The following is a 56,798-nucleotide window of genomic DNA, read 5'->3' as shown; positions in this document are numbered from 1 at the left end:
CCAGCAACGGACGCAGCAGGTCGATCACCTTGCGCGCGCCTTCTAGGTTGGCCGCGAAGCCGGGCAGATCGAGGTGGCTGTAGCGTTCTTCTTCACCGCTGCTGCGGCTCTGCGCCAGGCTCTGCAGGTTGCGCACCACCGCGCCGGTGAATTGCGCTGGCGCGATGGACTGGGCCAGCAGTTGCGTCTTGAGTTCGCTCAGGTCGAGGGTCAGGGCTTGTGCGACCGGCTCCAGGCCAGCGCTGCTGCGCTGCTGGAACAGGCCGTATTCGAGGCGGTGAAAGCCGCCGAACGCCGGGTCCTGCTCGCGCTGCTCGAAGTAGTCGGCGCGCGCGTTGATACGGTTGTCCAGCTCGCCCAGGCGCTGGCTGGCCCCTGCGATGCGCTGATAGATCAGTCGCGCCTGCGCATAGGCGGTCTGCGCCTGTTGCAGGTCGCCCGCTTGGATCGCCTGCTGCAGCGCCGCCCCCGCGCGTACTAGCGCCGAGCCCTGGCTGCTCAGGTAGACGCGGTATTCCGACAGCGGCCCGATGAAGGCGGTCAGGGTCGGGCGCGCCTGGGCAGCGGCCTCGGACGCGGCGGTCGGGGTGACGGTCAAGCTGCCGCGCGGGTTGCTCAGCAGGCCGCAGGTGATCGCGTAGCGGCCCGGCTGCAGGTTGGCGGTGATCACTTGCGACAAGCCCGGCGCGATGTTCTCGCGCTCCTCGATCACCAGCACGCCGTCGAGGATCTCCCATTCCACGGCACGCTGGGACTGGTTGACGATGCGAAAACGGTTGACTCCGGCTGCAACGCTCAGGTCGTTCGGCTCGCAGGCGTGGTCACGCAGCGTGACCAGAGTTTCCTGCCCGGCGCCAGTCGAACGCTTGGCTTGGGCTTGCTGGGCGGCGTAGTAGAACACCACGCCAGCGCCGGCCATCAGCAGCACGCTGCCGACCAGGGCCAGGCGCAGCAGGCGCGGGGAGGGGGGCGTGGCGGGCGGGCCGCCTTGATCACGGCTCATGCGGGGCCTTGTGCGTTCGAGGAGGACGGTGTGGCCTTGACCGGCCAGAAGAACAGCAGCAGCGCACCGATCAGGTAGAGCAGATAGGCGCCCAGCGTGCTGATGGTCGGGGTGGCCTGGTAGCCAAACATGCCGGCCAGTACCGAGCCGGTCGGCCCGTCCTGCGGCAGCACAGCGCTGCTGTCGAAGACCACCGCTTGCAGCCCGTTCCACACACCGGCCTCGTGCAGCGCTTGCACGGCATTGGCCAGGATGCCGGCGGCGACCACCAGGATGAACAGGCCGGTCCAGCGGAAGAACTGCGACAGGTTCAGGCGCAGGCTGCCCGAATACAGCGCCACGCCTATCAGAACCGCAACCAACAGACCCAGCAAGGCGCCCAGGGGCGCCGCGGGGCCGCTGCTCTGCTGGAACACGGCCAGCAGGAAGAACACCGTTTCCAGGCCTTCGCGGGCCACGGCGAAGAACACCATGCCGATCAGCGCCCAGGCCTGGTGCCGGGAGCCGGCCAGCGCGGCGTCGAGCGAGACGTGCAGGGCCTGCTTGATCGACCGCGCCACTTTGCGCATCCACAGCACCATGGCACTGAGCATCATCACCGCCGCCAGACCGACCACGGCCTCGAACAGCTCCTGCTGCTTCTGCGGAAATTCGCTGCTCATCAGCTCCAGGCCGGCACCGACCAGCAGCGAAAGCGCGATGGCCAGGAATACGCCGATCCACACAGCCGGCATCCACTGGCCGCGACCTGTCTGGCGCAAGTAGCTGGCGATGATGCCGACGATCAGCGCCGCTTCGATGCCCTCGCGGAGCATGATGAGGAAAGGAACGAGCATGATTCTCCCGGGATGACCGCTGGCGCGAATGAATAGGTCGCCGGCGAATCTACCTCAATGAGAATCATTAGCGCATGTGAAGAATATTTAACTTAGCAGGCGAAGCGAGTGGAGTACGGATGTACTCCTCGCCGGTCGATCTTACTGCAGCCATTGCCACAACAGCAGCGTGCCGACCAGCCCCACCACCGAAACGATGGTCTGCAACACCGACCACACCCACAGCGTCTGCTTGAGCTGCAAGCCGAAGTACTCGCGCACCATCCAGAACCCGGCGTCATTGACGTGGCAGAAGAACACCGAGCCTGCGCCGATGGCCAACGCCACCAGCGAACTCTGGGTGCTCGCCAGCCCCGTCATCAGCGGCGCCAGAATACCCGCCGTGGTGGTCGTGGCGACGGTGGCCGAGCCCGTGGCCTGACGCAGGGCCACAGCGATCAGCCACGCCAACAGCACGTACGACAGGTGGGCGCCACTGGCGACCTTGCTGATGGTGTCGCTCACGCCCGCTTCGAGCAGCGTCTGTTTGAGTCCCCCACCGGCCCCGATGGTCAGCAGCAACACGGCGATCGGTGCCAGGCTCTTGCGCAGCACGCCGCCGACCTGATCGCGCGCCATGCCGATCGACCAGCCCAGGCAGATCACCGCCGCGATCACCGCCAACCCCAGTGCGATCAGCGGCTCGCCGAGGAACTTCAAGGTCAGTGCCAGGCTGCTCTCGGGCGCCATGGCGACTTTGGCCAAGGTGCTGCCCAGCATCAGCAGCACCGGCAGCAGGATGATCAGCAGCGACATGGCAAAGCTTGGCTTGCGCCGAGTCTGCACCTTGGCGGTGAACAACTCGCCCAGTTCCGCAGGCTCCTCGACCTGCATACGCCGTGACAGCCAGATGCCGTACAGGGGACCGGCGAGGATCACCGCCGGTACCGCGATGCACAGGCCCAGCAGCATGGTCGTGCCCAGGTCGGCGTGCAGCGCGCTGACCGCGATCAGCGGGCCGGGGTGAGGCGGCATGAGGGCGTGCAGCGTGGTCATGCCGGCCAATGCCGGGATCGCCACCTTCAGCAGCGGTTGCCCGGACTGCCGGGCGATGACGAAGATCACGGGCACCATTAGCACCAGGCCCACTTCGAAGAACAGCGGCAGGCCGATCACCATGGCCACCACGGCCATGACCCAGGGCAGCGCTTTACCACGGGCATGGCGCAACAGCGTCGAGGCGATGCGGTCGGCGGCACCGGACTCGGCCATCAGCGCGCCGAGCATGGCGCCCAGGGCGATGATCATGCCGGCCTCGCCCAGCAGGCTGCCTGCACCCTTGGCGAACGCCTTGGCCACGGCTTCCGGCGGCAGGGCAGCGCCCAGGCCGGCGACGAAGGTGCCGATGAGGATGGAGAGAAACGGCGGCAGCTTGGTGAGACTGATCAGCACCACGATGCAGGCGATGGCAGCCCCGCAGCAGATCAGCAGGCGGGTGTCGTGGGCGAGCCACGCGGCGTGTGAAAGATCCAAGGCAAACCTCTTCTTGTAATGTCTTGTTACGAGCTCCGAAAACTATAACGCAGCCATTCATATAGATGACTAGCGCGGTGGGCTATTTGCGGGTCCGGTGCATGAAAGATTTTTTACAAAGCCCAGGTGCGTCAAACCTGATACAAACGCACCTGCCTCACTTCTCTTCCCAGGAATCTCAGCGATGATCGAACATGGCGCCATGCTCCCTGATGTCACCCTTTATCAATACAGCGAAGGCGAGGGCGGCTGTGCCATCGGCCCGAATGCCTTTTCGCTGCGCGAGCGCTGCGACCAGCGCAAGCTGCTGATCTTCGCGCTGCCGGGCGCGTTCACCCCGACCTGTTCGGAGCGTCATGTGCCGGGGTATGTCGCGGCCGCGCCGGAACTGTTCGCCGCCGGTATCGACGAGATCCTTTGCGTCTCGGTCAACGATGCCTTCGTCATGCAGGCCTGGGGTAAGAGCCTGCAGGTGGGCACTGCCGTGCACATGATCGCCGACGGCAATGGTCAATTCACCGAGGCCCTGGGCCTCGGCCAGGACCTGTCCGCACGGGGCATGGGCTATCGCTCGCAACGCTACGCGCTGCTGGTGGACAACGGTGTGGTCCGGCACTTGGCGGTCGAGGCGCCGGGCAAGTTCGAGGTCAGCGACGCGCAGACGCTGCTCGCCGTGGTGCGCGCCCGCGACTGAACGACGGGCCCGGCCGCGACTCCAAGCTCGCAGCAACGGAGGAATCACCATGCAGCCAGAAACCGAAGGTCTCGAAGAACAAGGCCCGAGCCGTGTGCCTTTCATCAACGACCCACGCAAGCCAGCCTCGCCGGCATTGAATGACGCTGACGAGGCCGACGACGCGGACCTTGTCGAAGACGACAGCGAAGACGATCAGTATCGGTGAAGTATCCCACCACGCCGGATGGCCGCTATTTCGTGGTCAAGGGGCGTCTATGGCGCTGCAGCGACCCGGCGTTGCCCGAATCACGCCGTGCGGCTTTGGTCAGCCAGTTGATGGCGGCGCGGCGTGCGGTCAGGCAAGCCCGCCTGGCCGATGACCCTGCTGCGCTGCGCAGCGCCCGCGCCGAGGTCGACGCCGCCAAGGTGGCGCTGGGCGAGCGAGGGCCGGTGTGGTGGGCCGATGGCAGTCCGGACTACAACCGCCGCAAGGTCGGCAACACCCCGTATGCCGCCTGGTACGACGAGCAATCACCGGAATGAAGTGCTCCATGCTTAAGCGGCTACTTGAGCTGAGCCAGATTGAATAGCAGCGCCGCCAATAACCAATAAGCCAGCAACCCATAGTCTCGCCTCTGAATGACGGCTTCGATCAACTGATTCACAGGTGACAGGAACGCGGTCAGCACGGCGCGCGGGTCATGCCACAACGCGTGCAGCCCGATCCATGCGTGCTTGACCCACTGCCGGGCGGCTGGAAGACGTCATCAGGCCGTAGAAGGCTGTCAGCAGCGCCGTGAGGGCGACGGCGAAGCGCAGCACCGCACTCCAGCGAAATCATCGGCAGTCAATGCGGGGTTTCCTGACATTTCCAATCCTTGGCGGGTACCCATGTAAGACAGCACGAGCGGGCGCCAAGATGCCACTTGCCCATGGCTTGTAAAGTCAGCCGGCACTTCAGACTCCTTTCAGATTCGCTGCCGATACTTCCCCCACACGCCGATCCCAGGGGGAGTCGCATGTCACATCTGCCATGGAGCACCTTGCTCCCGTTGTCTGTAGGCGGCCCCGCCGCCGCCTCTGCTCAGCTGACCCTGCACCTGGCCGCCGACGCCGGGCGCAGTGAGCTGGAGCAGTTCATCCATCAGTGCTTCGCCGACCGTCATCAGGCCGATGTGCAGCACTACCTGCCCGAGTTACTGGCCCTGCGCGACGCGTCCGGGCGCCTGATCGCCGCTGCCGGGGTGCGTCCAGCCAGCAGCGGTGCACTGTTTGTCGAGCGCTACCTGGACCTGCCTGTCCACCTGGCACTGGCGGATGTGCAGGGCGCTGTGGTGGAGCGCGGGCAATGGGTCGAGGTGGGCAACCTGGCCTCGGTCGACGCCGGCAGCGCCCGGCTGATGATCATCCTCATCACCTGGCTGCTGGCCGTGCGCGGGCTGCAGTGGGTGACGTTCACCGGGGCGGCGTCACTGGTCAACAGCTTCCGCCGCCTGGGGCTGCAACCCAGCGTGCTCGGCGTGGCCGATCCGCGACGCCTGGGTGACGAACACGTCCAGTGGGGCCGCTACTACAACCAGCGGCCCCAGGTGATGGTGGGCAACATTGGCCAAGGTTTCGCCGCGCTGGCGCGCATCGGGCTATTCCAACGCCTGGGACTGCCGCAGGTGGTCGAGGAATCCGGACATGCCGCATGAACTCGAGCGTTTCTGGCACAGGTTGAGCGTGCAAGCCCGTGACTGCCCGCACGAGGTGGCTGTGCAGGGGGCCGACGAGCGGGTCACCTGGGCGCAGTTGCGCGATGAAGTGGAGCGCCGTGCAGGCGAGCTGGAGCGTCAGGCGCCAGCCGCACTTATCCTGGCCTTGGACAACGGCCCGCAGGCGTTGCTCTGGGACTTGGCAGCGCTGTTTGCCGGCTGCCCGTGCGTTGTCATTCCAACGTTCTTCAGCCCCCAGCAGTTCGCGCATTGCGTGCAGCAGAGCGGCGCCACATTGGCGTTGGTCGATGAGGTGTGGACCGCTCAGCTACACAGCGCCGGTTTCAGCCGTACCGCTGCGTTCTGGCATCGCTCAGCACCCAGGCCGGTGACCTTGCCCGAAGGCACCGCGAAGATTACCTACACCTCCGGCAGCACCGGCCAACCCAAGGGCGTGTGCTTGAGTGCCGAGGCGATGCTGTGCGTCGCCCGGACCCTGGAAGAGGCCAGCCGCAACGCCTCGGCCCAGCGTTACCTGGCGGTGCTGCCGCTGGGGGTGTTGCTGGAGAATTTGGGCGTGTATGCCGCGCTCATGGCCAGTGCGTGCGTGCAGTTGTACCCGCAGGCGCAATTGGGCATCAGCGGCGCCACCCAGGTCGACTTCAAGCGACTGCTCAGCGCGATAGCCCTGAGCGGTGCACACAGCCTGATCCTGGTGCCGCAGTTGTTGTTGGGCCTGGTCACCGCCATCGAGCGCGGGTTGATGCCAGTGGGCGCGCTGCGGTTCGTGGCGGTGGGCGGCGCGCGGGTGTCCCAGGCGTTACTGGAGCGCGCCGAGGCGATTGGCCTGCCGGTGTATGAAGGCTATGGCCTTTCTGAGTGCGCGTCGGTGGTGGCCCTGAACAGACCCGGCGCGTACCGCATGGGCAGCGTCGGCAAGCCCTTGCCGCACGTGCAGGTGCGCATCGCCGAGGACGGTGAAGTGCTGGTCGCAGGTTCGACGCTGCTGGGTTATCTGGGCGAGCCACCGCTGCACGCGTCATGGTGGGCCACCGGCGACCTTGGTTACCTGGACGCGCAGGGCTACCTGTACTTGAACGGGCGCAAGAAGCACCAGTTCATCACCAGCTTCGGACGCAACGTCAGCCCCGAGTGGGTCGAGGCCGAACTGACCCAATGCGGCGCCCTTGCCCAAGTGTTCGTGCACGGCGAGGGTTTGCCGCACAACGTCGCCTTGCTCTGGCCGCGGGACCCTGCCAGCAGCGATGCCGATATCGAGCAGGCCGTGCGGCAGGGCAATGCGCGCCTGCCGGACTATGCCCGTGTTCATCACTGGCGCCGCCTGCCCGAGCCGCTCGACAGCCACCTGCACACCCTGACCGCCAACGGTCGCCCGCGTCGCGAGGCGATTCTGGCGCGCTACCACCGCTTGCTATCCGACATTGCGTTGTGAGGTTCGCCATGGCTTTTTTCGACACCCTGCAGTTACAGACCGCCACGCAATGCGAGGCGCTGTTCGCCGTCCCGGTCATCCGCCAGGCACTGGCTGGGCAGGCCAGCCGCCACAGCTACATCGCCTTCCTGACCCAGGCGTACTATCACGTGCGCCATACCGTACCGCTGATGATGGCGTGCGGTGCCCGGCTGCCACGGCGCCTGGAATGGTTGCGCGGCGCGGTGTGCGAGTACATCGAGGAAGAATACGGCCACGAACAGTGGATTCTCGATGACATCAAAGCCTGTGGCGGCGACTGGGAGGCTGTGCGAGACGGCCGACCGGCGTTGCCCATCGAGCTGATGGTCGCCTATCTCTACGACCTCATCGCACGCGGCAATCCGGTGGGGTTGTTCGGCATGGTCAACGTGCTCGAGGGCACCAGCATCGCCTTGGCGACCCAGGCGGCCGGTACCTTGCAGCGCAGCCTGGAACTGCCCGACAGGGCATTCAGCTACCTGAGCTCGCACGGTGCCCTGGATCAGGAGCACATGGTCACCTACCGCACGCTGATGAACCGTCTGGAGCAGCCCGAGGACCAGCAGGCCGTGCTCGATGCGGCCAAGGTCGTGTACCACCTCTACACCGAAATGTTCCGCGGCCTGCCACTCAGCGAATCGCAGGGCGTACAGCATGCGCCTGCCTGACTGTGTGGTGATCCTGACCGGTGCCAGTGGCGGTATCGGCCTGGCCCTGGCCGAGCAGTTATGCGCGGCGGGGGCTCGGGTCCTGGCGGTCAGTCGACAGATGGGCGATTTGGCCGGGGTGCTCAAGCGCTACCCGCAGCACCTCACCTGGCACAGCGCCGACCTGCGCAACCCCAGCGGTCGCGACCAGGTGGTGCAACAGGCGCGAGCGCTGGGCGGTGTCAACGTGCTGATCAATGCCGCCGGGGTCAATCGCTTCGCCTTGCTCGACCAACTCGACGAACAAGCCCTGGACGAGTTGCTGGACATCAACCTCAAGGCGCCGCTGCACCTCACCCGTGCTTGCCTGCCGCTGTTGCGCGCCCAGCCCAGGGCGCTGGTGGTGAATGTCGGCTCGACCTACGGCTCGATCGGCTATCCGGGCTATGCCACCTACTGTGCCAGCAAGTTCGCCCTGCGCGGCTTCTCCGAGGCGCTGCGCCGGGAACTGGCCGACACCTCGGTGAACGTGCTGTACGCCGCGCCCAGGGCCACCCGTACACCGATGAACAGCAGCGCCGCCATGGCGCTCAATCATGCGCTCAAGGTCGGCATGGACGACCCCGTCGATGTCGCACGGGCCGTGCTCGACGCCGTGCAGAGCGAACGCAGCGAGCTGTACCTGGGCTGGCCGGAGAAGCTGTTCGTGCGCCTCAACAGCCTACTGCCAGGCGTCGTCGACCGTGCGCTGCGCAAGCAATTACCCATGATCCGTCGCCACGTCGACGGACACGCGAAGGAGTCGTTGAAATGAAGCGTCTGTTGCTCGCCACGCTGCTGGCGTTCTCATCCTCTACCTGGGCGCTGGACCCAGGCGGCGCGCAGCGGCTGGCCGACTTGCAGCAGCGCTGGGCGCAGATCCAGTACCAGACCCCCAAGGAGCAGCGCAGCGAGGCCTTCGAGAAGCTGGCCGGGGACGCCGCAACCTTCGTCCGGCAGTATCCGGGCGCGGCCGAACCGCTGATCTGGAACGGCATCGTCAACAGCAGTTGGGCCGGCGCGACCGGCGGGCTGGGCGCGCTGAGCAAAGTGAAGGCGGCGCGGGCCAGCCTGGAGCAGGCCATTGCCCTGGACGCCGGTGCTTTGCAGGGCTCGGCCTATACCAGCCTGGGCACGCTCTACGACCAGGTGCCGGGCTGGCCGATCGGCTTCGGCGACAGCGACAAGGCCGAAACCTTGTTGCGCCAGGCACTGCAAATCAACCCCAACGGTATCGACAGCAACTACTTCTGGGCCGATCATCTGGTTCGGCGCAAACGCTACGACGAGGCCCGCGTTGCGCTGAACAAGGCGCTGCAGGCACCGCCACGTCCGGGGCGCGAGCTGGCCGATCAGGGGCGGCGCAGCGATATCGCCGCGTTACTCAAGACCCTCGAGGACAAACAGGACTGATCTATGCGGCTGTTGCTGGTGGAGGACGATACGGCGCTGGGCGAAGGCATCTGCGATGGCTTGCGCCAGGAAGGTTATACCCTCGACTGGCTGCGCGATGGCGCCAGCGGCCTGCACGCCTTGCAGCACGAGACCTTCGACCTGGCTATTCTCGACCTGGGGCTGCCGCGCCTGGATGGCATCGAGGTGCTGCGGCGGGTGAGGGCGGGCGGTGACAACCTGCCAGTGCTGGTGCTCACCGCCCGTGACGCCACCGACGACCGTATCACTGGGCTGGATGCCGGTGCCGACGACTACCTGGTCAAACCCTTCGACCTCAACGAGCTCAAGGCCCGCCTGCGCGCACTGCTGCGCCGCAGTGCCGGGCGAGCACGGGTGCTGATCGAACACGCCGGGGTGAGCCTCGACCCGGCCACCCAGCAGGTGCACTACGAGGGCCGGCCGGTGGTGCTGACGCCCAAGGAGTACCGCCTGCTGCACGAGTTGCTGGCGCAGCCGGGCAAGGTCTTCACCCGCGAGCGGCTCACCCAGTTGCTCTACGGCTGGGACGAGGAACCGGAGAGCAACACCCTGGAAGTCAACGTCTACCAGCTACGCAAGAAGCTGTTCAACGGCTTGATCCGCACCGTGCGCGGCATCGGCTACCTGGTGGAGGGCAAGGCATGAGTTCGCTGCGCCAGCGCACGCTGTGGCGGGTGATGTTGCTGCTGGTGGTCGGTACCAGCCTGTTGGCGTTGTACAACTACCATGACAGCCGCCATGAGATCACCGAGATCTACGACGCCCACCTGGCGCAGAACGCGCGGCTTCTGCAGGGCGTGATGAGCCTGCCGGTGGAGGAGGGCAGCCGGACCTCGCTGTACCAGGCCTTCAACGACGCCCTGAGCCAGGCCGGCCGGCACCGGGTGGGCCATCCCTATGAAAGCAAGCTGGCGTTCCAAGTCTGGGATGACGCCGGCACGCGCCTGGTCAATACCCCGAGTGCACCGGTGCTGACACCGCTGCCGGTGACCCCAGGCTTCTCCGAGATCGTGGTCGATGGCCAGTGCTGGCGCGGCTTTGTGCTACCGGTGCCGGCGCGTCACTGGGTGATCTGGGTCGGCGAGCGCGAGGATGTGCGCTTCGACCTGATCGACCGCATCGTGCGCCATACCTTGTTTCCGTTCCTGATCGGCAGCCTGGCCCTGGCCCTGTTGGTCTGGGCCGCCATCGGCTGGGGTCTGCAACCGCTGCAGAACATGGCCAATGTGATTCGCGCACGGCATGCGCAATCGCTGGAGCCGCTGCAACTGGTGCCGCTGCCCTCGGAGCTGGAGCCGATGCAGGCGGCGATCAACCGCTTGCTGGCGCAGATCGACGATTTGCTGCGCCGCGAACACCGCTTCATCGCCGATGCGGCCCATGAAATGCGTACGCCGCTGGCCATTCTGCGTCTTCACGCGCAGAACGCCGAAGCCGCCACCAGCGAGGCCGAACGGCAAAAAGCCCTGGGCTTCCTGATCGGTGCCGTGGATCGCCTCACGCGGGTGGTCAACCAGCTGTTGACCCTGGCACGCCTGGAACCGCGCCTGGGCCAGCGCGTGGACACGCCGATCGACCTGGGCGAGGTGGTCACCGAGACCTTGGCCGAATTGACGCCCTGGATTCTGGAGCGTGGCCAGGAACCGTCGTTGCAACTCGATGAGGGCGATCACCTGGCCACGGTCGATGCCGGCGTGCTGGGCATCGCCTTGCAGAATCTGGTGGCCAATGCCGTGGAGCACTCGCCACCGGGCGGACGCATCTGCGTTTCGCTGCAGCAACGCGGTGGGCAGCTCGAACTCCGTGTGGAAGATGAAGGCCCCGGTATCGAAGAGGCCAGCCTGACGCGCGTGTTCGAACGTTTCTACAGCCGCAACAGCCCGAACGGGGCAGGGCTGGGACTGTCCATCGTCGCGGCCATCGTCGAGCGCCTGGGCGGTCAGGTACGCCTGGAAAACCGAGCCGAGGGCGGGCTGGCCGCCATCCTGTCGATTCCGCTGGCGAGCACAGGGGGAGCCTCATGAGCACCGTTGACGCGGATCGACTGCGGGTGTGGCAAGCCTTGTCGGAGTTCTTTCTGGACACCGATGTCGACCTCAGTTTCGACGGGGTCGTGCAGCGTCTGGCCCAGAGTGGCTACACGCCTGACCAGGTGCAGAGCATCTTGTGGAACGAGGTTTATCCGGTTCTGCACAGCAATCTGCAGTCCATGGCGGGCGAGTGGGCAGGATGGTCGGACGCGTTTCTCCAAGCCCACCTGGTGGTGCGCCCTTATTCGCCAGGTATGCCAGCCAGAGGACGGATCGGTGCCGAAATCTCGCGATGCTGGGACGAAGTGCTGACGCGATGGGCACGCCTGAAGACCTCTTGAAACATTTCGGAACAACTGTGTCAGATTGACGTCAATTTGATATCGCCTGGATCCGAGATGTCCATGAAACTACCGCGCCCCTCAGACCGTATCGACACCCTCACGCAATTGCGCAACCTCAAGATGGCCCGGTCGGCGCATGCCTATGTGCGTGGCAGCACCGTGCAGTTCTACGACTGGCTGCACAGTCAATCCGGGCGCCGCCTGCCCAGCGGGCCGGCGGTGTGGATCTGCGGTGACTGTCACGCCGGCAACCTGGGTCCGACCGGGGATCTGAAGGGCCGTATCGACATCCACATCCGCGATCTCGACCAGACCGTGATCGGCAATCCAGCCCATGACCTGGTGCGACTGGGCCTGTCGCTGGCCACCGCCGCACGCAGCTCGGACCTGCCGGGCGTGGTCACTGCGCGCATGCTCGAGGAGATGATGCAGGGCTACGCCCAGGCCTTCGAACAGAACGATGACGAAGAGCCCGAGCGGCCGGCGCAGGTCAAGGCTGGCATGCGCACCGCCGTGCGCCGCACCTGGAAACACCTGGCCCGCGAGCGCATCGAGCGGGTGCGTCCAAGCATTCCGCTGGGCAAGCATTTCTGGCCGCTGTCGCGCGAGGAAAAGACGGCGGTGCGCAAGCTCTGCGCCTCGGACGACATCCACACCCTGGTGACCTCGCTCAAGGGCCGTAGCCCGGAGGACCGCGTGGAACTGCTGGACTCGGCCTACTGGGTCAAGGGCTGCAGCTCACTGGGCCTGCTGCGCTACGCCGTGCTGATGGCGGTTGGGGAGGGCGACGACCAGGAGTTCTGCCTGTTGGACGTCAAGGAAGCCATCGCCGCCGCCGCCCCACGCACCGCCCGTGCCTCGATGCCACGCGACAATGCCCGGCGCGTGGTCGAAGGTGCTCGGCATCTTTCGCCGGGCCTGGGCAACCGCATGGTGGCGGTGCGCATGCTCGATCATGGCTTCTTCGTCCGTGAGTTGCTGCCCCAGGACATGAAACTGGAACTCGATGAGCTCAGCGAGCAGGAAGCACGCCGGGCCGCAGGGTATCTGGCCCGTGTGGTGGGCCATGCCCATGCCCGGCAAATGGACCTGAGCACGCGCGCGGCCTGGATCGAGGAGTTGCAACTGCACCGTTCCGAGACGCTGGATGCGCCGTCGTGGTTGTGGAGCAATGTGATTCAGTTGGTGGGCAGTCACGAGCAAGGGTATCTGGCGCATTGCAGGCGGTACGCGTTGGAGCATTGATGGGCAGGCGATCTCGTCTCTTGATTACCCATGGAGGGGGCTTGCTCAGAGCACCTTGAAATGATGGGTGGCGTCGCGTTCGAGTTGGGCGATCAAACCGAATTCCCAGTCCAGATAGCCCTGCATGGCTGCGCGTGGATTGTCCGTCCCTTCATAGGGCCGCTGGTAACGGTCGCTGCGCGCTACCGCCAAGTGCGTTTCGCCGCTCTGCAGCGGTTGTCCGGCTGCGATCCACTGTGCGGTGCCGCCTTCGAGCACATGCACCGGGATGCGGGTCAGGGCTTGCAGGTCGGCTGCGGCAAAACGGGCCAGCAGGCTGCTGCCGCACGTCAGTACATAGCGGCGCGCCTGTGGCAGCCTTTCCAGGGCTTCGGCCAATTGAGCGCGGATCACCCAGTGTGCGCCGGGTATGTGGCGGTTGACGTAGTTGGCGCTGGTGGTGAAGTCCAGGACGACGGTGCCATCCTCCTGCAGCCAGTCGGCCAGTTGCTCGACGTCGATCGAATGGACGGCAGGCCGCTCGGGCAGCGGTGGCTGCCAGGGACCGGTGGCGCTGAAGTCTGCGCGGGTCAAGCCGTCGAGCACTGCGACCTGCCAGCCCATCTGTGCTAGCCATGAAGCGCTCATGTTCGCGCGCACACCGTCGTCATCCACCAGTACGACCCTCGCGCCACGGACACTGGCGACATGGTCGGTTTCCTGCACCAGTTGCCCGCCGGGCACCGAGCGGCTGCCGGGGAAGTGACCGGACTCGTACTCTTCGGGCGTGCGCACATCGAACAGGTAGGTAGTGCGCGTTTCGTCGCTCTGCCATTGCGCCAGCAGGCTGCGATCGAGTCGTTGCACGCCTGCACGCTCGGCCAGGGCACGTGCCCGTCGGGCGGCGTCGAGGCGCGTATCGTCACCGACTTCGGCGAAGCGACGTGCCTGACCATGGGCCAGTGCTTGTCCCGCCAACGTCCAGCCGATGGTGCCGTTGCGCAGGGCTGCGACCGGATTGGCAATGCCTGCGTTGATCAGTGACTGGGTACCAATGATGCTGCGCGTGCGTCCGGCGCAGTTGACGATCACCTGGGTGGACGGATCGGGTGCCAGTTCCGCCACGCGCAATACCAGTTCGGCGCCGGGTACGCTGATGCCGCCGGGGATGCTCATGGTCTGGTACTCGTCGAACCGCCGCGCATCGAGCACCACCACATCGGCTCGTGCCTCAAGCAACGCCTGGACGTGCTCGGCCGCCAGCGATGGGGTATGGCGCACCTGCTCGACCAGTTCGCCGAAAGCCTTGCTCGGCACGTTGACGTCACGGAACAGCTCGCCTGCGGCGGCGCGCCAGCCCTCAAGGCCACCGTCGAGCAGCGCGACATCGCGGTAGCCAAGGGCCAACAGCCGCTGCGCAGCGACGCCAGCCAGTCCTTCACCGTTGTCGTAGACCGTGATGGGTGTGTCCAGACGCGGCACGCGAGCGAACACCTCAATCTCCAGTTTCGACAGGGGGATGTTGGCGGCGAACAGCGGGTGGCTCTGCGCGAACGGGTCTTCTTCGCGGACGTCGAGCAGCGCCAGTTCTTCGCGAGCCAGCAGCGCGCGGCGAATGTCATGGGGGTGGCGGGTGGCGAGGGTGCTCATGGGGCAGGGTTCTCTTTGGACAGGTCCCAGAGGTTGGGAAGGTGAGTGTTGGAGTAGCCGGAAATGAAGGTTTTTTCGCTGCCATCGTCGCTGTATACCGCGCGCTTGACGGCGCCAATGTTGCCGCCATAGACATGGATGCTGATCGAGACCCGGTCGTCGTAAGCGTTGCTGACCCGATGGATGTCACCAATTCGCGGCGAGACGGCTTCCACCTGGCCCGGCAGCAGACGCACTGCGGCGCCATGGGGCTGTAGCGCGCCCTGGGCATCTCGCACGAAGCCCTGCGCCCATTCCGCGCCGCGCAACATGCCGATCAGCCCCCACACGCGGTGGTCGTGGATCGGTGTGCGCTGCCCAGGCCCCCAGACGAAGCTCACCACGCAGAAGCGCTGGCGCGAATCGCAGTGCAACAGGTACTGCCGATAGCGCTCGGGATCGGGCTGGGCGAGTTCGTCAGGCAGCCAGTCGTCATGGGCGACCAAGTCGGCCAGCAGGCGTTGGCCTCGGTCGAGCAAATCCGCCTCATCAGGGCGTCGATCGATCAACTCGGCCAGGTTCTCGATGAAGTGGCGCAAGCGCTCCGTACGCACAGGCTGGGTCATGGTTGAGATTCGACTTCAAATGAGGGATGAGCACGACCCTAGCAAAATGCCCCGCTATTCTCAAAATGCAGAATAATCATAAGCTAATATGAAAATAGTGCATTTACAGATACCTCTGTACTGTTTTGAAATGGCTTAAACACAAGGGTATGAGCTTATGCCAAGCGTGCATTTCACAGCCCGCAGATGCTGGTTTAGCTTATAAGAAGCACCAAGCCTATACCCTAACGCTATAAAACCTGGCGTAGACCGCACGCGCGGATCGCCTCACTGCCTTCACTGGTATTCGGAGACGACCGTGCGCTATATCAAACACTTGGCTGCAACGCTGCTGGCCACCACCTTCAGTCTGGCCGCCAGCGCCCAAACGCTGGTGGTCGGCGATCAGAGCTATAACGCCCGCGCGGTAATGGAAGCGGCTGGCGTTCTGGAAAACCTCCCTTATAGCCTGGAATGGAAGCAGTTCACCGCAGGTTCGCCAGTGGCTGAGGCGCTCAATGTCGGCAGCCTCGACATCGGCCTGCTGGGTGACGCCCCGCCGTTGTTCCTTGGCGCACTGGGCGCGCCGATCAAGATCATTGCGGTCAGTCGGCAGAACCTCGAAGGCGTGGCCATCCTGGCGCGCAAGGATTCGCCGATTCACAGCCTGCAAGACCTGCGCGGCAAGCGTGCAGCGATCTGGAAGGGCTCGTGGAGCCAGCAACTGCTGTTCAGTGCCCTGGACAAGGCGGGCGTCCCGCGCGATGCCGTGGAATTGCGCTACCTCAGCGCCCTGGACGCCTCCCATGCCTTGGACGGCGGCTCGGTGGACGTGATTGCCACCTGGGAGCCCTATGTCACCCAGCAGGAGCGCCAAGGTGCTCGCGTGTTGGCCACGGCCGAAGGCGTGATCCCTGCGCAGAGCTTCGTCGTGGCCAACAGCAAGGCCGTGGACCACAAGCGCGCACAGATTGCCGACTTCCTGCAGCGCCTGAGGAAGGCCCGTGACTGGGCCCTGAGCGAGCCGGCCCACACCGAGGCCTATGCCGATGCCTGGGCCCAGCGCACTCGCGCCGATCGCGATATCGCCCGGACCTGGTTTGCCCGCGCACGCACCGACCTGGCACCGCTGAACCCTCAGGTCATTGCCGATGCGCAGAAGACCGTGGATTTCTTCGCCGGCCTCGGCCTGATCAAGGCCTACCCAGCGGCGAGCCTGTTCGATACCTCCTTCGCAGCCGCCTTGCAGGCGTCCGCTGCGAAGGGCCAGTGAAAGGACGTCCCATGAGCACACGACAGATCAAACTCGGAGCCCTGACCATGGGCTGCGGCGGCCCAGGTCGACACAACCTGTGGCTCGACCCGGAGCTGCCCGCCGACGCCAGCGTCAACATCGACTGGTACATCGACATCGCCCGGCAGGCAGAAGCTGCGCTGTTCGACCTGATCTTCATCGTCGACAGCCAGTTCATCACCCCCGGCTCACCCTCGCATTACCTCAATCGCCTGGAGCCGTTGACCTTGCTCTCAGCCCTGGCGGTCAGTACCCGCCGCCTGGGGTTGGTCGGCACGCTCACCACCTCCTACAACGCACCGTTCAACGTTGCTCGCCGGCTCGCCTCACTGGACCTGATCAGCAAAGGCCGTGCCGGCTGGAACGTCGTCACCAGCGGCGACGCCGGCACGGCCGGCAATTATGGGTTGGACGAGCACTACGACTATGACACTCGGTATGCGCGTGCCCAGGAGCATGTGCAGGTGGTCCAGGGGCTGTGGCATTCGTACGAGGAGGATGCGTTTCCTCGGGACCGCAGCCAGGGTCGGTTCCTCGACCCGGCGAAGCTGCATGCCTTGAATCACCAGGGTGCGCACTTCTCGGTGGTCGGTCCGCTGAACATCCAGCGCTCGCCCCAGGGGCAGCCGGTGATCTTCCAGGCGGGCGACTCCGAGCAGGGGCGCGAACTGGGTGCCGCCACGGCCGATGTGGTGTTCACCCACGCCGCCACTCTCGAGCAGGGTCAGGCGTTCTATCGCGATATCAAGGCGCGCGCGGCACGCCTGGGACGCGACCCAGAGCACCTGTTGGTGCTGCCCGGCGCAGAGATCTACGTGGGCGATACGGACGAGCAGGCGCGTGAGATCGAGCGCCACTATCACCAGGCCGACCACAGCTTCGAACTGGCGCTCAAAGAGTTCGGGCGTAACTTCGGCTGGCATGACTTCAGTCAGTACGACCTGGACGCCCCGTTTCCCCAGCAGAGCCTGGAGGCTGCGCGCAGCAGTTTCTTCACCAATGCCAAGCGCATTGCCGACCAGGCCCGTGAGCGGGGGTTCAGCCTGCGCCAGGCGGTGGAGTTCGGCCGCCAGTTGCGCCCGGGTGCCTTCGTCGGCTCGGCCCAGACCGTGGCGGCGAAGATGGCCGACTGGTTCGAAGCGCGTGCAGTGGACGGATTCAATATCTACATCGGTCATCCCGGGCAGTTCCGCCGATTCACCGAGCAGGTAGTGCCCTTGCTGCAGGAGCGAGGTGTCTATCGCACGGCCTATGAAGGGACGACCTTGCGCGAAAGCCTGGGCCTGCCGATACCGCGCTTCAGCCGATAGAAGCCGGGCCGCCAGGCGACCTTGTGCCCATGAGCCCGCTGGGAAGTCCCGGCGGGCTCATGGGCACATCCTTCAGGCGCGGCGAGCGCTGCGGCTCTTCTCGTACTGCGCAACCTTGTCACGGATCCGTGGGATCAAGTCCTGGCCGTATTCCACGGCATCGCGCAGTTGCTCGAAACCCCGGAACAGGAACGTGCTCACACCCAGTTCGTAGTACGCCAGCGCCGCCTCGGCGACCTGCTCAGGCGTACCCACCAGCGAGGTGGAATTACCGGCGCCACCGCCCAGGGCGGCGATCTCGGTCCACAACCGGGTGTCGTGCACTGTGCGCTGGCTGGCAAGTTGCACCAGGCGCTCGGAGCCCACGTTGCTCTTGCCGAAGTTCTTTTCGCGGCGGTTGCCCTGGCGGATGCCGATGCGCTGCCTGGCGTCGGCCAGAATGCGCTCGGCGCGGGCCCAGGCTTCGTCTTCGGTGGCGCCGAGGATCGGTCGCAAAGAAAGGCTGAAGCGGATGTGCTGCTCGCGGCCATAGCGGGCCGCGGCCTGGCGGACCTGGGCGATGCGTTCGCGGACCTGTGCCAGTGGCTCGCCCCACATCATGTACACGTCGGCGTGCTTGGCCGCGACGTCCACTGCAGCGTCCGAGGCGCCGGAGAAGTACACCGGCAGCCTGGCCACCGGCTTGACCAAGGTGAGGTTGTCCTGCACGCGGTAGTGCGGGCCGTGGTGATCGAACGGCGCGGTCTGGGTCCAGGTGTTGCGCAGAACCTCGAGATACTCGTCGGTACGGGCATAGCGAGCATCCTTGTCGAGGAAGTCGCCGTCGCGTTGCAGGTCGCCGCTGTCGCCCCCGGTGATCACGTTGATCGAAGCGCGGCCACGGCTGAGCTGGTCAAGGGTGGCGAACTGGCGCGCGGCGAAAGTCGGCGCCTGGAAGCCGGGGCGGTGCGCGACCAACAGGCCGATGCGTTCGGTCAATGCCGCCACGTAGGTGGCGAGGATCATCGAGTCTGGCGCGCTGGTGTTGACTGCCAGCAACGCCTTGTCGAAACCGGCGTATTCCTGGGCCTGGGCGAACGCCTTGATGAACTCGAGGTCGACTAGCGGGCCGCGTGGGGCCTGCGATTCGCTGCTTTCCTGGGGGCCGATGAGGCCGATGAATTCGAGGCTCATACCGTAGTGCTCCTGTTATCGAAAAGGGTCTTGGGTCAAGGGCGCGCGCTATCGCTTGCCCGCAGTACTCGGCGTAGCGGTCAGACCGCTACAGGCAACACGCTGCGCGAGTGTCCTGGTATCGCCTCGATCAATGCCCGTGTGTAGTCGCTGGAGGGGCGGCTGAACACCTGCGCCGCCGGCCCTTGCTCGACCACGTGCCCGCGCTGCAGCACCAGGACCTGGTCGGCCACGCTCGCCACAACCGCCAGATCGTGGGACACCAGCACATAGGCCATGCCCAGATCGCGCTGCAGCTCATCGAGCAGGGCGAGAATCTGCGCCTGTACCGAAACGTCCAGCGCGCTGACCGGCTCGTCGAGCAGCAGCACCTCAGGCTTCAGCGCCAAGGCGCGAGCGATGGCGACCCGTTGGCGTTGCCCGCCTGATAATTCCCGGGGCAGGCGATCGAGAAACGCCACGGGCAGGTGCACGCGCGCGATGAGTTCGCGGGCCTTGAGTTCCAGGGCCTGGCCCTTGAGCAGCCCGAACGACACCAGCGGCTCGACGAGGCTGTCGAACACGGTGAAGCGCGGATCGAGCGCGGCGAAGGGGTTCTGCTGCACCAGTTGAATGCGTCGACGCAGCGGGCGGAGCTGGCGCCAGCTGTAGTCGCTGACATCCTGGCCGAACCACTCGACGCGTCCCTGATCAGGCCTTTCCAGACCCAGCGCAATGCGCAGCGCAGTGCTCTTGCCCGAACCCGATTCGCCGACGATGGCCAGCGTCTGCCCGGCGTGGACCTCCAGGCTCAGCCCGTGCAAGGCGGTGAGGGGCGTATCCTGCCCTGGCAACGCGAAGCGTTTGCCCACCGCGTCCAGACGCAGCATTGGGCGCTGTAAGGTGATCTGTTGCGGCCTGTGGCGCGGCACGAAAGCAGGCGCTGCGTCGAGCAGACTGCGGGTGTAGGGCTGCTGTGCACCCCACAATATCTGTCGGGGCGTACCCTGCTCGACACAGTGGCCCTGGCGCATCACCAGCAGCCGGTCGGCGCGATCACAGGCCATCCCCAGGTCATGGGTGATGATCAGCAGCGAGATGCCGCGCTCGGCGACCAGTTGTTGCAGGTGGTCGAGGATGCGGCGCTGCACCGTCACGTCCAGTGCGCTGGTGGGCTCGTCGGCGATGATCAGCCGAGGCTCGCCGGCCAGGGCGATGGCGATCAACACCCGTTGACGCATCCCGCCAGACAGTTCGTGGGGGTACTGGCGAGCGCGTACTGAGGGCTCGTCGAGGCCGACCTGGTTCAGCAGCGCGAGCACGTCGGCCTCCAGACCCGGGTAGCGCCGGCCACGGGCCAGGAGCAGGGCTTCGGCGATCTGCCAACCAATGCGCAGCGTGGGATTGAGGCTCACCATCGGGTCCTGCGGCACCAGGCCGATGGCGCGTCCGCGCAACTGCTGCCAGGTACGCTCGCGGGCCTGGGCCCTGTCGATGCCGTCGATCCGCAGTTGTCCGTGGTCGATGCTGGCAGTGCCCGGCAGCAGTCCAAGCAAGGCGTTGGCCAGGGTCGACTTGCCGCAGCCGGACTCCCCGACGATGGCCAGCGTTTCGCCCTGGTCAAGGCTGAACGACAGCCGGCGTACGGCGTGCGTGCGCTGCCCGGCGACGGTGTAGCTGATATCCAGTTCGTGTACGTCGATCAAGGCTTGCGTACTCATCGGGCATGCTCCTCGGCGCTACGCGCCAAGTGATTGAGGCTGAACACCACGACCACGACGAACAGGCCCGGCAACAGCGACACCCAGGGCGCGGTGATCAGGAAATGACGGCCATTGGCAATGAGCGTGCCCCATTCCGCTGCAGGCGGTGCGGCGCCAAAGCCAAGGAAACTCAGTCCTGCGGTGGCCAGGATCGCGGCACCGAAATCCAGCGTCGCAAGCACTGCCACCGGGCCCCAGGCATTGGGTAGCACATGGCGCAGCAACGTGCGCAGCCAACTGGCGCCACCCAGCCGGGCGGCCTCCACATAGGGCAGGGTTTTGATGCGCAGTACTTCGGCCCGTGTGGTACGCGCAAAGCCTGGAACGATGCCGATGCCCACGGCGATGGCGACGGGCACCGTACCGAAACCGATGGCGGTGACGATCGCCAGCGCCAGCAGCAGGCCAGGCAACGCCAGCAACACATCGATCAGGCGCATCAGCGCGGCATCGAGGCGTGCGCCGGCAAAGCCTGCCAGCGCGCCCAGGCCCAAGCCGCCGACCAGCGCAATCGTCACCGCCAGCAGTGCCGCCAGCACCGACAGGCGCGCACCGTAGATCACTCGCGCATACAGGTCACGGCCCAACTCGTCGGTCCCGAACCAGTGGACCAGGCTGGGCGCGCTGAGCTTGTCGGCGGGCGACGTGGCGTAGGGGTCGAAGCTGCTCAGCCATTGCGGGACCAGTGCCGCGAGTAAGGCAAACAGCACGATCAGCAGCGCCAGGCTGACACTGGGCCTGCGCAGCAGCGCGATCATGGCCTGTCGGGTCCGCTGCAGGCGCGTGCGGCGCTTCCAGAGGTGGCAAGCGCGATCGGAATCAACGGCATGCCTGGCGTCGAGCCGAGGATGCGATAGGTCAATGGTCATTTCAGCTCACCTTGGCCGTAGGGCTGATGCGTGGGTCGAGCCAGGGGTAGAGCAGGTCGACGATCAGGTTCACCGCCACGAAGGCAGCGGCCGCTACCGCGACGATCGCCAGCACCACGGGAATGTCCTGGCGCAGCACCGCCTCCTGGGCCAGGCGCCCGACGCCGTTACGCGAATAGATGGTCTCCACCAGCACTGCACCGGACACCGTGTTACCGACCTGAAGGCCTACCAGCGTCAGCAGCGGCAAGGCTGCGTTGCGCAGGCCATGGCGAGCCTGCACCTGAGCCCGGCTCAGCCCTTTGGCGAACGCGGTGACGATGTAGGGTTGCTGCCATACACCTTGAAAACCTCGCTGCAGCACTTGGGCATACAGGGCCGCGCTGGGGATCGCCAAGGTGATAGCAGGCAGCACCAGGCTGGCAAACCCCTGGCTGCCGGTGGCCGGAAACCAGTCCAGGGCGAAGGCGAACACCTGGATCAGCAGCAACCCCATCCAGAACACCGGGATCGAGAAACCCAGCGACGGCAGGCGCGCCAGTGCGGTTTTCAGCGGCCGGTACTGCACGTAGGCGGTCAGATAGGCCAGCCCGATGCCGGCTACCAGCGACAGGACGATGGCGCTACCGGCCAGGGCCAGGGTCTGAGGCAGCCGCTCGGCCAGTAGCCCGCTGACAGGACGGCCCAGCGACAACGACTGCCCCAGGTCGCCGTGCACGGCGCGCCGGAGCAGATCGGCATATTGTGCGAACACCCCTTTATCCAGCCCGTAGTAAGCCCGAGCCTTGGCCAGGTCTTGCGGCGACAAACCATCGGCTTCCATGCCTGATGCGCTGAGCATGATCGCCAAGGTATCGCCCGGCAGCAGGTAGAGAATGAAGTAGGTGGCGGTGTAGGCGCCCCAGAGCACCAGCAGGGCCTGGCCGATACGGCCGATGAGGTAGCGTGTCATGGCTGCCCCACCTGGATGTCGCCCAACAGCGCGAAGCCTTCTGCCGTCCAGCGAAAATCCTTGATCCGGGGGGCGGTCGCAGCCTGCCACACGCGTTCGTACAGTGGAAACGCCGAGGCCTGGTCGATCAGCAGGTCCTGCAACTGGCCGTAGGCGTGGGCGCGTTGCGCGTCCTGGGTCGCGGTCATGCCGTTGTCGAACAGGGTCTGGGCCTGGGTCAAAACGGCGGGTTCGTAGAGGTTGGTGGCCAATGTGGCGCTGTTGGCTGCACGTGGATCGAGAATGGTCTGCAGGATGATCGGGTCGGCGCGGGTCATGTAGGTCGACGTCAGGTCGTAGTTGCCGGACGCGTTGCCCGCGACCCACTCGGCACGCGTGAGCACGTTGAGCTTGAGGTCGATGCCGACCTTGCGCAGTTGGTCCTGTACCAGCACGTCACCCGCGCTTTCGGCCGGCGTCAGGTTGTAGCGCAGGGTCAGGCGTTGGCCGTTCTTGTAACGGTAACCATCGGACCCTGTATGCCAGCCAGCAGACTCGAGCAGTTGCTCAGCGCCTCGGGGGTCATGGGCAAGCTTGTCGCTTTGCGGTTTGAAGTAGGGCGTGGTGACGTCGTACACCCCGCTCACCACCGGGAAGCGGGCATTGAACACGGTGTGGGCGTAGCCGGTGCGGTCGATGGCTTTCTGCACGGCCAGGCGTAATTGGCGGTCACCCAGCAGACGACCGTTGCGCGTATTGGGATAAAGATTCAGCGCAGGGCCCGGCAGTGATCGGCTTTGAATGGTGGCGCCCTTGGACTGAAGCAAGGTCAGGTCGACTTCCGAAAACGGATTGCGCGGCCACAGGATGTCGACCTTGCCCTGCAGGAACAGGCCGTTGCGTACGCTTTCCTCGGGGATGTAGCTGATTTGCACCGCCTCCATATACGCAGGCCCCGGATTGCGCGCGTTGGCCGATGGCCAGGCATAGTCGGCACGTCTGACCAGGCGCGCGCCGACTTCCGGGGTGTACTGCTCAAGGATGAAAGGGCCGGTGCCGATGATCTGGCCTGACGAGCGCTGCTGGGCACTCAACCGGTAGCTGGCCGGCGCGAGAATCGAGAGGTTGGTGGTGGAGGTGGCTTGCAGGAAACCGGCATTGGGCCTTGCCAGGGTCAGGCGAACGGTGAAGTCGTCGATCACTTCGGCATGGTCGTAGCCAGCCAGATACGTCGCGCCGAAGGTAGCGGGCAACTGCGCGGCAAAGGCCTTGTTGCTGTCGAAGGCGGTTTTCACCGCCTGGGCGTCGAAACGCTCACCGTTGCTGAAGCTCACGTCCTGACGCAGATGGAAGGTGTACTTCAAGGCGTCGCTGCTGATCTCCCAGCGTTTGGCCAGCCAGGGAATGATGCGACCGGTCTGCGGATCCTGGTCGGTCAGCGACTCGGCGACGTTGCGCAGCAGCACCCGGTGTTCCAGCCAGTAGACCTGGAAAGGATCGAGGCTGACCAACGTGGTGTTGTCGCCCCAGAAGGCGATGCTCAACGTCTTGCTGACCGCGCTGTCGTCGGTCGGTGAGCAGGCGGCAAGCGTCATGGCCAGGGCGCTGCTGGCCAGCAGGCGAAGGAATGAAGGCATGGAGCGGTCCTTGATAGAGAGTCGGGGCGGCAGAAGGCGGTTGCGATCGATCAGTCCTGGTAATCGAGGCCTTCGCGGTCCAACTGGCGAATGAGCGCGTCCCAATGCCGCTGGATGCTTTCGCCCTTGCCATCGGAAAAGCGCTTGGATTGCTCGTGCACCTTGGCGATGGCCGCAGGCGAGGCATGCAGGAGCTGATCGTTGCCGCCGGCCTGGGCCGCGATCTGGATAGCGCAGGCCCGCTCCAGGCCATGCAGTTCGCGAAACGCGTGCTCGACGCTGATGCCGCCGGTGAGCAGACCATGGTTGCGCAGGATAAGGATATTGCTGTGGCCCAGATTAGCGACCAGCCGCTGTTGCTCGTCCAGATCCAGGGCCACGCCTTCGTAGTCGTGGTAGGCCACGCGGCTGTAGTAGGCCAGGGCGTGCTGGGAGATCGGCAACAGACCGTCACGCTGGGCCGAAACCGCGGCTCCATCGCGGGTATGGGTGTGCAGCACGGCGGCGAGGTCTGGGCGGGCGCGGTGGATGGCGCTGTGGATCACATAGCCTGCCTGGTTGATGCCCAGGCCCGAGGGGTCGTCGATGAGCGTACCGTCCACATCGACCTTGACCAGGTTCGAGGCGGTGATCTCGTCGAACAGCAGGCCGAAAGGATTGATCAGGAAATGCTCATGCGGCCCGGGCACCCGGGCGGAGAAATGCGTGTAGATGTGATCGGTCCAGCGAAACAGGGCGGCAAGGCGGTAGGCAGCAGCCAGCTTGACCCGCACCTCCCACTCCTGGGCGCTGACTCGATCTCGTACAGGTTCGAGGCGGGCGGAAACGGCAGACAGTGAGCTCATGAAGGTTCTCCGGTAATCAGGCGTATTGAGTGGTGTGGCGCAATGCGTTCGAACGGCTCAGGGTGGTTCGGGCATGAGCGCCGCGCGACCGACCTGGCCGAACACCGTGTCGTCCTGGGGGGTGTGGATCCGGCTGCAGAGCACATCACGGTAGTGCCGCTCCAGGGCGTTGCGCCGTGACAAGCCAGGATTGCCCGCGGCCTCGATGGCCAGCTCGACCGCCTTGATGGCGTTGCTGCTGACCAGGTGCTTGAGCTGCCCGGCGTGGGCCTGATCGACCTGTCCAGCGGCGGCCGACTCGAGCAGGGTGTGGCTGGCGAACAACAGCGTGTCGATACGACCGAGCACGTCCTGAAAGCGCGGCAGGCTGGCCAGCGGCGCACCCAGATGGGAAGGGATGCGTTGCGTGAAAAAGTTCGCCAGCCAGTCACGCGCAGCGCGGGCAACGCCGTCGTAGACCGTCGGTAGCAACACGGCCATCCACAACAGGCCCTGTCCATCGAGTTCGGTTTTCGGCGCACTGGCCGGGCTGACGCTGACGGCGTGGTCCAGGGGAATCAACACCTCGTCGAACCGCACCTGATGGCTGCAGGTGGCGCGCATGCCCAGGTGATCCCAGTCGTCGAGGATGGTGATGCCGGGCGAGTCGCGATGGACCAGGAAGCCACCGACCAGTGGATCGGCGTCGTCGCTGCGGGCCCACACCAGCAGCCAGCTGAGGCCGTGGCTACCGGTGGAATAGATTTTGCGTCCATTCAGGCGCCAACCTTCGGCGGTGCGCCGTGCGACGGTGGCCGGAAGTCCGCCTCTAGCCGGCGTTCCCAGCTCAGGCTCGACGCGCAGGGCGTTGATCAGCGCACCCTGTTGCACGGCCTCACGGGCCACGCGCTCACGCAGATGGCGTGGCCAGCGCCTGTCGTCCTGCAGCCGGGCGTGTTGCAGGTATTGCATGACCAGGATCAGCGCGGTCGCTGGGTCGCCCTGGGCGACGGCTGAAATCACACGGCGTGCGCACGCCAGGTCTGCGCCTGCGCCGCCGAGGATGCGGGGTACGGTGAGGGCGAGCAGGCCGTGGCGCTGCAATAGAGCGATGTTGTCTTCAGGGAAACGGGCACTTCGGTCATAGCGCTCAGCGTTGGCAGCCAGCGCTTGGGTCAGCTCGGCCAGGACGCTGTCTGAGGGGTGACTCATGGGCTCTCATCCCTGAAATACGGTGGCGATGCTAAGACCGTATTCGTATGAATGATCGCTGTAAAAGTCTTTTTAGTTCTATGCTAATTATTTAAATAAGGAATCTAGTCGAAATCACATTATGTTCAAAACGCATTTATTGATCGGCTAGCCGATGCCCCGCGACCTCACCGAACAGTTCCACCGGCTCTTGAAAGCTTCCAAGGTAGCGCGGGTGGAACAGCCAGAGATCTACGTGCGGCTTGAAGTCGGTGATGTTCAGCACATCGAGCGCGTCACGGTGGCTGCTCATGCGCAACAGCGGCTCAGGCACGAGCCCCAGGCCCTGGCCGCTGGCAACCAGCCCCAACTGCAGCTCGGTGCCGAAGGTTTCCAGATTAATCTTCAGGTTCAACCCCAACTCGCTCAATGCCCGCTGCAAACCGGCCCGGAAGCCGCAGCCATCGGGGTTGAGGACCCAGCCACGGGCGTAGCAGTCCCTGAGCTTGCAGTTGCGCTTAGCGGCATTGCTCTTGGCTTCCACCACTTTCAGCGGCATGCGCGCTATCGATCGACTGGCGATACCTTCCGGGAAAATCTTGCCTGGCGGAAACAGTGCGGCTGCGGCATCCAGTTCGCCGTTTTCCATGCGCGCGATCAGGCTGCTACCCCAGCCACTGGTGACTTGGGTCCGCAACTGCGGATAGGCCTCTCTGATCCGACCCAGGGCATCGAGCAACACGACATCGCCCAGCGTCTGCGGTATGCCCAGGCGCAATGTGCCTGATGGCGCACCGTCGCTGGCCACCAGCTCGCGCAGCGAGTCGATCTCGCGCAGGATCGCTTTGCACTGCGCATAGACGCGCAAGCCCATGGGGGTCGGCTTGAGCGGCTTGGTCGTCCGGTCGAGCAGGCTGGCGCCGAGGTCTTGCTCGAAGTTCTGCACGCGGCGAGTGATCGCCGGCTGGGTGATCTGCAGGGCCTCGGCGGCGAGGTTGGTGGACTGGCACCGGATGACCGCGACGAACGCGTCCATGTCATCGATTTTCATGATCGCGCTCACATGATCGAGTGGAGAAATAACGCATCAGCATAATCATTGGAGTGGACAATGCCATCCCCTACAGCAAGTTAAAGCGAATAATGCATATTAGGATATTCCTAAAATCAATTTAGTTTATTTGACGTACTTCGTTAGAGTCGCTTGGCCTGGACGGCACGATGCCGTCCACCCAGCCCCGAGGAAGTCCATGTCCATTCGATCCACGCTGCTGGCCCTCGCCGTAGCCACCTTGCTGGCCAGCCAGGCAGGAGCCGCCGAGCGACTGACCCTGCGTATTGGCGATCAAAAGGGCAACATGCGCGCCCAATTGGAAGCGGCTGACGCCCTGCGTGACCTGCCCTACGACATTCACTGGGCAGAATTCCCCGCCGCCGCGCCGTTGGCCGAGGCGCTCAATGCCGGTGCCATCGACGCCGGCATCATCGGGGACGCACCGCTGCTGTTCGTGCTGGCTTCGGGGGCACCGGTCAAGGCGATCGCGGTGGACAAATCCGATCCCTACGGTACGGCTTTGCTGGTACTTCCCGAGGCGCCGCTGCACAGCGTTACTGACCTCAAAGGCAAGCGCATTGCCACAGGGCGCGGGTCGATTGGTCATCATCTGGCCCTCAAGGCGCTGGATCAAGCCGGACTGAGCGAAAAAGACGTGGCGTTCAGGTTCCTGGGACCTGTCGATGCCAAGATCGCGCTGGCCAATGGTTCGGTGGACGCCTGGTCCACATGGGAGCCCTATACCGCCCTGGCCGAGGTCAGCGGGCAGGGCAGGGTGCTGGTCAATGGTCGCGGCCTGTCCAGTGGCAACAGTTTTCTTGCGGCGACCGACCACGCCTTGGGCGAGGCGTCGAAGCGTGCGGCGCTGCAGGACTACCTCACCCGTCTGGCCGATGCGCAGGTCTGGGCCAATCAGCACTTGGACAGCTACTCGAAAACCTTGGCCGCAATCATCGGTTTCCCCGAGCAGGCCGCGCGCCTGCAGTTCGAGCGCCGGAAATTGCGCTGGCAGGTGATCGATGCACAGACCGTGGCCGAGCAGCAGGACACCGCCGACTTCTACCACGCCCATGGCCTGATGAACCAACGCCTGGACGTGACCCCGACCTTCGCCACCGGCTTCACGCTTGCCGAGCGCGCCACGTCCACCGCACAGCCTTGATTGGGGAGACCTCGAAATGCCCATCCGCTATCTACGCCAGCTTGGCCTGGCAGTGCTGGCCACTGTATTGCTCCCTGGCATTGCCAGCGCCGAGCAGAGCCTGCGTATCGGTTACCAGAAGTCCTCGACCCTGTTGACGCTGCTCAAGGCCCGAGGCGGCCTCGAGGACCGATTGCGCGCCCAAGGCATCCGCATTACATGGCATGAATTTCCCAGTGGGCTGCCCCTGTTGGAAGCCCTGAACCTGGGCAATGTCGATGTGTCTGCTGATGTCGCCGACACCGTACCGGTATTCACCCAGGCCGCAGGCGCCAGGCTGACCTACTTCGCCCGCGAGACGCCGTCGCCGAAGGCTCAGGCGATACTGGTGCCATCGGATTCGCCGCTTCGCACCCTGGCCGATCTGAAGGGCAAGCGCGTGGCGGTGACCAAGGCCGCCGGCAGTCATTACCTGCTGATCCAGGCGCTGGCCAAGGCCGGCCTGACGTTCAAGGACATCACCCCGGCCTACCTGATCCCCGCCGACGGCCGCGCCGCTTTCGAGAACCACAAGGTCGACGCCTGGGTAACCTGGGATCCCTTCGTGGCCAGCGCCCAGCGGCAGCAGAACGCGCGCATCCTGGCCGATGGTGAAGGGCTTGCCAGCTACCAGCGTTACTACCTGGCGAGCAGCGACTATGCCCAAGCTCACCCTGAGGTCCTGCAACAGGTGTACCTCGCCTTACGCGAAACCGGCGAGTGGACCCAGGCCAATCCGGCAGCGGCGGCGCGCATCCTGGGGCCATTGTGGGGCAACCTGGATAGCACCACCGTGCTACAGGCCAATGCCCGGCGCAGCTACGACGTACAGCCGGTGAAACCGGAAAACCTGGAGGAGCAACAGCGCATCGCCGACGCGTTCCTGCATGAGGGGTTGTTGCCCAAGGCTGTCGATGCGCGGGACGTCAGCGTGTTCGTGCCGAGCACGCCTTGAACGTCGTTCAGTCGACAGCCCAATCACCCTGGCCTTGCCACTCACTTATGCACGATCGCCTGATGAATATCGCCCAGCGCCATGATGCGCTGGGCGGCATTGAGCTTGATGGCTTCCTTGGGCATGCCGAATACCACGCAGCTGGCTTCGTCCTGGGCGACGGTGGCGGCGCCGGCGTCGAGCATCTCTTTAAGGCCGCGTGCACCGTCGTCGCCCATGCCGGTCATGATGATGCCGGTCGCGTTCTTGCCGGCGAAGCGGGCCACGGAGCGAAACAATACGTCGACCGACGGCCGATGGCGGTTCACCAGTGGGCCTTCGACCACCTGGGCGTGATAGTAGGCGCCGCTGCGGGTCACCATCAGGTGCTTGCCCCCCGGCGCGATCAGCGCCAGGCCGGGCAACACCCGGTCATTGTTGCGCGCTTCACGCACTTCGATCTGACAGATGCTGTTGAGCCTTTCGGCAAAGGACGCGGTGAATTTCTCCGGCATGTGCTGCACGATCACCAGGCCCGGGCACACCCTCGGTAGCGCGGTGAGCACCGTTTCCAGTGCCTGAGTGCCACCGGTGGACGTGCCGATGGCGACGATGCGTTCGGTGGTCTGTGCCATGGCCTGGCCGCCCGCGGCGGGCAGGATAGCGTCCGCGCTGAGCTTGCTCGCGGGCGCAGCCATCGGCGCAGGGCGCACCACACGCCTGCCCAGGTTCTTGACATTGGAGTTCGCCGCTGCACGTATCGCCCCAACCAACTCAGCGGCGGACTCCATCAGAAAGCTCTTCAGCCCCGTGGTGGGTTTGGTGATGATCTCCACCGCGCCGGCCGAGAGCGCCTGCAAGGAGGTTTCCGCGCCTTTTTGCGTCAGTGACGAGCAGATCACCACCGGCGTGGGCCGCTCGCCCATGATTTTCCTGAGAAAGGTGATGCCGTCCATGCGCGGCATTTCCACATCCAGCACGATCACGTCCGGCCATTCGCGCGCCAGTTTGTCCATGGCGAAGATCGGATCGGAAGCGGCGCCCATCACGCGGATGTCCGGCGTTTCGTTGAGAATCGCCAACAGCACCTGGCGCACTACAGCCGAATCATCGACCAGCAGTACGCTGATTTTTTTGGTAGGCATCTTTACGCAGGGTTCCCATTGGTTGGTGCCGGACCCAGACATTGCCGGTCCACAGGTCGAAGAGGATGGTGCGGTAGCCGGTGCTGCCCATGTCCTGGGCGGCCAGGTGCAGGTGATGACGTTCGGCCAAGGCCAAGGCTGCACGGATGTTCAGGCTGGCCACGTCCTGATCAGGCAGGTGGCGATGCTGCTCAGGGAACATCTCGCCACCGCCGAACACTTTCACCTGATAGTCACGCGCCCGCGTGCCGTGGGCCCTGGCGTGGCGCAGCAGCAGCTCGAGGGCCTCGTCGGCGTACTTGCCGTCCAGCGGCTGGTCGCGGCGGGTACGGGCCGGCAGCATGAAATGGCACATCCCGCCGATCAGGCGTTGCGGGTGCCACAAGGTGAATGCCACGCAGGAGCCGAGCAGGGTCCGCAACCGCAGCGGGCGCGTGGCGAAGCTGACTTGACCGGGCGCCAGGATCAGTTCGGTGGTTTTCGTGGCTGTTTTCATGGTTTGCGATAGATCGACGGCGCCACCAGCTTCAACGTGTCGTTCACGCCGTGCAGGCTTTCCGAGTGGCTGATGATGAAGTAGCCGCCGGGCTTGAGCTGGGGCAGCAAACGCGCGACCACCTGGCGCTTGGTGGGTTGATCGAAATAGATCATCACGTTGCGCAGGAAGATCACATCGAACTCGCCCAGCCCAGGCAGCGGCTCGTTGAGGTTGACCTGGATGAAATTGACCCGGTTGCGCAGCGACTTGTCGATCAGGAATGTACCTTCCTGGCGGCCAATGCCTTTCAGACAGTACTTGCTCAGCAGCGGCTGGGGCAGGGTACTGGCACGCTCCATGGCGTAGTGCCCGCTGCGCGCCTTGGCCAGCACCTGGGTGCTGATGTCCGAACCGATCACCTCCCAAGGCGTGGTATTCAAGCCTTCGGCCAGGGTCATCGCCAGGCTGTAGGGCTCTTCGCCGGAGGAGCTCGCCGCGCTCCACACCCGAAACACCTTGCCTGGCGCTGCCTTGGGCAGCACCTGCTGGCGCAGGAAGTCGAAGTGCTTGGGCTCACGGAAAAAATAGGTTTCGTTGGTGGTCAGCAAATCCAGGGCCACCTGCAGCTCGCCCTTGCGCTGATCGCCCATGATCAGCTTGAAATAGTCCCCATAGCTGTCCAGCTCATAGTGCTTGAGGCGCTTGAACAGACGCCCGGCCACCAGTGCCTTTTTTGCCGGCGACAGGTTGATGCCGGCTGCGCGGTGCAGCCAGGCCTGGAATTGACCGAACTCCCGGTCGTCGAGTGATGAGGTGTCGGTCATGGTCGCGCCTCACCGGCCTTCGGCTTCAAGCGCCGGCAACTGGCCGGCCTCGGCCAGGCTGGACATCTCATCGATGGACAGCACCTTGTCCACGGCCAGGACGATGACGAACTTGCCATCGACCTTGGCCATGCCGCTGATGAAGTCGGCGCGAATCCGCGCGCCGAAGCTGGGTGGCGGTTCGATCTGCGCGGCCGGTACTTCCTGCACGGCCGAGACGGTATCGACCAGCAGCCCGAGATCCTGGGGCTGCCCCTCCTGAGTGCTGGCCTCGATGATGATCACGCAGGAGCGCCGGGTGATGGTGGAGTTGGGCCGGCCAAAACGCGCCGACAGGTCCACCACCGGCACCACCGCGCCGCGCAGGTTGATCACGCCGCGCACGAAGGCGGGCATCATCGGCACCACGGTCAGGCTGCCGTATTCGATGATCTCCTTGATGCCCAGAATGCCGATGGCGAACATCTCGCCCCCGAGCATGAAGGTCAGGTACTGCCCATCCTCGTCCGCCGCACTGGCGGTCTGACGGGTGGCGATGACTGCGCCCATAGGGTTCTCCTGGTTGGCCCGTGCCAATTCCCTGATCAGAAACGGGTGAACTCCGACTCGTCCGGCGCACCGGCCATGCTGTAGGCGAAGGCCTTGCGCGGTGCCTGCTGGACCGGGCGTGGCGAGGGGCGGGCGAGCTTGCCGCTGCTGTCGACATTGTTGCCCTGCGCCACGGCCTTGGTGGTCGAATCCAGCACGAAGAAACTCATGGCCTGTTGCAACTGCTCGGCCTGGCTGCTCATTTCCTCGGCGGTGGCGGCCAGCTCTTCGCTGCTCGACGCGTTCTGCTGGGTGACTTGGTTGAGCTGGGTCATCGCGGTGTTGATCTGCGCGACGCCTGCGGCCTGCTCCTCGGACGCCGCGCTGATTTCCTGCACCAGGTCGGAGGTCTTGTTGATCGACGGCACCATCTCGTCCAGCAGCTTGCCGGCTTTCTCGGCCATCTCGACGCTGCTCGAAGACAGCTCGCCGATTTCCTGGGCGGCCACTTGGCTGCGCTCGGCGAGCTTGCGCACCTCGGCGGCCACCACCGCGAAGCCCTTGCCGTGCTCGCCGGCCCGCGCGGCCTCGATCGCGGCGTTGAGGGCAAGCAGGTTGGTCTGGTAGGCGATGTCGTCGATGATGCTGATGCGCTGGGCGATCTTCTTCATCGCCACTACCGTCTGCTGTACCGAGTCGCCGCCGTCGGTGGCTTCCTTGGCCGCCTTGCTGGCCATGCCATCGGTGACCTTGGCGTTCTCGGTGTTCTGGTTGATGCTGGCGCTCATCTGCTCCACCGATGCACTGGTTTCCTCGACGCTGGCCGCCTGTTCGCTGGTGGCCTGGCTCATCGACTGCGCAGTGGCGCTGACCTGCTCCGAGGCGCTGGCCAGGTTGTCGGCGGCGTTGCGCACTTCGCCGATGATATGCGCCAGCTTGCCGACCATATTGCGCATGGCATTGAGCACCATGCCGGTTTCGTCCTTCGCACCGGGCTCGATATGGGCACTGAGGTTGCCTTCGGCCAGTTGCTCGGCTGCCGTGGCAGCCTGGCGCAACGGGCGGGCGATGATCCGGGCGATGAACAAGGCCAGGCCCAGGCCGATCAGCAGCGCCGCGATCAACACGGCGATGATCGACCAGCGCGAGCTTTCATACAGGGCGGTGCCCTTGTCACCGGCGGCGGTGGCACCGGCGTCGTTGAGTTCGACCATCTTCTGCAAGTGGCCGGTGACCTCGTCGAAATGGGTCTTGGACTCGCCCCTGATCAGGCTGCGGGCCTCCGCTTCCTGGTTCTGGCGGGACAGCTCGAACAGTCGCGCACTGGCCTTGAGGTACTCGGCCCACGCGCTTTTCACGTTCGACAGCAGTTGCCGATCCTCATCACTGACGATCAGGCCTTCGTAGGTTTCCAGCCGAGTCTCGAATTCCTTGCGTGCATCGGCCGCTTCCAGCTCGGCCTGGGCTTTCTGTTCGGCGATTTCAGTGCCGAGACTGCGGTTTTCCTTCAGGCGATAGTTGGCGGCAAAAAAGCGCATGCCTGCCGCCGCGCGCATCGACGGCATCCAGTTGCTCTTGATGTCCTGCGCCGCCTGGTTGACGGCGCCCAACTGGACGATGGCGAAGACCCCCATTACCGCGGTGAGCGCCAGGACCAGCAAGAACGCGCTGATCAACTTGGTGGATATTTTCAGGTCATAGAACCATTTCATCGGGGAAACCTCCATGGAAGTGCAATAACGTCAACGCGTGGTGCCCGACAGGGCCTGGGACGCCGGAGCCGGGCGGGCTTCCAGTTGTACGATTTGATTGAGCAGGGCAGGGACGTCCAGGATCAGCGCGACCGCACCGCTGCCCAGGATGGTCGAGCCACTGATGCCGCGCAGTGCCCCGAACAGCTTGCCCAGGGGTTTGATGACGGTCTGGAACTCACCGAGCAGTTCGTCCACCACCAGCCCGGCCTTGTGCTCGGCATAGCGCACCACCACGACGTTCTGGCGCCGCGCAGGCGCACCCTCGTGGTTGAAGTGCTCGCGCAGGTCCACCAGCGGCAGTACCTCGCCACGCAAATCCAGGTAGCCCTGGTCGCGCGTCGACACCGGCTGGTGTTCGTCGAGTTCGATGCATTCCTGGACCATGTCCAGCGGGATCACATAGGTGGACTGATCGATCCCGACCAGGAAGCCATTGATGATGGCCAGGGTCAGCGGCAGGCGAATGCGCACCAGCGTGCCCTGGCCGTGACGGCTGTCCAGATCGACGGTGCCGCGCAACAGGGTGATATTGCGCTTGACCACATCCATGCCCACGCCGCGTCCGGAGAGGTCGGTCACCGCTTCGGCAGTGGAGAAGCCCGGCTCGAAGATCAGGTTGTAGATCTCCTGGTCGGTCAGTGTCGCGCCGCTGGCGACCAGGCCGCGCTCCTGCGCCTTGTGCAGAATGCGCTCACGGTTGAGGCCAGCGCCGTCGTCGGCGATTTCGATGACGATGCTGCCGGAGTCGTGATAGGCATTGAGCCTCAGGTGGCCCTTGCTCGGTTTGCCCGCCGCCTGCCGCGCCTGGGCATTCTCGATGCCATGGTCCATGGCGTTGCGCAGCAGGTGCATCAACGGATCGCCGATCTTCTCGACCACCGTTTTGTCCAGCTCGGTTTCAGCGCCGCTGATGATCAACTCGATGTCCTTGCCCAGTTCCTGACTGACATCGCGCACCACCCGACGGAAGCGATTGAAGGTGTCGCCGATGGGGATCATGCGCAGGTGCAGGGCGCTGTCGAGGATTTCCTCGACCAGGCCCGACACGCTGGAGGTGGCTTCCTGCAACGGGTCGTTGTCGCACGAACGGGCCAGCAGGCTCGCTCCGGCGCTGGCGATGACCAACTCGCCCACCAGGTTGATCAGTTCGTCGAGCTTGTCGGCGTTGACCCGCACATAGTTACCGTCGCGGGGTTTGCCTTCGGCAGGCGCCGTCACGCGCTGGGGCGTGCCCGCCAGAGGCGCGACCTCGGCCTGGACGACCAGCTCGGTGCCGGAGACTGGAGCGCTTTCGCTCGCCTCATCGATGCGGCTGATGTGTACGTCACAGTCTTCACGCACGAAATCGAAGACTTCGTTGAGGCTGGCGTAGCCGGCGCTGGAATTCAGATCGAGCTCGAAGCCCAGGTAGCAGCTTTCAGGATCCCAACGGCTCAGGTCTGGAACGCGCTCGGTGAGGGTGCGCAACTGCACGATCTGCCCTAGGGTTTCGAGATAGCGCAGGAAAGACAGCGGGTCCATGCCGTTGCGAAACACGTCCTCGCCGAAACGCAGCGAGATATGCCAGAGCACCTGGCCTTCTTCACTTGCAGCGGAGGGTTCGGTTTCGAGTCCAGTCACCGAGGCATCCACGTGCCGATAGGCATTCAACGCTTGGTGTAACGCGTCTTCGCGCTCAACGGCGGCGGGCGAGAGCGCTTCGCCCCGGCTGGCAACCACCTCGATCAGCTCCAGCATGTGGTCGCCGGATTTGAGCAGTACGGCGATCAGTGCGCCATCGACCGCTATCAGTCCGTCACGCAGCCGGTCGAGTACATCTTCGACGATGTGCGTGAACGTGACGATCGGCGTCAGCCCGAACAGCCCGGCAGAGCCCTTGATGGTGTGGGCGGCACGAAACACCGCGCCGATGGCATCCTCGTCGCCCGGTTCGCTTTCCAGTTGCAGCAAGGATTGCTCCATGGCCTGCAACAGTTCGCGCGCCTCGACGATGAAGGTTTGCAGTGCCTGATCGAGATTGATGCTCACCTGAACGGTCCTTGTCGATGATTGAACAGCGTATGGCGAGGGCTAGACGAGGCAACGACACAGTTGCAACGCCTGTTTGACCGCCTGGCTCTGGTCGGTCAGCGTCAAGGCCGTACCGGCAGCGCTGGCTTCGCGCTGGACGACCGCCAGCAGTTGCACGCCGGCGCCGTCCATTTCCGTGACCTGGGACAGATCGAGCTGCACACGCGCTGTTGCGCCCATCTCGGGCAGCAGCGCAGCGGCCAGCTCGGCCACGGTGTAGATCGTCAGCTCACCGTCGATGACCAGGCGGGCGGTGCCGTCGAGCGTTTCGCGAGTGATAGGCATGCAGGACTCCTGGTCCACGACGCTCAGGGCAGGATCAGTTTGGACACCGCCGCCAGCATCTGCGCCGGCTGGAACGGCTTGACCACCCAGGCTTTCGCTCCAGCGGCCTGGCCCTCGGCCTTTTTCGATTCCTGGGACTCGGTGGTCAGCATGATGATGGGCGTGAACTTGTAGCTGGCCAGCTTCTTCACCTCCTTGACGAAGGTGATGCCATCCATGTTCGGCATGTTCACGTCGCTGATGATCAAGTGCACTTTCTGTCCGGTGAGCTTGCTCAAGGCGTCCTGGCCATCGCGGGCTTCGATCACCTCGTAACCGGCGCTCTTCAGGGCAATGCCCACCACCTGCCGTACGCTGCTGGAGTCGTCGACCACTAATACGTTCTTCGCCATGGTGTACTTCCTAAAAGAAGGTGATGTCTTGGGAATGCTGCTGTTCGGCCGCGTTGCCATGGTGGTTGCGGCGTTGTTCGTCGGTGGCGTAGGTGGCCTCCATGCGCGCCAACCACTGGCGGGCATCGACCGCCACGGCCTGGTCCGGCGCCTGGCTGGCTTGCTGCAGGTGTTCGTGCAAATCGTGCATGTTGTCGCGCACATGACTGAGTATCTGGCTGACACGGTCCTGGAATTGCAGGTTGACCAGCACCTCGGTCATCTCGTCGCGGATGCCGTAGCTTTCCTGCTTCAGCAGGTCGGCCGAGTCGGCCAGGCGCCCGGTGACGCTCTGAAAGCGTTCGAGCACCTGCTGAATGCTGTGCTCGGATTCGCTCACCGAGAGACCGTCCTGCTCGGCGCTGTTGGACGCGGCCTGAACGAGCTGGGTGATGGCGTTGTTGATGATGTCGACCTTGGCCGACATCTGCTGACCGGTTTCGCTGGACTTGCTCGACAGGCTGCGCACGGCATCGGCCACCACCGCGAAGCCGCGTCCGGCCTCACCGGCACGCGCGGCTTCGATGGCTGCATTAAGGGCTAGCAGGTTGGTTTGCGCCGCGATCGCGGCGACATCGGCGGCCATGGTGCGCAGTTCACCCGTGTAGGCGGTAAGGCTGCGGACCTGGGACAGGGTCTGGTCACGGCTGGTCTGCGTGGCCTTGAGCGATTCGATGACCTGGCTCAGTTCGCTGTCGCTGCGCGCCAGCACCTTGAGCGCGCCTTCGGCGTTTTGTCCATCCAGTTCGCCGGCGGCGTGCTGCGAGGCCTGCACGGTGTCCTGCAAGCGCTGGGCGATGCCGGTGAAGCGGTTGGCCAGTGAGACGATCGCTTCTTCGGTCTGCTGACGCGAGCTTTCCACCTGCTTGGCCCAGATCGGCATCGCGCCGAGCAGCACCTCGTCGAGCTGGGCACGCGAAGCTGTGTTGGCCTGCGTTGCCTGCGCCGTGACGTGATCCAGCGCGAATGCCTGCGCACGGCGAATCGCCTCGGCCTGGGATTTCGCGCTCAAGACGCCGACGCCCAGGCCGATCAGCACGAGCACCGTGCAGGCCAGCAGGTTGGCCGTGGAGGTGGATTGCGTGAGCAGCCACACCACTGCGGGCAGCACAGGGATCAAGGCGAACCAGAGAAAACGCGGCTGGGCGGGAGCGGGGAGGAGGGTGGAGTGACGCTGGGTCATGGTTCCGTCCTTGGAAGATGTTTCGGATTTAACGATAGAGGGGTTATCTGCCCTGTGCCCCTGGACTTGAGGTTTTCGAGGCGCCTTCCGTCGGGTTCTTGACAGAGGTATTTCTGACGCACGCACTGAATGGGAAAGGCGAACAGCCGTTGCCTCATGAGCTTCAGCGCAGGATTTGCCCTTCGCAATCTGCGCTAAAGCTCATGAGGCGGTGAGGCCGAATGACGGGAGAGGTGCGTGGGTGCCTCATTTGCGGCGGCGGCAGGCGTGTGCTGTGTCAGGGGAGCGCTTGCAGTGAGACCTTACGCAACCGGCCATCCAGGGCGACCACGCCGCCCGCTGGCGTAGGCAGCGGCCGGCCGGACAGGCCCATGCCCTCGCTGATCAGCACTGCACCTTGCACCAGGCACAGATTCGACGGGGTATCCAGTTCGTGGGCCAGCACGCTCACCGCGCCTGTGTGCAGGTCGCACTGCAGCAGGCGTCCGCTGAAACGGGTGAAGCCGCCATGCACGGCTTCGCCGCTCCAGTCGGCAGCCAACGGTTGCTGCAAGCTGGCGCAGAGCTCCAGGACCAGCACGTTGCCCTGCGCATCGACGGCCAGGCCGGTGGGCAATTGCAGACCATCGATCAGCACCTCGATGTGCCCGTTGTCGGGCCAGACCCGGATCACCTGGCCGGCCTTGTCGGCAAAGTCCACGCCTTTACGCGCCGGGTCGCTGTGCAATTCGCCGGAGAACAGACTGATCAGCACTGCAGTCGTTGCCGGTTCGTATACCAGGGTGACTGGAACGGCCTCCTGGCCCCGGTCCAGGTCCGGCAGATTCACCAGTACCCGCTCCTGCTCGCCGGGACGCAGCGCGACCAGCTCGTTGGTATCGGGCTTGACCGCCAGCCAGCGATGCAGGCCGGGGTGATAGCACAACGCATTGAGGTTGCCTTGGCTGTGACATACCGGCTCGGGCGGACTGAAGCGGAGGTCGAGGAGTTTCGAGCCGGCAACGTAGTCGGTCTGACTGACCAGGCAGCGGCCCTCGCCACAGGCGAGATCCGACAAACCCATGATCTCGTCACGCAGCATGCGTGCCTGCATGTTCATGGCCCGGAAGCCTTCGGCCAGGGTTTCACGCGGCAAATAGCCGCCGGGGGTCTGCGGGTCGGCCGGCAGGCGGCTGATGCGACCGGTGAACGGATCACCGGGCAGGCCCGTGCCGGCTTCGACCAGCAACAGGCTGCCGTCGGCCTCGGCAAGAACCCCGCGAGGGTTGCGCAGGCCTTCGGCGATGATCGAAGTGGGGCGTAGGGTTTGATCAGGGTGCTGCGGGATATGGATCGTCATTGGCCTGTATCCCCTTGAGGCAGGGCTGCTTGAAGTCTGTTCGTTGACCCGGCAAAGCGCAGGGGGGCATCCCTGTCCCCCTGCGCCCGAGGTCAGTTGACCTTCAGATGGTTGTAGTCATCCATGCTCAACGGCTGCGGCGGATACTTCTGCTGCACCAGCTTCTGCGCCCACAGCTCCAGCACCGAGCGACGACTTTGCGGCATGTCCCGAGTGATCGGCATCGCCACGGTGCTTTCTTCCTGGTACGGCTTGCTGATCAGGCGGATCAACTGGTCCACAGCGCCCTCGATACGCGACAGATCGTTGAGCGGCATGTACTTGCCCATGATCGGATAGAGATAGTAGTAGGGCTCGAAAATCCTCGGGTAGATGAAGCTGTCCCAGATGAGCTGCCCCGCATCGCTCTTCTGGTACACCTGGTTCCATTGGTCGACGAACGCCTGCTGCAGCTCCGGCTCCAGCGGCAGCACCCGCAGGGGGGCGAGAAAGTCCACATAGGCGTTGAGATAGTCGAAGCTGAAGACGATGTCGGCCTGGCCGTCCTCGTTGGGGTAGAAACGCAAGGTCGGGAAGCCTGGGCGCTGGCCGGTGACGGTCACGCTGGCGATGCCGTTGCCGTCGGTGGTGATCTGCACGTAGTTGTAGTTCACCTGTTCGTTGGCTGGCGCCTGCAGCGAGCGGGTGGCCGTCTTGGCGTTCTGCAAGGTCAAGCACGCGTTGAGCGAGATGCCGGCCGGGGTCTTGCTGTAATCCTGGTACATGACGTCCGTACCGCCAGTGGCCGAGGCGTCGGTGCACAAGCCCACCAGATTGCGACCCGCGCCGATCGTCACCAAGGCCTCGACCTCGGCGGCCCCGACGAACTGCGGCAAGACTTCGATGTTCTGCCCGCGGTTGGCCGGGAAGTCCTGGAACAGGGTGAAGTTCGGCGTGTTACTGAAGCCCAGGTAATAGCTGGAGGTACCCAGCAGATAAGGGTTGTTGTATTCCGCCACCAGCAGCTGGGTGTTTTTCGCCGCAACGCCGTTTTTCTGCACCATGATCTGCAGGGTTCTGGTTTCGCCCACGTCGATGAAGCTGCCGCTCTGGATCACCTCGGCGGTCCAGGCCACCTGTTTCGAGGCATGGACTCCGGTGGTCTGCTGTTGGAGCGCCAGCGGCGCACCGCTGGTCAATTGCGTCTGCTGGGCCGGGGTGAGGGGGAGGTCGATGATGCCAGCGCGCTGCTCGAACTGGTCCTGCTGGTAGTCGGCGTAGCTGAAATGCGTGACCGGCACGAAGGTGCCGTTCTGATCGATGCCCACGTCGAACGCACCCACATCCAGTTTCTGCGCGATTGGAACAGCGGGATCCTGACCTGCTAGCGGTGTCGCGGGCATGAACGGAAGGGTATTCATCAGGTCCAGTGACAGGGTGTTGTCGTGAACCTGCGCCGAGGCGACGCCCAACTGTATCGTCGGGGGCCGCAGCTTGTACTGCGCAGGCACGGCAATCGCGACGTCGGGCACCAAGCGTACGCCGGCCGGAGCGGTCGGGTACTCGCCGTCGAGCCACAGGCCGAGAACGCCGGAGGTGCAGCTGTAGGCCGGGTTGAAGAAGATGTCCGCAGGGTTGCTCAGGCCTTTCTGGTACAGCTCATGAACCCTGTCCATGTCCACCTTGTTCTGGGACTTGGCATTGATCGGCGGCTGGTCATTGAATACGCCGTTCATGTCGTAGAAGGTCAGGTAGGTGCAGAAACGGAACATCAGGCCCTGGACACCCGGCTGGTCCAACTGTGCCTTGAGGGTCTGGAGCAGCGCCGAGTTGCCCACCACCCAGCTCAGGTTGTCTTTCGGGAAGCAGGTCTGCCACGTGGTGGTGACGTAGTTCAGTCCGCCGAGAGCGCCCCAGTTGAAGTTGAGGAAGCGGTCGAGCATGCGGAATTGGCGCTTGGCCGTCAGGCCGCAGGTGTCGTTGCCCAGCACCAGCCTGTCGAAGTACAGCGCCGTGAAGGTGTTCTGCCAGGGGCTGACGTCGACGAAGCGCGCCGGGCTCGGATTGGTGCTGCCGAACGGGTTGCCATACAGGTTGTAGGGCAGGGTGATCAACGGGTCGTTGTCGACGTAGCCGCCAGTGGGCAGTTCGCCGCCGATGACGGTGGACGTGGTGTCCTTGTAAGTCACCGTACCGCAACCGTTGTCGCCGAATAGATCCCACTCGGCGGGCATCATGATCGGGTGGAGGTTTTGCGGCGAGGGCGCGTTGGGCGGCGCTTGGCGGACATAGTCCGGTGCGTCGTCCAGCGCCTGAGGGGTGATCATCCAATTGGCCAACAGATCGCCGGCATTGTCTGGGTTGATGTTGTAGTGCTGGAGGAACGGCCAGTTCATCTGCATGTTCACCGCGTCGTAGAGCGGGAACATGTCATTGTTGTTCCCGGTTGGCGGGTTCCAGAACATGTGGCCTTTCAGGTAGATACGAGGGAAATTCAGTACGCTCATGTCATCTTCCTCACGGACGCTGCCACTGGGCGCGCTTGAGCGACCAGACGAAGTCGAGTTTGTGGTAGCCCTTGAAATCGGACGCCGGCACTGGGTCGATCGGATAGACGATGCCCCCCTGGCCCGCATCGCCACCGAGGGCGAAATTGAAGTAGCCGTCATCCTTCGAGTAGGCCGCCGTACCATGGCAGGCGAAGCACGACGACTGGCTCTGGAAGGCCGACTCCAGTTGCGAGTTGGCCAGCAGCTTGGGGCTGGTCTGCAATTGGGTGCCGATCAGCTCGTAGCGCGACAGGTCCTTGTAAGCGGCCTGGAATGCAGTGTTCACCAGTGCCGCCGCCGGGGTCGGTCCGGTGCTGTTGGTCATCGCCTTGGGCGGGATGTCGTTGGTCACGGTGTACAAGTGATTGTTGACGTTCTCGAAGGTGGTCCAGACCCAGCCTGGGACCAGCTTGTTGATGACGTGCAGGGCGCTGAGCGCGGCATAGCCGACCTCGTAGGTGCCGTCCTGGTTCTGGTAGTAGGCCTGGGCGATGTAGTAGCCGTCGTTGGCCAGTCGCGCCTGGTAGGTCGTGTCGCTGCCGATCCACAACCAGCCAGCCTTCGCTTCCCACGAGGTGGCCGGGAAGTTCAGGTCGCCGGTCAAGGCTTGCTGGCCATTCATGTTGTAGACGCCTTGGCCGACGATGTAATCGAACGTGGACTCACTCATCAACAACTGGAAGCGCACCGGCTTGCCACGTTGCGATTCCGGCACCGATCCGCCCATTTCCAGGGGCAGGCCATCGACCTGCAGGGTGGCATTGAGGTTGTGGAAGACGCGGTTGAGGTTCATCCCCGGGATTTTGCCGGCGGCCTGCGTCACGGCTGCCGGAGGCGTGACCGGCGTGCCGTAGGGCGTGGGCTTGGCGCCATCGGCCAAGTACACCTGGTCCGAGGGCTTGAGGGTTTCCCAAACCCGGTCAAGGCCGTTCGGCGCAGGCTGGTTCAAACAGCGGAACCAGTTCCAGCTCAGAGTTTCCTTGCTGGCATTGAGCAGGAGGTTCGTCTGTGCCTGATTGCCGTTGAAGTTGAGAAAATCGCTGCAACTGAACGGGTTGATGTTGTCAGCCTGGGCCAGTCCGGCCACGGTACTGAGAACGGTTATTGAGATGGCTCGCCGCATATGTGCTCCTTGGCATTGGCCAGGTCGTTTCGGTTCTGCCCCAGGAAATGCCGAAGGAGCAGGTGTTTGACCGCCGTTGCCGCAATGCTGGGCGGCAACGGCAGGTCGCAATCGGTGATCAGCAAGGGCCCCACCTGCTCGCTGGCGGGCAGACGGCCGTGACTGCCACGGACCAGACCGCTGTCCAGCGGGATCAGGTCCATGTAGTAGCGAAAGCCGAGCTTTTTCTGTAGCAGACGGCGCGCCGCCTTCAATTTGGGGAAGCGGATGGTCGGATCGACGAACAGCTCCACCGGGTCGTAGCCGGGCTTGCGGTGGATATCCACGGTACGGGCGAAATCTGGCGCTTGGCGCTCATCGACCCAGTAGTAGTAATCGAACCAGAACCCTGGCGCGGCCACCGCCACCAGCTCGCCGCTGCGCGGATGATCCAGTTGCCAGAGACGCTGTTCAGCGCGATCCAGCACCTGCTCGATACCTGGCTGGCGTTGGAGCAGGGCCTTGATACGCGGGACATCCTCCGGGCGCTTGACGTAGACATGGGCGATCTGGTGATCGGCCACGGCGAAGGCGGCGCTGGCGCCGGGGTCGAGCAGTTCCCAAGTCAGCGATTGGCGCACCTTCAACAGGTCTTGCTCGCGCAGCACGCGGTTGATCGACACCGATTGCCCGACCGCCTCGATGCCGTACTCCGAGAGCAGCATCACCGCAGCGCCCTGATCGCGGGCCAAGCGCAGCAGGCGCCCGACTTCATGGTCGATGGCGCGCACCTCAGCAGCGATCGAGGGGTGTTCAGGCCCGAATTTTTGCAGGCTGTAGTCGAGATGGGGAAGGTAGACCAGTTGCAGGTCAGGCCGATTGAGCTGGAACTCGAGCAGGGCGCAATCGACGATCCAGCGGCTCGAGGCGATGCCCGCCGCAGGCCCCCAGAAGCTAGGGAAGGGAAACTCGCCAATCTGCGCCTCGATCTGCTCGTGCAGCCCCGCGGGCGACGAATACAGCCCGAAGTGCTTGCGCCCATCGGCCGGATAATGCGGGCGCGGGGTAATCGAGGCGTCGACATTGGCGTACATGTTGTACCACCAGAACAACTGGCTGCAGCGCAAGCCAGGCAGCTCACGCTTGAGCGTGTCCCAGATCTTTTCGCCCTGGATCAGCGCGTTGGACTGCAGCCAGAAACGCACTTCTGCCTGCTCACGCCAATACCAGCCGTTGCCGACGATACCGTGCTGCGAAGGCGGCGTGCCGGTGAGGATCGAAGCCTGCACGGTGGAGGTCACTGCCGGAAACGACGGTTGCAGGCTGGCCATCTGCGCGGTCTTCAGCAGCTCGTTGATCTGCGGCGTGTTCGCACCCAGCAGGGACGGCGTCAGGCCGACCACGTTGATCAGCAACAGCGGTCTATAGGCTGACATCGGCTTGCTCCTCGCACAGTGGTCCCGGCAGCAGGCGGCGCTGGCGCAACTGCGCTTCGACCCAGTGCAACTCTGCGGCGATACCGCGCAGCTGCGCCTGCTCATCTGCCGGTCGCAGTTGCGCGGGCAAGACGCCCCAACTGTAGGTTTCCACTTCCAGCACCGGGTGCAGGTCGTGGTGAGCGGCCAGATAGTCGAAGGTCTGGCCCAGGGCGACTTGGCTGGCGCTGAGTTCCGGCAACAACAGCTGCTCGCTGAACAACGGCACATGGAAATGGATGCGCAATTCGGTGTAGCGTCCAGGGTCGCTGGCGCAGTCGGCCAGCGCGGCAGGCAGGTCGGCCCAGGCGCTCAGGCGCCCCTGAGGGTCCCGCGCCTTGACCTGATGCAGGTAGGTGGCCTCGGAAAACTCCCCGAGCACGCCCAGCACCTCGGAGAAGCGCTGTGGGTCATCCACCGGCAGGCGGCAGATCATGGCGTTGGACAACTGGATCTTGCCGACCGGCACGCCAGCCTGGCGCAGACGCTCCAGCGAGCGATAGCAGTCCTCGAACATCACGGCCTGATGGCAGACGTCGAAGCACAGGGCCAGGTATTCGTGGTGCGGGTCACTGGCTTGCCAATGGCTGAAGAACGCAATGGCCTGGTCGGTGTTCTCCAGCACGCAGTCCGGCTCCATTTCCAGGCAGAACACCACCCTCCTGCCGCACTCGCGATGCAGCCTGGCCAGCCCGGCGGTGAGTTGGCGCAGGTGCTCTTCGGCGCGCTGCTGCAAGGCCGGGCTCCAGCCGGCGGCATAGCCCAGCGGTACGGTGGAAATCACCCCCTGCCGACAATCCGCCGGCAGGGCCTGCGCCAGGAGATGGGCAAGGTTCAGGCTATAGCTCAACCGCTGTGGCATGGACCAGTCGGGCAGGTACACCTCGGCCTTTACCGCGCCTTGGTGGAACTCGCCGTAGGGAAAACCATTGAGCGAGGTCAGACGCAGCCCAGTGTCTTGCAACAGTGCGAGAAAACGACGACGTGCCGAGGCGTCTTGCAACTGGTCGGCGGCCTGGGCGCAGATCCACAGGCCGCTGTCCTGTTCGGGCAGACCGCGCAGGCGGCGTACGCCTTGGAAGTGGCGTTCGATAGAGCTGTGCAGCCCGACCAGATCACGGGTCGGGTGCACATTGCTGCAATAACCGACTTGGGCGGCTGTCCAGCGCTGGACCAGACTCATTTGACCACCGGATCCTGGCCGCGCAGGGCGGAGTTTTCCTGCCAGGTCTTGCGCTGGTCGATGGGTAATGGCGTGCTGACCAGAGCCTTGTCCAACTGGCCACTCTGAGCGAAGAAATCCACCGGGTTGTCGAACAACACGTGCTCGACCTGGGCTGCGGTGAAGCCGGCATCGCGCATGGCCTGGCCGGTCTTGGGGACTTTAAGCGGGTCGCTCACGCCCCAGTCGGCGGCGCTGTTGACGATCATTTTCTCGGTGCCGTACTGCTGCAGCAGGGCGACCATGCGCTGTTCCGACATCTTGGTGTTGGGATAGACCGAATGTCCGCGCCAGCAGTCGCTCTCCAGCACCAGCGGCAGGGTCTGCTCGTTGAGGTGGTCGATCACCACCTGGTGCTCCGCAATGCCGACTTCGCGAATCACCGCCAGCGTCCGTTTTGTCCCGCCAATCTTGTCGCGGTGCGGCGTGTGCACCAGGACCGGCAGTTGGAACTGCCTGGCCAAATCCAGTTGTATGGCCAGGAAGCGATCTTCCTCGGGCGTGATGTCGTCATAACCGATCTCGCCGACGGCCACTACGCCATCCTTGACCAGGTAGCGCGGCAGGATTTCCAGCACCTCCTGGGCCAGCCAGATATTGTTGGCCTCCTTGGGGTTGATGCCCAGGGTGCAGAAGTGGTGGATGCCAAACATGCTGGCGCGAAAGCGCTCCCAGCCCAGCAGGGTGTCGAAGTAGTCGGCGAAGCTGCCGACGCTGGTTCGCGCTTGTCCCTGCCAGAAGGCGGGCTCGATCACGCCGGTGATGCCGGCGGCCGCCATGTTCTGGTAGTCATCGGTGGTACGGCTGACCATATGAATATGCGGATCGAAATACTTGGGCATGGTGAATCCTCATCAAGGGCACAGAGATGACGGGTACACGGGTCTTGCGGTGGATCGGTCAGGTGCCGGCGAGGTGCTCGCGCCAGTGCGCCGGCAGGCGCTGCTGCTGGTACAGGCCTGTCAGGCGCTGAAGCTGCGCCGGGCTGAGCAGGTCGAAGGCGATCAATTGCGGCAGGCTGGAGGCTACCGGGCGCCCGGCGGCGAGCTGCTCGTCCATCAGGTCGAGGGCCAGTTGGTTCAAGGAGACGCTCTGGCGCTGCGCCAGGCCGATCACCCGTGCGGCATCCAGGCCCATGCCCAGCGCCTTCAGCACCAGTTGATGGAAGGCCCGGTCCGGGTAGTGACGGGCCGGGTAGGGCGTGTCCAGGGCCAGGGCGGCGAACACGTGCGGGTTGCTGGTGCGACCGGCGAGCAGGGCCAGATCGAGACAGGAGCCGTCGCTGTCGAGGTGATCGAGCACCTTGAGCAGGGCGATCTTTTCCAGGTCGTCGCCCCATTGAAAGAGTTGCTCCAGCAGTGCAAGGCGGGTCTTGGGCGCTTGCAGCCCGACGACCTCGGCCAGCAGCAGGGCGCGGGCCAGCTCGACGCAGCTCCAGCCTTCGGCGCCGACTACCGACCGCGCCCGCAGATGGCGCTTGCAGTGGCTGCTCAGCATCGCCGCAGTGGTAGCGTCAGGTGATTGCGCAAGCCGTTCCAGAGCCTGTCGCCACCAGTGCAGCTCAGTTGCGTCGAGCAGTCGGTCCAAGGCTTGATTCAGCTCGACCAGGGCGGCCTGGCGCGGGATGACATCCATGTTCGTATTCATGTCGGTTTGATCCAGCGTTGAAAGTGTGGAAGCACGATGAACACCAGCACGCAGAACAGGCTGCCCAAGGGTTGGTTGGCCACGGCCATCACCAGGGCATCGAACAGGGGGAGGGCCGCCAGACCGGCACCGATGAAGGCACGCACCTTCACGTGCTGTGGATTGGCCAAATGCACCCAGTAGTGACGACCGAGCCAGCCCAGCCAGAGCAATAGCAGTGGCCAGAACCACAGGGTCTCGGCGTAGATCGCCAGGGCCAGGGGGCTGAGCATCAGCAGCAAAGGCAGTCGGCTGAGCAACCGATTGCGGTGCTCCTGGCTGGCCAGGTAGGTGAGCCCGCTGATGTAAGCGCCGAGCAGGATCGCGCAGAGCCAGAGGGGTTGCGGCGGGACCGCCAGGCTGGCCGCTGCCGTGAGGTACAGCGCCGAGCGGCAGGCGCCCATCAGCCAGACGCTGTGCACGTACTTCTTGTGCAGCAGGTTGTAGCCCAGGATGCAGCCGACCAGCAGGGTCACGCTGCCCAGCAACCACTGGGGCTGCTCGATCAGCCTGCTCAGGCCCACTGCCGAAGCACCGGCGAGCAGCAACAGGATCAGTGTCGCCAATTGCACCTGGCGGCGACTGACCAGGCCCAGGGTGATCGGGCGGGGGTTGTTGTGTTGCTGGTCCCACTCGGCGTCCAGCAGGTCGTTGAGCAACATACCGGCCAGATACAGCAGTGACAGCATTGCCAGCAGCAGTCCCCAGACCCGCCACGACGGGGGCGCCAGGGCGCCGGCGCTGCTGGCCAGCAGCGCGGCGGCGAGGGCGTTGGTCCACACCGTCGGCAAGTTGGAAATCCGGCCCAGGGTCATCCAGGTCTTGAGACTCGCCTGGGGCTGGTTCATTGCGCGTACCCCTCGCTCACGTTCACGGGGGCATTGCTGCGACTGGAGAGTCGTAGCAAGGCCTGCTCCATCAGTCGATCATCGATTTCATGGAGATCTATGGAGGCACCGATGCGGTTGAGCATAGGGATCGACAACTGGCCACCCAGGTGCTGGCGAAACTCTTCCAGCCCGAGCATCACCTTGAGGCGTCCCGCCGTATCCTTCAGGGTCAGTTCCGCTGGGCATAGGTCAAAGCCAAGCCTGTGCAATAGGTTCAGCACTCGCGCACTGTCGGTATCGCTCAACAATCCCAAAGCGTTGGCGTAGAGCGCATCCAAGGCCATGCCCACGGCGACCGCCTCACCATGGCGCAGGCGATGCTGGCTGAGGTTTTCCAGCTTGTGCGCGGCCCAATGCCCGTAATCCAGGGGACGGCCGTTGCCACGCTCGAATGGATCGCCGGCACCAGTGATATGCCCCAGATGCAGCTCAGCACAACGGCGGATGGCATGGCGGCTGGCAGGATGATCGAAGCGGGCGAGGGCGTCGGCGTGCGCCTCCATCCACTGGAAGAACGCTTCGTCCTTGATCAGCGCAACCTTCACAGCCTCGGCCAGGCCGGCGATCTGATCGCGGCGGCCTAGGCTGGTCAGCAACTGGAAGTCATTGATCACGGCAGTGGCGGGGTAGAAGGCGCCCAACAGGTTTTTCTGGCCGAAGGCGTTGATACCGTTCTTCACCCCGATGCCGGCGTCGTTTTGTGCCAGCACGGTGCTTGGCAGGCGGATCAGGCGGATGCCGCGGTGGAAGGTGGCGCAGGCGTATCCCACCGAATCGAGCAGGGCGCCACCGCCGATGGCGAGGACGTAGCAATGGCGGTCGAGGCCGTGCTTGAGCATTTCAGCGTACAGCTGCTGGAGCACCTCGGCGGTCTTGCTCAGCTCACCGGCAGCCACCGCGATGGGCGCGGCCTTCAGGTGCAGGTCGCGGGCATGGCTGGCGAACCAGGTCTCGATTTGTCCAGGCAGCTGCCGGTTGCACTGCAGCAGATGCTCGTCGGCGAAAATCAGTACCGTGACTCGTCCGTGCTGCCCGGTGGTGAGTTGCTGATGCAGGCAGCGGTTGTGCAGGTCGAACAGGTGGTCGGTGAAATGTACCGGGTAGTCGTAGCTGACCTCGAAGCGTCCGTGCAAGGCTGGCTGCGGAGTAGGTTTGCGCAACTTGCGTAACAGGCTGTAGCCGGCGATGAACAAGCCTGGGAGCACCATGCTCGCCAGCAGTGTGACCAGCAGCACGTTCTCGTCGACCAGGAAGCTGCCGATGGCACTGTAGGCCAGGGCCAGGCCAGCATTGGCCAGGGTCGTGACCAAGACGAAGGCTCCCAGTGGGTAGCGCTGCATGCCTGCGGCCACTACCGAGGTCTCCGCCAGTACGGGCACGCCGCGCAGACAGATCAACGACAGCGTACCGAGCTTCTGCGCCAGTGGGCCCGGCGTGCGCTGATGCAGGCCAAGGCGACCAGACAGCACACGGAAGTAGCCGGCGCCCAGGGCATAACCGAGCCAGGCGCCGAGGCACAATCCGATGAAAATCACCAGGTAACCGCCGAGGCCACCCAAGGCAGCCACGGCAAGCAACGCCACCACGCTCGAGGGCACTGGCAGCAACACATCCAGCGCCAGCAAAGCGATCAGCAACAGGGCGAGTTGGGTTTTTTGTGCGGGGGTATCGGGCAGGTACAGTTCAGGGTGGGACAGGAAGTTCTGGATTGGCTGCTCGAACAAGAGAAAGCTGACGATCACCAATAAGGCGAAGCAAACAAGCGATACCCAGAAATGTCCGGCAGGCGCTCTTTTGCAGAGCACACGACGCCAATGGCCACTCTTCATCAAGCATCCCTCTTGATAGTTTTATGACTGATTTCCGTTTCAGTGCTGTGAGGCAGTGCATTAATGCTTAGGCGGAATAAAGACCCTTAGGATTGCGCGACATTATTTTGATGGCTATTCGACGGTTGTGGACAAAGCTAGACGCTCGCCGGGCTTTTGCAAGGTCGCGTGGGACGATTTTTTGGAGGGTGTCGTACGTGCGCTATCCGCGCGGTGCTGATTGAACTGTGCTCGCCTGTGGGCCAGTGAGGAACACATTCGATCGTATGGGGGCGTGTCTGGCGAGAACGGGGAGTGAAGAATTCAGCCCCCGTCAATGGACTAATTTAAGTGATCACTCCGCAGGCAGGATTAGCCCTAAGCACGCCAGCGCCAGCAGTAACGTGCCCAGCATCATGAACCCATAGTTCACAGGCGTGAACTGCGCATTGCTGCGACCTTCAAGGTCGCCAGCAGCAGCGTTCAGTCCACGCTGGCCTAGCCAAGTGACCCAGCCAGTGACCGGCAGCAGCCCTAGGTTCAGTAGTTCAACAATGGGAAGACCAATGTTATGGCTCGACAAAACTTCGGCTAACGTAGCGATTAGCATCACGATCACGAAGAGCGTCGCTAGTTTCATGGGATTCCACCGAAAATCACTGCCACTACGCTTGAGGTGAGTATCGGCCTCACGGTAAAGGGAATGAGTGAAAAACACCGAAAACAGTGCGCGAGCTATCGGCCACAGCTTTTCGCCGGTACTGCGTTCGAGTTGCTTCCAGTTCGCGAAAGCCCAGTAGAGCTGGTACATGCCAAACGACAGAATCCAGAGAGTAAGGAATTTACCTCTGGACACGACATAGAACGGGCGGTTTTCGGTTGCCTGGGGGGGGATGCTCTGGTCTGGCTGGTCAGGGGCATAGGTGGTAACTGGAGTGGTATCGGGCACGGACTGTCCTTTGATTGGGCCGGAATTGGACGGGCACGTTAACGCATGCCTTAAGGCGAACCCATCAGCAAAGTCGTCTTTACTCGGTGGTCGATTGTTTTATTTAACATAATATACATTATGCGTATCTTCATGTTGAGCTGCCGGGGCGTGGGTTGGCCAAATTGGGCGTCAGGCTCATGACGGATCGGCCTGCTTGGCCGCCTCAGGCTGGAATTCAGCCGGCGTCATTCCGTAGTAAACAATGAACGGGTCACGGCACCCTTGCTCGCGGTACCACTTCACGACGTTCTCGATCATCTGACCAAGCACGTAAACCAGCGTGTCGCTGTAGCCTTTCGGCGAGTTGGCCTCATATGGATAGCGAGCGTTTGTGAAAACATTGCGATAACGCTCAATCCATTCTTCCTCCTGGTCGAATCGAAGTCGCGACCGGATATCAGCAGGCACTGCATGGAAAAGCGTGAGCAAATCGTGCTTGTCGACGCGCTTGTCAGCCGCAATCTTGCCTGCGTACTGCAACGAAGCTTTTCAGCAAAATCTCCATGCCGATCGCAGCATTTACCTGCGCAACAGCCATCATATCGTGCCCAGTAAGCAGGTGTTTGGCGGCTTCGCAATAGCGGTAAGCGCTTTCGATCATCCAAGGCGTAAGGTGCTGCTGCATAAAAATTCTCCGTCATTTGAGCTACCCCTAGCTCATTCTTGAACGCTAGCGTGCATGCATGAACGTTAGCGATCATGGATGAGCTACGCCTAGCTCACCAGATGAGCTACCCTACCCTCGCAATATGACTGAGAGAAATAACTAAACTAAATGAATATTTAGTATAGTTATATATCGGCATCGACCAGCCGCGGCGTCAGGAACAAAACCAGCTCGGTCTGCGTCTTCACCGTCGACGTGCTGTTGAACAACCACTTCAAACCCGGGATCTTTCCAAAGAACGGCACGCTGCGCACAACGATGCTGTCAGCGTCCGAATAGACACCTCCCAACGCAACCGTCTTCCCAAAACCCGAGAACACACGCGACGTCAGCGACGGCGAGACCACGATGCTGTCTATCGCTGAAGGAAGCTCCATGCGCAAGTTGACGGCCTGCTCACGACCGGTGTCCGTCAATCCAGGGTCCAGAGCCCCCAGATAGCGATGTTCGAGATTGGCTTGGGTCTGGCCATGGCGCACGACATACAGTTGCATTCCTGTTCTCCTTTTCAGGTCATTGCGGCAGACAACGGTACGGTTGCCTGCCTTTGGCGCGGGCAACCGTCGGGCTTAAAAGCGAAACGCAACACCCGTGGTGACGTTGATCGGATCGCCCGGATAGAAGTTGGCCGAGTCCTGGCCATTCGCGTCGTAGGCGGTATTGGTGGCGGTGGCATAACGTTCGTTGGTCAGGTTGCGTGCGTCGACGAACACTTCCCACTTCTTGCTTGGCGCTTCGTAGCCAAACTTGGCGCCCCAGAGGGTGTAAGAAGACGCACTCCAACTGTTCGCAAAATCGACGTAGTAACTGGAAGCTGCCCGAGCGTTGAGCTGGGCATAGAAGCCTCCTGTCTGACGGTACTCAAGTTCTGCTTGGTAGACCTGTCGCGGCAGCCCCGGCAGTTCGTTGTCACCAAAGGTCGCGTCATGACGGTAATGGAAGTCGTTGAGGGTGTAGGCCTGACGCAAGGTCACCGTATCGCCCGACGCACCTTCCCACAGCAAGGCATTCAGGCCCGCCTCGACGCCCTGGTGGATGGTTGGACTGCCATTGGACGTCGCCACCAACTGATCCTGTGTGGCCGTGGCCTGACGCACCACCACCGACAACAGCTCTTTCTGCACCCACGAACGGTACAGTGTCAGGCTGCCGTCGAAGATGCCGTGCCCACCGCGAATGCCGAACTCGACCGTATTGGCTTTTTGCGGACGCACATCGCGAATGTAGGGTGTGCCCGTGCTGCCCAACTGCCAGGTGACCGGCGGGTCGATGGAGCGGCTGACGTTGCCGAACACTTCGAATTCCGGGGTCAGTTTGTAGCGCAGTCCTATGCGCGGCGCGATGTCGTGTTCTTCATATTCCACACCGTTGGGAAACGCTGTGGTGTTGGTGCCACTGGTGTATTCGATTTCTGCTTTGCGCTTGACGTCAATGAACGACAGGCCGCTGGACAGCCATACGTTGTCGCTCAGTTGCAGTTCGTTGCCCAACGAGAACACGGTGTCCCGCGAGCCGGTGTAGTTAGTTTCCTGCTGTTTGAGTCGCGTGGCCCTGAAGTGGGACTTCACGTCAGCCAGGTCTGCGCGGGTGTTGCTGAACGTCACTGTGCTGTCGCTGTTCAGGCCCAGGAATGTGTCGCCGGTGCGCAGGTAGCGCAGGGTCAGGTTGATGTCCTTGGAACGCCAGTCCTGAGGTGTTGCCGAGTATCGCCAGCCGTTCAACAACGGGTAGTCGTTGTAGCCCAGCCCGACTTCCAGCTTGGCGTTGTCATCGAAGGTGTACGTGGTTTTGCTGCCCACCAATGTCGAGCCATCTTTCTTGCGGCCGAACGGCACGTTGTTGCTACGCGGGTCGTGTTTGAGCTGGTACTTGGTCAGGGTGTTGCCTTGGGTCAGGGTTTCTTCGCGATAACGCAGGAAGAACCGGGTTTCCAGTTTCGGGTTAAACACGTAGCCGAAATTGGCCACGATCCCCTGCCCTTCGCTGGAAGTGTCGTGCTGATAACCGTCACGTTCGTTGTGCTGAACGCTCACGTAGTAATCGGCATTGTCGACCACCCCACCGGTACTCAGCACCTGCTTGCGGTAACCGTAGCTACCGGCCTCGAAGCGAGCGTAGTTGCCCGGATCGGTGCGGCCTGTCTTGCTGACGAAGTTGATCGCACCGCCTAGCGACAATGCCGAATAGTTAAAGGCATTGGCGCCGTACAAGACTTCAGTGTGATCCACGCCAGCCATGTCGAGCATATCTTCCTGCGTACCGCCAGGTCCTGTCAGCGGCAAACCGTCGAACAGGAATTTGATACCCAATACATACCCTTGATAGAAGGTATTCAAACCGGAACCACGAATCGAAATCTTGTTCGCCGCCGAGCCGCTGGTGGCTTGAGCAAATACGCCCGGTTGCAGCGCCAGCACGTCCTCGGCGTTGGAAGCGCGACCTTTTTCAATTTCCCGGTTGTCGATCACGGCGGTCTTGCCAGGCACCTTGGCCAATTGTTTTTCAGCCTTCTGAGCCTCGGTCGCCTGAGCACCGGTGACCGTGACGGTGGCCAGACGAGGATCTTGCGCGGTGTCCGGTTCCGCAGCCAAAGACGCGCCATGTACCGCCATCAATAACAGGCCCAGGCTTGAAGCGGTGGCCAACGGGTCCAGACGACGTGTGTTTTTATTGAAGCGTTGCAACCTAAACATCCCTACTCCCCGATCAAATAATAAGTGTGAGCGTGACTTATTGTTTTTCTGGCTCTCGGGCAACTTTGCAGGGTTCATGCCACGTGTTTTATAACGATATTGCTGGGGGCATGCAGCCATAGACACCCGTCGGTTCGACACTTTGTTTGCGCAGTGTTCGATTGCCAACAGTCAGCGCGGTGCTTTTAATGTTGTTATCTGCTCATCATCAGTCTCGACCGTAATCGGAACGAAACAATCGGGAATATACTTATTAGACAATGGCATAGCGATGCAGCGCAGCGACTGCGCTAGACGCCATGCCGCCTTATTCCAGAAAAGCATTCATTCATAACGCACACTGTATCCAGCACAACAGTTATTCGACAAAAAGTGGCACTGACACAACAGTCCGGCTGCGTGCACTACTGAAACATCCACTTTTTACGGGTATGTTAATTGTGGTACGGCTCTTGCTCTCACACTCACGTACACCGTTGCAGTGTGAATTGCGTTTATGTCACTGCATGAACATGAATGACGGAAAGCGCCGCTTTTTCGTTTCTTTAAACAGCCAGGAGTTAATCAATGGCCAATGCCCAAACAGCGAGCGCACTGGATGTGCTCTGGCGCCAGGCGCCGGGCGGCGAGTTGCTCGACCTGGGCCGGGTCTATCGAGGCCCTTTGGCGCTGTCGAAGTTGCACACCTCACCGGGGCGGGTCCTTAGTCGTCGTGAAGCGACATTGCTGGGGATTTTCGCGCTGGTATTGCACGGCGCAGTGATCTATTGGATCAACAGTTCGCACACGCCTGTTTTGCCGGTCGTACCGCCGGAAATCCCACCGATGACGATCGAGTTTTCCCAGCCTGCGCCGCCCGTGGTGGAACCACCCCCTCCTCCGCCAGAACCCGTGGTGCAACCGGAGGAGCCACCACCGCCCGTGGAGGACGAACTGGCCACCAAGCCACCGCCGCCCAAGCCGATTCCCAAGCCCAAACCGGTGATCAAACCGCCACCTAAACCCGTGGCCAAGCCTGTGCCGCAGCCCCCGGCCCCACCGCCGCCACAACCTGTCGCCGCACCGGCACCGGCCGCACCGCCCGCGCCTGCTCCGGTGACGCCCGCTTCGGCCAACGCCGGTTACCTGCACAACCCGGCACCGGAATACCCGGCCCTGGCCATGCGCCGCAACTGGGAAGGCAGCGTGTTACTGCGGGTTCACGTGCTGGCCACCGGTAAGCCGGGTGAAATCCAGATCCAGAAAAGCAGCGGCCGCGATCAGCTCGACGACGCCGCGCTGGCAGCGGTCAAGCGCTGGAGCTTCGTCCCGGCCAAACAGGGCAATGACCCGATTGATGGCTGGGTCAGCGTACCCATCGATTTCAAACTGAACTAAACGCTTTACCCGATTCGCTACACCGCGGGCTACCTGACAAAAGGCGCATCGCTACACCGATTTTCATGCCTTGTTGGAGTGCCTCACATGAACCTTATCGCTTCGCCTTTCGAATCCATTGAACACGCGGTCATTTGGTTGCTGATCGTATTTTCCGTCGCCACCTGGGGCCTGGCCCTGCTCAAAGGCGTACAGTTCGCCCGCCTCAAAGGGCAGGATAAAAAGTTTCACAAGCAATTCTGGGCGGCTTCAAGCCTTGATTCCGCCGCTGAACTGGCACAGACCCGGCCCGGCGCCGCAGCGCGGGTAGCGCTGGCAGGCTATGCCGCCATTCAGGTGCCGGAAGGTGCTCAAGCCACCGACCTGGCGCATTCGATCAACCATCAGGACCGTCTGGAGCGCGCGCTGCGCCAGCAGATCGTGCGCGAACGTCGATCTCTAGAAACCGGTCTCGCGATCCTCGCCAGTATCGGCAGCACTTCCCCTTTCATCGGCCTGTTCGGTACGGTCTGGGGCATCATGTCGGCGCTCAAGGGCATCAGCGCGGCGGGCTCGGCGAGCCTGGAAACCGTGGCCGGTCCCATTGGTGCAGCGCTAGTGGCAACGGGCGTCGGGATCGCCGTCGCGGTGCCTGCGGTGCTGGTTTACAACTACTTTCTGCGTCGCCTGAAACTGACCGCTGCCGACCTCGACGACTTCGCCCATGACTTCTACAGCCTGGCGCAGAAAAACGCCTTCCGCGTGCTGCTGCATCCGGTGCTCAAATCCGGCGCCACCGTAGCCGGTCAGAAAGTGAAGGAGGCGTCCTGATATGGCCTTCTCGACCCAAGACAGCGATGAGGTGCTCAGCGAAATCAACGTCACGCCGCTGGTGGACGTGATGCTCGTGCTGCTGGTGGTGTTCATCGTCACCGCGCCGCTGCTGACCAACTCGATCCCGATCAACCTGCCCAAGACAGAAGCCGTCGCCCCGGTCGAGCAGAAAGACCCGCTGGTGGTGAGCATCGACGACAAGGGCAAGCTGTTCATCAAC

General features: G+C 63.6%; 53 protein-coding genes and 1 pseudogene (2 of these 54 only partly in view). 19 read left to right on the top strand and 35 right to left on the bottom strand.

Going from position 1 to position 56,798, the window contains the following annotated elements; all coding sequences use genetic code 11:
• The 3 genes from efeO to Q6A47_RS10190 all read right to left on the bottom strand — a co-directional run.
• Positions 1-1,003 carry the 5' portion of an iron uptake system protein EfeO gene (gene efeO, locus Q6A47_RS10200; RefSeq protein WP_304484233.1) on the bottom strand. The gene continues 227 nt to the left of window position 1, outside the view, so only the first 1,003 of its 1,230 coding nucleotides appear in the window; its start codon is at positions 1,001-1,003; its stop codon lies off the left edge, out of view.
• Complete coding sequence (gene efeU, locus Q6A47_RS10195; protein ID WP_304484232.1) at positions 1,000-1,839, bottom strand: iron uptake transporter permease EfeU; 840 nt, start codon at positions 1,837-1,839, stop codon at positions 1,000-1,002. Before efeU ends, efeO begins: the two co-directional genes overlap by 4 nt.
• Before the next feature lie 141 nt (positions 1,840-1,980).
• Positions 1,981-3,351, bottom strand: coding sequence for a GntT/GntP/DsdX family permease (locus Q6A47_RS10190; RefSeq protein WP_039577781.1), 1,371 nt, complete (start codon positions 3,349-3,351; stop codon positions 1,981-1,983).
• 184 nt (positions 3,352-3,535) lie between these two features.
• On the opposite strand from Q6A47_RS10190, the gene Q6A47_RS10185 reads away from it, so the two are divergent.
• The 12 genes from Q6A47_RS10185 (at position 3,536) to Q6A47_RS10130 (ending at position 12,937) form a co-directional block, all read left to right on the top strand.
• Positions 3,536-4,045: a peroxiredoxin gene (locus tag Q6A47_RS10185; protein WP_304484231.1), complete on the top strand. Its 510-nt coding sequence runs from the start codon at positions 3,536-3,538 to the stop codon at positions 4,043-4,045.
• 49 nt (positions 4,046-4,094) lie between these two features.
• The gene (locus Q6A47_RS10180) at positions 4,095-4,253 is read left to right on the top strand and encodes a hypothetical protein (protein WP_162889530.1); all 159 of its coding nucleotides are present in this window, start codon (positions 4,095-4,097) and stop codon (positions 4,251-4,253) included.
• Positions 4,250-4,570, top strand: coding sequence for a hypothetical protein (locus tag Q6A47_RS10175; protein WP_029614894.1), 321 nt, complete (start codon positions 4,250-4,252; stop codon positions 4,568-4,570). The genes Q6A47_RS10180 and Q6A47_RS10175 overlap by 4 nt, the downstream gene beginning before the upstream one ends.
• A 476-nt stretch (positions 4,571-5,046) precedes the next feature.
• Entirely contained in the window at positions 5,047-5,724 is a 678-nt protein-coding gene (locus Q6A47_RS10170; protein WP_304484230.1) for a thermostable hemolysin, read from the top strand.
• Entirely contained in the window at positions 5,714-7,177 is a 1,464-nt protein-coding gene (locus Q6A47_RS10165; protein WP_304484229.1) for an AMP-binding protein, read from the top strand. The genes Q6A47_RS10170 and Q6A47_RS10165 overlap by 11 nt, the downstream gene beginning before the upstream one ends.
• 8 nt (positions 7,178-7,185) lie before the next feature.
• The gene (locus Q6A47_RS10160; protein WP_304484228.1) at positions 7,186-7,866 is read left to right on the top strand and encodes an iron-containing redox enzyme family protein; all 681 of its coding nucleotides are present in this window, start codon (positions 7,186-7,188) and stop codon (positions 7,864-7,866) included.
• Positions 7,853-8,659 carry an SDR family oxidoreductase gene (locus Q6A47_RS10155; protein ID WP_116888298.1) on the top strand — a complete coding sequence of 269 codons (807 nt, stop codon included), beginning with the start codon at positions 7,853-7,855 and terminating at the stop codon, positions 8,657-8,659. The genes Q6A47_RS10160 and Q6A47_RS10155 overlap by 14 nt, the downstream gene beginning before the upstream one ends.
• Positions 8,656-9,297: a tetratricopeptide repeat protein gene (locus Q6A47_RS10150; protein ID WP_039577800.1), complete on the top strand. Its 642-nt coding sequence runs from the start codon at positions 8,656-8,658 to the stop codon at positions 9,295-9,297. The genes Q6A47_RS10155 and Q6A47_RS10150 overlap by 4 nt, the downstream gene beginning before the upstream one ends.
• Positions 9,298-9,300: 3 nt before the next feature.
• The gene (locus tag Q6A47_RS10145) at positions 9,301-9,963 is read left to right on the top strand and encodes a response regulator (protein ID WP_039577803.1); all 663 of its coding nucleotides are present in this window, start codon (positions 9,301-9,303) and stop codon (positions 9,961-9,963) included.
• Positions 9,960-11,342, top strand: coding sequence for a sensor histidine kinase (locus Q6A47_RS10140; protein WP_304484227.1), 1,383 nt, complete (start codon positions 9,960-9,962; stop codon positions 11,340-11,342). The genes Q6A47_RS10145 and Q6A47_RS10140 overlap by 4 nt, the downstream gene beginning before the upstream one ends.
• Positions 11,339-11,689, top strand: a complete 351-nt coding sequence (locus tag Q6A47_RS10135; protein WP_304484226.1) for a DUF7079 family protein — start codon at positions 11,339-11,341, stop codon at positions 11,687-11,689. The genes Q6A47_RS10140 and Q6A47_RS10135 overlap by 4 nt, the downstream gene beginning before the upstream one ends.
• Positions 11,690-11,752: 63 nt before the next feature.
• A complete protein-coding gene (locus Q6A47_RS10130; RefSeq protein WP_304484250.1) occupies positions 11,753-12,937 on the top strand; it encodes a DUF2252 family protein in 1,185 nt (394 codons plus the stop codon).
• 45 nt (positions 12,938-12,982) lie between these two features.
• On the opposite strand, the gene Q6A47_RS10125 is transcribed toward Q6A47_RS10130, so the two are convergent.
• Together Q6A47_RS10125 and Q6A47_RS10120 are read right to left on the bottom strand one after the other, a co-directional pair.
• Positions 12,983-14,566: a rhodanese-related sulfurtransferase gene (locus Q6A47_RS10125; protein ID WP_039577813.1), complete on the bottom strand. Its 1,584-nt coding sequence runs from the start codon at positions 14,564-14,566 to the stop codon at positions 12,983-12,985.
• The gene (locus Q6A47_RS10120) at positions 14,563-15,171 is read right to left on the bottom strand and encodes a cysteine dioxygenase family protein (RefSeq protein WP_116888302.1); all 609 of its coding nucleotides are present in this window, start codon (positions 15,169-15,171) and stop codon (positions 14,563-14,565) included. The genes Q6A47_RS10125 and Q6A47_RS10120 overlap by 4 nt, the downstream gene beginning before the upstream one ends.
• 298 nt (positions 15,172-15,469) lie before the next feature.
• Between Q6A47_RS10120 and Q6A47_RS10115 the strand changes: the two genes are divergently transcribed.
• Together Q6A47_RS10115 and Q6A47_RS10110 are read left to right on the top strand one after the other, a co-directional pair.
• Positions 15,470-16,423: an ABC transporter substrate-binding protein gene (locus Q6A47_RS10115; RefSeq protein WP_304484225.1), complete on the top strand. Its 954-nt coding sequence runs from the start codon at positions 15,470-15,472 to the stop codon at positions 16,421-16,423.
• Positions 16,424-16,434: 11 nt separating this feature from the next.
• Complete coding sequence (locus Q6A47_RS10110) at positions 16,435-17,754, top strand: LLM class flavin-dependent oxidoreductase (RefSeq protein WP_304484224.1); 1,320 nt, start codon at positions 16,435-16,437, stop codon at positions 17,752-17,754.
• Between the two features lie 72 nt (positions 17,755-17,826).
• On the opposite strand, the gene Q6A47_RS10105 is transcribed toward Q6A47_RS10110, so the two are convergent.
• The 8 genes from Q6A47_RS10105 to Q6A47_RS10070 form a co-directional block, all read right to left on the bottom strand.
• Complete coding sequence (locus tag Q6A47_RS10105; RefSeq protein ID WP_304484223.1) at positions 17,827-18,927, bottom strand: LLM class flavin-dependent oxidoreductase; 1,101 nt, start codon at positions 18,925-18,927, stop codon at positions 17,827-17,829.
• Between the two features lie 80 nt (positions 18,928-19,007).
• On the bottom strand, positions 19,008-20,627 hold the full coding sequence (locus tag Q6A47_RS10100; RefSeq protein ID WP_304484222.1) for a dipeptide ABC transporter ATP-binding protein: 1,620 nt from the start codon (positions 20,625-20,627) through the stop codon (positions 19,008-19,010).
• Entirely contained in the window at positions 20,624-21,538 is a 915-nt protein-coding gene (locus Q6A47_RS10095; RefSeq protein ID WP_116888304.1) for an ABC transporter permease, read from the bottom strand. The genes Q6A47_RS10100 and Q6A47_RS10095 overlap by 4 nt, the downstream gene beginning before the upstream one ends.
• Before the next feature lies 1 nt (position 21,539).
• Positions 21,540-22,490: an ABC transporter permease gene (locus Q6A47_RS10090; protein ID WP_304484221.1), complete on the bottom strand. Its 951-nt coding sequence runs from the start codon at positions 22,488-22,490 to the stop codon at positions 21,540-21,542.
• Positions 22,487-24,106 carry an ABC transporter substrate-binding protein gene (locus Q6A47_RS10085; RefSeq protein ID WP_304484220.1) on the bottom strand — a complete coding sequence of 540 codons (1,620 nt, stop codon included), beginning with the start codon at positions 24,104-24,106 and terminating at the stop codon, positions 22,487-22,489. The genes Q6A47_RS10090 and Q6A47_RS10085 overlap by 4 nt, the downstream gene beginning before the upstream one ends.
• A gap of 50 nt (positions 24,107-24,156) precedes the next feature.
• The gene (locus Q6A47_RS10080; RefSeq protein WP_039577834.1) at positions 24,157-24,951 is read right to left on the bottom strand and encodes a class II aldolase/adducin family protein; all 795 of its coding nucleotides are present in this window, start codon (positions 24,949-24,951) and stop codon (positions 24,157-24,159) included.
• A gap of 57 nt (positions 24,952-25,008) precedes the next feature.
• On the bottom strand, positions 25,009-26,142 hold the full coding sequence (locus Q6A47_RS10075) for an acyl-CoA dehydrogenase family protein (RefSeq protein WP_304484219.1): 1,134 nt from the start codon (positions 26,140-26,142) through the stop codon (positions 25,009-25,011).
• Positions 26,143-26,278: 136 nt separating this feature from the next.
• Positions 26,279-27,172 (bottom strand): LysR family transcriptional regulator, encoded by an 894-nt coding sequence (locus Q6A47_RS10070; protein ID WP_039577840.1) that lies wholly within the window; start codon positions 27,170-27,172, stop codon positions 26,279-26,281.
• Between the two features lie 199 nt (positions 27,173-27,371).
• On the opposite strand from Q6A47_RS10070, the gene Q6A47_RS10065 reads away from it, so the two are divergent.
• Both Q6A47_RS10065 and Q6A47_RS10060 read left to right on the top strand, forming a co-directional pair.
• The gene (locus tag Q6A47_RS10065) at positions 27,372-28,337 is read left to right on the top strand and encodes an ABC transporter substrate-binding protein (RefSeq protein ID WP_304484218.1); all 966 of its coding nucleotides are present in this window, start codon (positions 27,372-27,374) and stop codon (positions 28,335-28,337) included.
• Between the two features lie 16 nt (positions 28,338-28,353).
• Positions 28,354-29,310 (top strand): aliphatic sulfonate ABC transporter substrate-binding protein, encoded by a 957-nt coding sequence (locus Q6A47_RS10060; protein WP_304484217.1) that lies wholly within the window; start codon positions 28,354-28,356, stop codon positions 29,308-29,310.
• Between the two features lie 41 nt (positions 29,311-29,351).
• Here Q6A47_RS10060 and Q6A47_RS10055 read toward each other — a convergent pair whose 3' ends face one another.
• From Q6A47_RS10055 to Q6A47_RS09945, 22 genes and pseudogenes are all read right to left on the bottom strand, one after another.
• Positions 29,352-30,434 carry a protein-glutamate methylesterase/protein-glutamine glutaminase gene (locus Q6A47_RS10055; RefSeq protein ID WP_304484216.1) on the bottom strand — a complete coding sequence of 361 codons (1,083 nt, stop codon included), beginning with the start codon at positions 30,432-30,434 and terminating at the stop codon, positions 29,352-29,354.
• Complete coding sequence (cheD, locus tag Q6A47_RS10050; protein WP_029612029.1) at positions 30,397-30,930, bottom strand: chemoreceptor glutamine deamidase CheD; 534 nt, start codon at positions 30,928-30,930, stop codon at positions 30,397-30,399. The genes Q6A47_RS10055 and cheD overlap by 38 nt, the downstream gene beginning before the upstream one ends.
• Complete coding sequence (locus tag Q6A47_RS10045; protein WP_304484215.1) at positions 30,927-31,736, bottom strand: CheR family methyltransferase; 810 nt, start codon at positions 31,734-31,736, stop codon at positions 30,927-30,929. The genes cheD and Q6A47_RS10045 overlap by 4 nt, the downstream gene beginning before the upstream one ends.
• A 9-nt stretch (positions 31,737-31,745) precedes the next feature.
• Positions 31,746-32,285, bottom strand: coding sequence for a chemotaxis protein CheW (locus Q6A47_RS10040; protein WP_039577851.1), 540 nt, complete (start codon positions 32,283-32,285; stop codon positions 31,746-31,748).
• 35 nt (positions 32,286-32,320) lie between these two features.
• Entirely contained in the window at positions 32,321-33,976 is a 1,656-nt protein-coding gene (locus tag Q6A47_RS10035; protein ID WP_304484214.1) for a methyl-accepting chemotaxis protein, read from the bottom strand.
• Positions 33,977-34,006: 30 nt separating this feature from the next.
• Positions 34,007-36,046 carry a chemotaxis protein CheA gene (locus Q6A47_RS10030; RefSeq protein WP_304484213.1) on the bottom strand — a complete coding sequence of 680 codons (2,040 nt, stop codon included), beginning with the start codon at positions 36,044-36,046 and terminating at the stop codon, positions 34,007-34,009.
• Between the two features lie 42 nt (positions 36,047-36,088).
• Positions 36,089-36,373, bottom strand: a complete 285-nt coding sequence (locus Q6A47_RS10025; RefSeq protein ID WP_295482042.1) for an STAS domain-containing protein — start codon at positions 36,371-36,373, stop codon at positions 36,089-36,091.
• Between the two features lie 23 nt (positions 36,374-36,396).
• A complete protein-coding gene (locus Q6A47_RS10020; RefSeq protein WP_029612024.1) occupies positions 36,397-36,765 on the bottom strand; it encodes a response regulator in 369 nt (122 codons plus the stop codon).
• 10 nt (positions 36,766-36,775) lie between these two features.
• A complete protein-coding gene (locus Q6A47_RS10015; RefSeq protein WP_369811456.1) occupies positions 36,776-37,687 on the bottom strand; it encodes a methyl-accepting chemotaxis protein in 912 nt (303 codons plus the stop codon).
• Between the two features lie 577 nt (positions 37,688-38,264).
• Complete coding sequence (locus Q6A47_RS10010) at positions 38,265-39,326, bottom strand: hypothetical protein (RefSeq protein WP_116888315.1); 1,062 nt, start codon at positions 39,324-39,326, stop codon at positions 38,265-38,267.
• Between the two features lie 92 nt (positions 39,327-39,418).
• Positions 39,419-41,812, bottom strand: coding sequence for a hypothetical protein (locus Q6A47_RS10005; protein WP_304484211.1), 2,394 nt, complete (start codon positions 41,810-41,812; stop codon positions 39,419-39,421).
• A gap of 10 nt (positions 41,813-41,822) precedes the next feature.
• Complete coding sequence (locus Q6A47_RS10000) at positions 41,823-42,977, bottom strand: hypothetical protein (protein WP_304484210.1); 1,155 nt, start codon at positions 42,975-42,977, stop codon at positions 41,823-41,825.
• Positions 42,956-44,392, bottom strand: a complete 1,437-nt coding sequence (locus tag Q6A47_RS09995; protein ID WP_304484209.1) for an alkaline phosphatase family protein — start codon at positions 44,390-44,392, stop codon at positions 42,956-42,958. The genes Q6A47_RS10000 and Q6A47_RS09995 overlap by 22 nt, the downstream gene beginning before the upstream one ends.
• Positions 44,379-45,614, bottom strand: a complete 1,236-nt coding sequence (gene eboE / locus Q6A47_RS09990) for a metabolite traffic protein EboE (RefSeq protein WP_304484208.1) — start codon at positions 45,612-45,614, stop codon at positions 44,379-44,381. The genes Q6A47_RS09995 and eboE overlap by 14 nt, the downstream gene beginning before the upstream one ends.
• The gene (locus Q6A47_RS09985) at positions 45,611-46,495 is read right to left on the bottom strand and encodes a TatD family hydrolase (RefSeq protein WP_304484207.1); all 885 of its coding nucleotides are present in this window, start codon (positions 46,493-46,495) and stop codon (positions 45,611-45,613) included. The genes eboE and Q6A47_RS09985 overlap by 4 nt, the downstream gene beginning before the upstream one ends.
• 58 nt (positions 46,496-46,553) lie before the next feature.
• Positions 46,554-47,300, bottom strand: coding sequence for an EboA domain-containing protein (locus Q6A47_RS09980; RefSeq protein WP_304484206.1), 747 nt, complete (start codon positions 47,298-47,300; stop codon positions 46,554-46,556).
• On the bottom strand, positions 47,297-48,187 hold the full coding sequence (locus tag Q6A47_RS09975; RefSeq protein ID WP_039577880.1) for a UbiA family prenyltransferase: 891 nt from the start codon (positions 48,185-48,187) through the stop codon (positions 47,297-47,299). The genes Q6A47_RS09980 and Q6A47_RS09975 overlap by 4 nt, the downstream gene beginning before the upstream one ends.
• Positions 48,184-50,058 carry a 3-dehydroquinate synthase gene (locus tag Q6A47_RS09970; RefSeq protein WP_304484205.1) on the bottom strand — a complete coding sequence of 625 codons (1,875 nt, stop codon included), beginning with the start codon at positions 50,056-50,058 and terminating at the stop codon, positions 48,184-48,186. Before Q6A47_RS09970 ends, Q6A47_RS09975 begins: the two co-directional genes overlap by 4 nt.
• A gap of 334 nt (positions 50,059-50,392) precedes the next feature.
• Positions 50,393-50,986, bottom strand: a complete 594-nt coding sequence (locus Q6A47_RS09965) for a hypothetical protein (protein ID WP_304484204.1) — start codon at positions 50,984-50,986, stop codon at positions 50,393-50,395.
• Positions 50,987-51,163: 177 nt separating this feature from the next.
• Positions 51,164-51,653 (bottom strand): annotated as a pseudogene (locus tag Q6A47_RS09960) (hypothetical protein).
• Positions 51,654-51,820: 167 nt separating this feature from the next.
• Positions 51,821-52,189, bottom strand: a complete 369-nt coding sequence (locus Q6A47_RS09950) for a histidine phosphatase family protein (RefSeq protein ID WP_029612015.1) — start codon at positions 52,187-52,189, stop codon at positions 51,821-51,823.
• A 75-nt stretch (positions 52,190-52,264) separates the two neighbouring features.
• Positions 52,265-54,388, bottom strand: a complete 2,124-nt coding sequence (locus Q6A47_RS09945) for a TonB-dependent receptor family protein (RefSeq protein ID WP_304484201.1) — start codon at positions 54,386-54,388, stop codon at positions 52,265-52,267.
• 567 nt (positions 54,389-54,955) lie between these two features.
• On the opposite strand from Q6A47_RS09945, the gene Q6A47_RS09940 reads away from it, so the two are divergent.
• From Q6A47_RS09940 to Q6A47_RS09930, 3 genes are all read left to right on the top strand, one after another.
• On the top strand, positions 54,956-55,765 hold the full coding sequence (locus Q6A47_RS09940) for an energy transducer TonB (RefSeq protein ID WP_029612013.1): 810 nt from the start codon (positions 54,956-54,958) through the stop codon (positions 55,763-55,765).
• Between the two features lie 87 nt (positions 55,766-55,852).
• Positions 55,853-56,575, top strand: coding sequence for a MotA/TolQ/ExbB proton channel family protein (locus Q6A47_RS09935; RefSeq protein ID WP_304484200.1), 723 nt, complete (start codon positions 55,853-55,855; stop codon positions 56,573-56,575).
• Position 56,576: 1 nt separating this feature from the next.
• A protein-coding gene (locus Q6A47_RS09930; RefSeq protein WP_029612011.1) for an ExbD/TolR family protein crosses the window boundary here: on the top strand, positions 56,577-56,798 show its 5' portion. It continues 180 nt past the right edge of the window; only the first 222 of its 402 coding nucleotides appear in the window; its start codon is at positions 56,577-56,579; the stop codon falls past the right edge of the window.

The organism is Pseudomonas boreofloridensis (assembly GCF_030580795.1).
Taxonomy (GTDB): domain Bacteria; phylum Pseudomonadota; class Gammaproteobacteria; order Pseudomonadales; family Pseudomonadaceae; genus Aquipseudomonas; species Aquipseudomonas boreofloridensis.
This window is presented reverse-complemented; position numbering and strand designations above follow the sequence as displayed.

Bases quoted from the DNA above. Each gene is read 5' to 3' on its own strand.
- Q6A47_RS10070 (WP_039577840.1), bottom strand. From the start codon at position 27,172: ATGAAAATCGATGACATGGACGCGTTCGTCGCGGTCATCCGGTGCCAG.
- Q6A47_RS09945 (WP_304484201.1), bottom strand. From the start codon at position 54,388: ATGTTTAGGTTGCAACGCTTCAATAAAAACACACGTCGTCTGGACCCG.
- Q6A47_RS10155 (WP_116888298.1), top strand. From the start codon at position 7,853: ATGCGCCTGCCTGACTGTGTGGTGATCCTGACCGGTGCCAGTGGCGGT.
- Q6A47_RS09980 (WP_304484206.1), bottom strand. From the start codon at position 47,300: ATGAATACGAACATGGATGTCATCCCGCGCCAGGCCGCCCTGGTCGAG.
- Q6A47_RS10000 (WP_304484210.1), bottom strand. From the start codon at position 42,977: ATGCGGCGAGCCATCTCAATAACCGTTCTCAGTACCGTGGCCGGACTG.
- Q6A47_RS09940 (WP_029612013.1), top strand. From the start codon at position 54,956: ATGGCCAATGCCCAAACAGCGAGCGCACTGGATGTGCTCTGGCGCCAG.
- Q6A47_RS10090 (WP_304484221.1), bottom strand. From the start codon at position 22,490: ATGACACGCTACCTCATCGGCCGTATCGGCCAGGCCCTGCTGGTGCTC.
- Q6A47_RS10085 (WP_304484220.1), bottom strand. From the start codon at position 24,106: ATGCCTTCATTCCTTCGCCTGCTGGCCAGCAGCGCCCTGGCCATGACG.
- Q6A47_RS09985 (WP_304484207.1), bottom strand. From the start codon at position 46,495: ATGCCCAAGTATTTCGATCCGCATATTCATATGGTCAGCCGTACCACC.
- efeU (WP_304484232.1), bottom strand. From the start codon at position 1,839: ATGCTCGTTCCTTTCCTCATCATGCTCCGCGAGGGCATCGAAGCGGCG.
- Q6A47_RS10105 (WP_304484223.1), bottom strand. From the start codon at position 18,927: ATGAGCCTCGAATTCATCGGCCTCATCGGCCCCCAGGAAAGCAGCGAA.
- cheD (WP_029612029.1), bottom strand. From the start codon at position 30,930: ATGAAAACAGCCACGAAAACCACCGAACTGATCCTGGCGCCCGGTCAA.
- Q6A47_RS10125 (WP_039577813.1), bottom strand. From the start codon at position 14,566: ATGAGCACCCTCGCCACCCGCCACCCCCATGACATTCGCCGCGCGCTG.
- Q6A47_RS10055 (WP_304484216.1), bottom strand. From the start codon at position 30,434: ATGCCTACCAAAAAAATCAGCGTACTGCTGGTCGATGATTCGGCTGTA.
- Q6A47_RS09950 (WP_029612015.1), bottom strand. From the start codon at position 52,189: ATGCAACTGTATGTCGTGCGCCATGGCCAGACCCAAGCCAATCTCGAA.
- Q6A47_RS10160 (WP_304484228.1), top strand. From the start codon at position 7,186: ATGGCTTTTTTCGACACCCTGCAGTTACAGACCGCCACGCAATGCGAG.
- Q6A47_RS10135 (WP_304484226.1), top strand. From the start codon at position 11,339: ATGAGCACCGTTGACGCGGATCGACTGCGGGTGTGGCAAGCCTTGTCG.
- Q6A47_RS10130 (WP_304484250.1), top strand. From the start codon at position 11,753: ATGAAACTACCGCGCCCCTCAGACCGTATCGACACCCTCACGCAATTG.
- Q6A47_RS10110 (WP_304484224.1), top strand. From the start codon at position 16,435: ATGAGCACACGACAGATCAAACTCGGAGCCCTGACCATGGGCTGCGGC.
- Q6A47_RS10025 (WP_295482042.1), bottom strand. From the start codon at position 36,373: ATGCCTATCACTCGCGAAACGCTCGACGGCACCGCCCGCCTGGTCATC.
- Q6A47_RS10150 (WP_039577800.1), top strand. From the start codon at position 8,656: ATGAAGCGTCTGTTGCTCGCCACGCTGCTGGCGTTCTCATCCTCTACC.
- Q6A47_RS09970 (WP_304484205.1), bottom strand. From the start codon at position 50,058: ATGAAGAGTGGCCATTGGCGTCGTGTGCTCTGCAAAAGAGCGCCTGCC.
- Q6A47_RS10095 (WP_116888304.1), bottom strand. From the start codon at position 21,538: ATGACCATTGACCTATCGCATCCTCGGCTCGACGCCAGGCATGCCGTT.
- Q6A47_RS09935 (WP_304484200.1), top strand. From the start codon at position 55,853: ATGAACCTTATCGCTTCGCCTTTCGAATCCATTGAACACGCGGTCATT.
- Q6A47_RS10165 (WP_304484229.1), top strand. From the start codon at position 5,714: ATGCCGCATGAACTCGAGCGTTTCTGGCACAGGTTGAGCGTGCAAGCC.
- Q6A47_RS10015 (WP_369811456.1), bottom strand. From the start codon at position 37,687: ATGCCGATCTGGGCCAAGCAGGTGGAAAGCTCGCGTCAGCAGACCGAA.
- Q6A47_RS10035 (WP_304484214.1), bottom strand. From the start codon at position 33,976: ATGAAATGGTTCTATGACCTGAAAATATCCACCAAGTTGATCAGCGCG.
- Q6A47_RS10145 (WP_039577803.1), top strand. From the start codon at position 9,301: ATGCGGCTGTTGCTGGTGGAGGACGATACGGCGCTGGGCGAAGGCATC.
- Q6A47_RS10170 (WP_304484230.1), top strand. From the start codon at position 5,047: ATGTCACATCTGCCATGGAGCACCTTGCTCCCGTTGTCTGTAGGCGGC.
- Q6A47_RS09995 (WP_304484209.1), bottom strand. From the start codon at position 44,392: ATGTCAGCCTATAGACCGCTGTTGCTGATCAACGTGGTCGGCCTGACG.
- Q6A47_RS10005 (WP_304484211.1), bottom strand. From the start codon at position 41,812: ATGAGCGTACTGAATTTCCCTCGTATCTACCTGAAAGGCCACATGTTC.
- Q6A47_RS09975 (WP_039577880.1), bottom strand. From the start codon at position 48,187: ATGAACCAGCCCCAGGCGAGTCTCAAGACCTGGATGACCCTGGGCCGG.
- Q6A47_RS10185 (WP_304484231.1), top strand. From the start codon at position 3,536: ATGATCGAACATGGCGCCATGCTCCCTGATGTCACCCTTTATCAATAC.
- Q6A47_RS10080 (WP_039577834.1), bottom strand. From the start codon at position 24,951: ATGAGCTCACTGTCTGCCGTTTCCGCCCGCCTCGAACCTGTACGAGAT.
- Q6A47_RS10100 (WP_304484222.1), bottom strand. From the start codon at position 20,627: ATGAGTACGCAAGCCTTGATCGACGTACACGAACTGGATATCAGCTAC.
- Q6A47_RS10045 (WP_304484215.1), bottom strand. From the start codon at position 31,736: ATGACCGACACCTCATCACTCGACGACCGGGAGTTCGGTCAATTCCAG.
- Q6A47_RS10120 (WP_116888302.1), bottom strand. From the start codon at position 15,171: ATGACCCAGCCTGTGCGTACGGAGCGCTTGCGCCACTTCATCGAGAAC.
- Q6A47_RS10020 (WP_029612024.1), bottom strand. From the start codon at position 36,765: ATGGCGAAGAACGTATTAGTGGTCGACGACTCCAGCAGCGTACGGCAG.
- Q6A47_RS10040 (WP_039577851.1), bottom strand. From the start codon at position 32,285: ATGGGCGCAGTCATCGCCACCCGTCAGACCGCCAGTGCGGCGGACGAG.
- Q6A47_RS10065 (WP_304484218.1), top strand. From the start codon at position 27,372: ATGTCCATTCGATCCACGCTGCTGGCCCTCGCCGTAGCCACCTTGCTG.
- eboE (WP_304484208.1), bottom strand. From the start codon at position 45,614: ATGAGTCTGGTCCAGCGCTGGACAGCCGCCCAAGTCGGTTATTGCAGC.
- Q6A47_RS10180 (WP_162889530.1), top strand. From the start codon at position 4,095: ATGCAGCCAGAAACCGAAGGTCTCGAAGAACAAGGCCCGAGCCGTGTG.
- Q6A47_RS10010 (WP_116888315.1), bottom strand. From the start codon at position 39,326: ATGACGATCCATATCCCGCAGCACCCTGATCAAACCCTACGCCCCACT.
- Q6A47_RS10060 (WP_304484217.1), top strand. From the start codon at position 28,354: ATGCCCATCCGCTATCTACGCCAGCTTGGCCTGGCAGTGCTGGCCACT.
- Q6A47_RS10140 (WP_304484227.1), top strand. From the start codon at position 9,960: ATGAGTTCGCTGCGCCAGCGCACGCTGTGGCGGGTGATGTTGCTGCTG.
- Q6A47_RS10075 (WP_304484219.1), bottom strand. From the start codon at position 26,142: ATGAGTCACCCCTCAGACAGCGTCCTGGCCGAGCTGACCCAAGCGCTG.